General features: G+C 37.4%; 41 protein-coding genes and 6 tRNA genes. 6 read left to right on the plus strand and 41 right to left on the minus strand.

The window, feature by feature from the left end:
• Window positions 1–155: 155 nt before the first annotated feature.
• Both NY607_RS16180 and NY607_RS16185 read right to left on the minus strand, forming a co-directional pair.
• A complete protein-coding gene (locus NY607_RS16180; protein WP_131521008.1) occupies window positions 156–1,610 on the minus strand; it encodes a sodium/proline symporter in 1,455 nt (484 codons plus the stop codon).
• 86 nt (window positions 1,611–1,696) lie between these two features.
• Window positions 1,697–2,578, minus strand: coding sequence for a LysR family transcriptional regulator (locus NY607_RS16185; protein WP_131521009.1), 882 nt, complete (start codon window positions 2,576–2,578; stop codon window positions 1,697–1,699).
• A 137-nt stretch (window positions 2,579–2,715) separates the two neighbouring features.
• Here NY607_RS16185 and NY607_RS16190 point away from each other — a divergent pair, with 137 nt between their 5' ends.
• Both NY607_RS16190 and NY607_RS16195 read left to right on the plus strand, forming a co-directional pair.
• Window positions 2,716–3,411 carry an L-2-amino-thiazoline-4-carboxylic acid hydrolase gene (locus NY607_RS16190; protein ID WP_131521010.1) on the plus strand — a complete coding sequence of 232 codons (696 nt, stop codon included), beginning with the start codon at window positions 2,716–2,718 and terminating at the stop codon, window positions 3,409–3,411.
• A gap of 4 nt (window positions 3,412–3,415) precedes the next feature.
• Window positions 3,416–4,627 (plus strand): Zn-dependent hydrolase, encoded by a 1,212-nt coding sequence (locus tag NY607_RS16195; RefSeq protein ID WP_131521011.1) that lies wholly within the window; start codon window positions 3,416–3,418, stop codon window positions 4,625–4,627.
• Window positions 4,628–4,674: 47 nt separating this feature from the next.
• On the opposite strand, the gene NY607_RS16200 is transcribed toward NY607_RS16195, so the two are convergent.
• The gene (locus tag NY607_RS16200) at window positions 4,675–5,199 is read right to left on the minus strand and encodes a GrpB family protein (RefSeq protein WP_131521012.1); all 525 of its coding nucleotides are present in this window, start codon (window positions 5,197–5,199) and stop codon (window positions 4,675–4,677) included.
• Window positions 5,200–5,419: 220 nt separating this feature from the next.
• Between NY607_RS16200 and NY607_RS16205 the strand changes: the two genes are divergently transcribed.
• Both NY607_RS16205 and NY607_RS16210 read left to right on the plus strand, forming a co-directional pair.
• On the plus strand, window positions 5,420–6,202 hold the full coding sequence (locus NY607_RS16205) for an ABC transporter ATP-binding protein (protein ID WP_066037934.1): 783 nt from the start codon (window positions 5,420–5,422) through the stop codon (window positions 6,200–6,202).
• The gene (locus tag NY607_RS16210) at window positions 6,199–7,821 is read left to right on the plus strand and encodes a hypothetical protein (protein WP_259419990.1); all 1,623 of its coding nucleotides are present in this window, start codon (window positions 6,199–6,201) and stop codon (window positions 7,819–7,821) included. Before NY607_RS16205 ends, NY607_RS16210 begins: the two co-directional genes overlap by 4 nt.
• Window positions 7,822–7,885: 64 nt before the next feature.
• Here NY607_RS16210 and NY607_RS16215 read toward each other — a convergent pair whose 3' ends face one another.
• The 23 genes from NY607_RS16215 to NY607_RS16325 all read right to left on the minus strand — a co-directional run bounded on the left by NY607_RS16215 (window position 7,886) and on the right by NY607_RS16325 (window position 32,362).
• Window positions 7,886–9,166 (minus strand): histidine--tRNA ligase, encoded by a 1,281-nt coding sequence (locus NY607_RS16215; RefSeq protein ID WP_131521013.1) that lies wholly within the window; start codon window positions 9,164–9,166, stop codon window positions 7,886–7,888.
• Between the two features lie 251 nt (window positions 9,167–9,417).
• Window positions 9,418–9,849, minus strand: a complete 432-nt coding sequence (locus NY607_RS16220; RefSeq protein WP_048393972.1) for a MarR family winged helix-turn-helix transcriptional regulator — start codon at window positions 9,847–9,849, stop codon at window positions 9,418–9,420.
• Window positions 9,839–10,120 (minus strand): transporter suffix domain-containing protein, encoded by a 282-nt coding sequence (locus tag NY607_RS16225; protein ID WP_131521015.1) that lies wholly within the window; start codon window positions 10,118–10,120, stop codon window positions 9,839–9,841. Before NY607_RS16225 ends, NY607_RS16220 begins: the two co-directional genes overlap by 11 nt.
• A gap of 145 nt (window positions 10,121–10,265) precedes the next feature.
• On the minus strand, window positions 10,266–11,900 hold the full coding sequence (locus tag NY607_RS16230; protein WP_237898873.1) for a DUF4179 domain-containing protein: 1,635 nt from the start codon (window positions 11,898–11,900) through the stop codon (window positions 10,266–10,268).
• Entirely contained in the window at window positions 11,887–12,420 is a 534-nt protein-coding gene (locus NY607_RS16235; protein WP_048393966.1) for an RNA polymerase sigma factor, read from the minus strand. Before NY607_RS16235 ends, NY607_RS16230 begins: the two co-directional genes overlap by 14 nt.
• Window positions 12,421–12,673: 253 nt before the next feature.
• The gene (locus NY607_RS16240; RefSeq protein WP_131521017.1) at window positions 12,674–12,910 is read right to left on the minus strand and encodes a small acid-soluble spore protein Tlp; all 237 of its coding nucleotides are present in this window, start codon (window positions 12,908–12,910) and stop codon (window positions 12,674–12,676) included.
• A gap of 153 nt (window positions 12,911–13,063) precedes the next feature.
• Window positions 13,064–14,275: an MFS transporter gene (locus NY607_RS16245; protein WP_259419991.1), complete on the minus strand. Its 1,212-nt coding sequence runs from the start codon at window positions 14,273–14,275 to the stop codon at window positions 13,064–13,066.
• A gap of 142 nt (window positions 14,276–14,417) precedes the next feature.
• Window positions 14,418–15,419 carry a LacI family DNA-binding transcriptional regulator gene (locus tag NY607_RS16250; RefSeq protein ID WP_131521019.1) on the minus strand — a complete coding sequence of 334 codons (1,002 nt, stop codon included), beginning with the start codon at window positions 15,417–15,419 and terminating at the stop codon, window positions 14,418–14,420.
• A gap of 74 nt (window positions 15,420–15,493) precedes the next feature.
• Entirely contained in the window at window positions 15,494–16,492 is a 999-nt protein-coding gene (gene allD, locus NY607_RS16255; RefSeq protein WP_131521020.1) for an ureidoglycolate dehydrogenase, read from the minus strand.
• Between the two features lie 15 nt (window positions 16,493–16,507).
• Window positions 16,508–17,515 carry a zinc-binding alcohol dehydrogenase family protein gene (locus NY607_RS16260; protein WP_259419992.1) on the minus strand — a complete coding sequence of 336 codons (1,008 nt, stop codon included), beginning with the start codon at window positions 17,513–17,515 and terminating at the stop codon, window positions 16,508–16,510.
• Window positions 17,503–18,768, minus strand: a complete 1,266-nt coding sequence (locus NY607_RS16265) for a mannitol dehydrogenase family protein (RefSeq protein ID WP_237898878.1) — start codon at window positions 18,766–18,768, stop codon at window positions 17,503–17,505. The genes NY607_RS16260 and NY607_RS16265 overlap by 13 nt, the downstream gene beginning before the upstream one ends.
• A 12-nt stretch (window positions 18,769–18,780) precedes the next feature.
• On the minus strand, window positions 18,781–20,280 hold the full coding sequence (locus tag NY607_RS16270) for a UxaA family hydrolase (RefSeq protein ID WP_131521023.1): 1,500 nt from the start codon (window positions 20,278–20,280) through the stop codon (window positions 18,781–18,783).
• Window positions 20,281–20,301: 21 nt separating this feature from the next.
• Window positions 20,302–21,567 carry an MFS transporter gene (locus NY607_RS16275; RefSeq protein ID WP_112116856.1) on the minus strand — a complete coding sequence of 422 codons (1,266 nt, stop codon included), beginning with the start codon at window positions 21,565–21,567 and terminating at the stop codon, window positions 20,302–20,304.
• Between the two features lie 36 nt (window positions 21,568–21,603).
• Window positions 21,604–22,437, minus strand: a complete 834-nt coding sequence (locus NY607_RS16280; protein WP_131521024.1) for an SDR family oxidoreductase — start codon at window positions 22,435–22,437, stop codon at window positions 21,604–21,606.
• A complete protein-coding gene (locus tag NY607_RS16285; protein ID WP_131521025.1) occupies window positions 22,430–23,452 on the minus strand; it encodes a zinc-binding alcohol dehydrogenase family protein in 1,023 nt (340 codons plus the stop codon). Before NY607_RS16285 ends, NY607_RS16280 begins: the two co-directional genes overlap by 8 nt.
• 9 nt (window positions 23,453–23,461) lie before the next feature.
• Window positions 23,462–24,526, minus strand: a complete 1,065-nt coding sequence (gene uxuA, locus NY607_RS16290) for a mannonate dehydratase (RefSeq protein WP_131521026.1) — start codon at window positions 24,524–24,526, stop codon at window positions 23,462–23,464.
• 13 nt (window positions 24,527–24,539) lie between these two features.
• Entirely contained in the window at window positions 24,540–25,160 is a 621-nt protein-coding gene (locus NY607_RS16295) for a bifunctional 2-keto-4-hydroxyglutarate aldolase/2-keto-3-deoxy-6-phosphogluconate aldolase (protein ID WP_237898880.1), read from the minus strand.
• Window positions 25,161–25,172: 12 nt separating this feature from the next.
• Entirely contained in the window at window positions 25,173–26,126 is a 954-nt protein-coding gene (locus NY607_RS16300) for a sugar kinase (RefSeq protein WP_131521028.1), read from the minus strand.
• Between the two features lie 183 nt (window positions 26,127–26,309).
• Complete coding sequence (locus NY607_RS16305; protein WP_237901021.1) at window positions 26,310–27,668, minus strand: TraB/GumN family protein; 1,359 nt, start codon at window positions 27,666–27,668, stop codon at window positions 26,310–26,312.
• Window positions 27,669–27,881: 213 nt separating this feature from the next.
• Window positions 27,882–28,574 (minus strand): stalk domain-containing protein, encoded by a 693-nt coding sequence (locus NY607_RS16310; RefSeq protein WP_131521030.1) that lies wholly within the window; start codon window positions 28,572–28,574, stop codon window positions 27,882–27,884.
• Window positions 28,575–28,739: 165 nt separating this feature from the next.
• The gene (locus tag NY607_RS16315; RefSeq protein WP_131521031.1) at window positions 28,740–30,410 is read right to left on the minus strand and encodes a helix-turn-helix domain-containing protein; all 1,671 of its coding nucleotides are present in this window, start codon (window positions 30,408–30,410) and stop codon (window positions 28,740–28,742) included.
• Between the two features lie 135 nt (window positions 30,411–30,545).
• On the minus strand, window positions 30,546–31,538 hold the full coding sequence (locus NY607_RS16320) for an ABC transporter substrate-binding protein (protein WP_237898888.1): 993 nt from the start codon (window positions 31,536–31,538) through the stop codon (window positions 30,546–30,548).
• Between the two features lie 335 nt (window positions 31,539–31,873).
• Window positions 31,874–32,362, minus strand: a complete 489-nt coding sequence (locus NY607_RS16325) for a VOC family protein (protein WP_237898890.1) — start codon at window positions 32,360–32,362, stop codon at window positions 31,874–31,876.
• A 669-nt stretch (window positions 32,363–33,031) separates the two neighbouring features.
• On the opposite strand from NY607_RS16325, the gene NY607_RS16330 reads away from it, so the two are divergent.
• On the plus strand, window positions 33,032–33,286 hold the full coding sequence (locus NY607_RS16330; protein ID WP_016991561.1) for a GlsB/YeaQ/YmgE family stress response membrane protein: 255 nt from the start codon (window positions 33,032–33,034) through the stop codon (window positions 33,284–33,286).
• A gap of 248 nt (window positions 33,287–33,534) precedes the next feature.
• Here the strand turns inward: NY607_RS16330 and NY607_RS16335 are convergent, their stop codons facing one another.
• The 15 genes from NY607_RS16335 to NY607_RS16405 all read right to left on the minus strand — a co-directional run bounded on the left by NY607_RS16335 (window position 33,535) and on the right by NY607_RS16405 (window position 44,282).
• Window positions 33,535–34,299 carry an SDR family oxidoreductase gene (locus NY607_RS16335; RefSeq protein WP_237898891.1) on the minus strand — a complete coding sequence of 255 codons (765 nt, stop codon included), beginning with the start codon at window positions 34,297–34,299 and terminating at the stop codon, window positions 33,535–33,537.
• Between the two features lie 222 nt (window positions 34,300–34,521).
• Window positions 34,522–36,324 carry a glutamine--fructose-6-phosphate transaminase (isomerizing) gene (gene glmS, locus NY607_RS16340; protein ID WP_131521035.1) on the minus strand — a complete coding sequence of 601 codons (1,803 nt, stop codon included), beginning with the start codon at window positions 36,322–36,324 and terminating at the stop codon, window positions 34,522–34,524.
• 594 nt (window positions 36,325–36,918) lie between these two features.
• A complete protein-coding gene (locus tag NY607_RS16345) occupies window positions 36,919–37,434 on the minus strand; it encodes a type 1 glutamine amidotransferase domain-containing protein (RefSeq protein ID WP_054549732.1) in 516 nt (171 codons plus the stop codon).
• A gap of 127 nt (window positions 37,435–37,561) precedes the next feature.
• Window positions 37,562–38,914, minus strand: coding sequence for a phosphoglucosamine mutase (glmM, locus tag NY607_RS16350; protein WP_131521036.1), 1,353 nt, complete (start codon window positions 38,912–38,914; stop codon window positions 37,562–37,564).
• Window positions 38,915–39,127: 213 nt separating this feature from the next.
• Window positions 39,128–40,204 (minus strand): CdaR family protein, encoded by a 1,077-nt coding sequence (locus tag NY607_RS16355; protein ID WP_259419995.1) that lies wholly within the window; start codon window positions 40,202–40,204, stop codon window positions 39,128–39,130.
• Complete coding sequence (gene cdaA / locus NY607_RS16360) at window positions 40,197–41,033, minus strand: diadenylate cyclase CdaA (protein WP_009370548.1); 837 nt, start codon at window positions 41,031–41,033, stop codon at window positions 40,197–40,199. Before cdaA ends, NY607_RS16355 begins: the two co-directional genes overlap by 8 nt.
• A 149-nt stretch (window positions 41,034–41,182) precedes the next feature.
• Window positions 41,183–41,809 (minus strand): anti-sigma factor family protein, encoded by a 627-nt coding sequence (locus NY607_RS16365; RefSeq protein WP_004225400.1) that lies wholly within the window; start codon window positions 41,807–41,809, stop codon window positions 41,183–41,185.
• A 13-nt stretch (window positions 41,810–41,822) separates the two neighbouring features.
• On the minus strand, window positions 41,823–42,386 hold the full coding sequence (gene sigW / locus NY607_RS16370) for an RNA polymerase sigma factor SigW (RefSeq protein ID WP_004225410.1): 564 nt from the start codon (window positions 42,384–42,386) through the stop codon (window positions 41,823–41,825).
• A 133-nt stretch (window positions 42,387–42,519) separates the two neighbouring features.
• The gene (gene rocF, locus NY607_RS16375; RefSeq protein WP_131521039.1) at window positions 42,520–43,425 is read right to left on the minus strand and encodes an arginase; all 906 of its coding nucleotides are present in this window, start codon (window positions 43,423–43,425) and stop codon (window positions 42,520–42,522) included.
• Window positions 43,426–43,609: 184 nt separating this feature from the next.
• Window positions 43,610–43,682 (minus strand) — tRNA-Lys (locus tag NY607_RS16380).
• Window positions 43,683–43,695: 13 nt separating this feature from the next.
• Window positions 43,696–43,770 (minus strand) — tRNA-Gln (locus tag NY607_RS16385).
• A 14-nt stretch (window positions 43,771–43,784) separates the two neighbouring features.
• Window positions 43,785–43,868 (minus strand) — tRNA-Tyr (locus tag NY607_RS16390).
• Between the two features lie 18 nt (window positions 43,869–43,886).
• Window positions 43,887–43,962: transfer RNA gene (locus tag NY607_RS16395), tRNA-Val, on the minus strand.
• A gap of 56 nt (window positions 43,963–44,018) precedes the next feature.
• Window positions 44,019–44,093: transfer RNA gene (locus tag NY607_RS16400), tRNA-Glu, on the minus strand.
• 112 nt (window positions 44,094–44,205) lie between these two features.
• Window positions 44,206–44,282 (minus strand) — tRNA-Asn (locus tag NY607_RS16405).
• Window positions 44,283–44,551: 269 nt separating this feature from the next.
• On the opposite strand from NY607_RS16405, the gene mbcS reads away from it, so the two are divergent.
• Window positions 44,552–46,138 (plus strand): acyl-CoA synthetase MbcS, encoded by a 1,587-nt coding sequence (gene mbcS, locus NY607_RS16410; protein WP_131521040.1) that lies wholly within the window; start codon window positions 44,552–44,554, stop codon window positions 46,136–46,138.
• Window positions 46,139–46,333: the final 195 nt, after the last annotated feature.

The following is a 46,333-nucleotide window of genomic DNA, read 5'->3' on the forward strand; positions in this document are numbered from 1 at the left end:
TTTTGCATAAACCCTGATAACCAAAAAGGTCCACACATTATGTAATTTCCTGTTAGAGTGGTTGCTCTTCTTTCTATCATATTTCAATATGGTCATAAGCATAAAAAGAAAACTCCTCTTTTGAGAAATATATCAGCAAAAAAGGAGTTTTATTATTATTTTAAAATATCATCCAGACCGTTTTCCTTTTTATCAGGACATACTAAGGACACCACAACTCCAACAATTAAGCAAATAAAGAATGTCGCTGCCTTGGCTGACACTACAGCCTCCATAGGTGACAGGGACCATACAATCGCACTAATAAAACCGACAATAATTGTAGCAATAACCCCAATGCCTGACACACGTTTCCAGAAAAAGATTAAAAGGATCACAACCGAAAATGTATTGCCAATCCCTGCCCATGCAAAGGATACTAAGCTATAAATTACAGAACCTGATTTGAGTGAAATCATAATACCCACAATCCCACTAATAACAGCCACTAGACGCGAAAGGTGAACTAATTTTTTGCTAGAAATATTCCAACGTAATGTTTTATGAATTATGTCCTCACTTATCGATGTTGTGATGACTAACAATTGAGACGAAGCCGTTGACATAATAGCTGCTAAAATACCAGCCACAATAATTCCTGCAACCCAAGGCGGTAAAATTTCAAATACCATATGTGGCAATATCATTTCAGGATCTTCAATAGAACCTTGCTTATACAAAGTTGAGGCGAAAATCGCAGATAAAAAGGCACCCACATAGACAATTAATGTCCAAATAATCGCCATATTACGGCCAGTAATTCGCTCTTTTTCAGTCGTAATAGCCATAAAGCGAGAGCTCAATTGAGGTTGCCCCCCAAGCCAGCCAAAGAACCAGGATAGATTTGTAAATAACATCGCCCCTAAGGCAAGTCCATTTAAGCCTCCAACCCAACTATCTGCACCATTGCCCATTTGAGCTAGCTCTGTTGAAATGCTTAAACCTTGATGTTGAATTTCCATATAAGCAGCAATTGGAACAATAACAAACGAGATCAGCATTAAAAAACTTTGGATTGTATCTGTCCAAACAACGGACATAAACCCCCCCATACATGAATAGGCAATTATTATTGCTCCAATAATAATTGTTCCCCATGTGATGTTGAATCCTGAGAATGAATAAATCGTTTTACCCATCCCAGAGAATTGAGCTGCTAAATAGCAAACAAAGAATAATACCATTACTGCAGAAGCTAACCAACGAATTATATCTGCGTGCTTTGGAAATTTAACAGCAATATAATCTGTTAGGCTATTCACCATATATTTTTGTTGCTCTGTCATAAAGCGCTTTGATAAAAATAGCCATGACACAACAACGCCTAAAAGCATGCCAGATAAAATCCAAATGCCTGACAGCCCAGCCACATAAATAAAGCCAATTGCCCCTAAAAACATATAGGCGGATTCACCCGTTGCGCGCTCTGAAAAGGCTAACGCCCAGCCCGGTAGTTTATTTCCCCCTAGAAAGTAATCATTATGTGATAAATCTTTTTTACTGAAGTAAATCCCTACTCCTAGCATAGCGAGTAAATAGACAAATATTTCAACATAAACAATTGTATGCATATACCCAAAGTCCTCCATCTGATTAATCTAAACAATCCCAATTGGTTTTATCAGATAATAGTTCGGGTTTTTTTAATTGTCAATAACTAATTTTGTAAAAAGGAGGCAAAGTATTTCGATATTTCTACAAACTTCAAAGCTCCTGGAGAAAGATGAATACTGTGTTTGTGTGCAATTCCAACCTGTCTAACATATGCTTGATAAAATTTTTTTCTAATCAGGTTACTTGGTGCATGTAGTAAAAGGGAGTTGGGCACAACAGAAATGCCTAAATTTTCATTGACCATTGTCAAAATGACTTGATCAACTGATAATTCATAGACTACATTGGGATGGATTTTATGTTTAGCTAAAATCCTTGATACATCTCGATCAATCGTACGTTTAGGCATAATCCAACGTTCATCCTGCAATTGCTCTAGAGAGAGCCTTTCTTCCTTCGCCAATGGATGTTCCTGTGCCATAATGCAAACAAGCTCATCATTAAAAATCGCATCGAATACAAGATATTTAGAATTTGGCTGCACTAAAAAACCGATATCTACAACGCCATTATGAAGCCATTCTTCGATTTGATCATAATCTCCCTCCATCAAACGTATTTCTAGGTCTGGATAATGCTGTTCGAAATACGCTAAAACCTTTGGTAATAAGACCAAGGAAACACTTGGTAGAATACCAACCGATAACATCCCACCAATGAGATTCTTTAAATTTGCTACAGAGGTTTCAAGCTGCTGTTGTTGCTGCAATATTTTTGAGATGTGTTCGTAAACAATTCTCCCCTCACTCGTTAAAACAATATTATTGCGGTTTCGAATAATTAGAGAAAGCCCTAATTCTGCCTCTAAATTACTAATCGTATGACTGATTGAAGACTGTGTGAGATTGAGCTTTAAGCCTGTTTCTGTAAAATTTCCTGTATCGATAAGTGTATGGAACGCAATATATTGTGCTAATGTAGCCATGCTATTCTGCTCCTTTTATGATTTTTTTTCATATTCGATTGTGTAAATATTCATTTGATTTAAATTACTAGCCACCTCTATAATAAAAATAAAATCCAAGTAAATCAATATGATTTGTTAATGAGGGGGCTCATAAAATGGCAGAGGACAAATTAATGATGAAGGCTTTATCTATGGACATAATTACCGCAAAAATGTTTACAGAATTACATCTCTCCATTACAGAGCAGTATGGCGAGCATGGTCGGAGATTAGTACAAAAAGGCTTAGATGCGTTTGGTTTAAAGGATGCTGAAGCAATGGCGAAAAAAGCAACAGCAGAAGGGGAAAATCATACTTTCTTTGAATACTTACCCCAAATCGTTGTAGGTGAAGAGAAATTTGCCGATTTAACACCGTTTGCTCGATTTTCTAAAATGTTTGCACAGATTGCCAAGCAAGTTGTAGATGAATATGGTGAAGCTGGTGAACAAGTGATTATGCGGGCAGTAGAACGTTTTGGTCATAAACGAGGCCAAGGTATTGCTCAACGTGCTCGCACAAACGGTCTAGAAAATTCCGTGGAGCATTATTTAACTAACTATGATATGGGTCGTAGTGATTTGTTTGAAATCGATACAGTTTATAAGGAAAATGAGGTTGAACAAACGTTTACTCACTGCCCATTAGGTCAACAATGGGCAGATGATGATATGGGTAAATACGGCATTTTGTATTGTAAAGTCATCGACCCCTCTATTGCTAAAGGGTACAATAAAAGCCTAGAGGTGGTACATGATCAATTTGTTTTACGTGAAGGACAGTGCCACTTCCAATTCCAAATGAAAGAGTGATGTCATGATTAACGGAGTTAGGCTCGTACAGCATCTTCAAGACTTAAGTCAAATTGGTCGTAATGAAAAGACAGGTGGCATTAACCGCTTCTCGTTCACACCAGAAGAAAAGCAGGCAATTGAGTTAGTCACAACTTATATGGAGCAAGCAGGTATGAATGTCACAATCGATGCAGTTGGAAACCTTATTGGTACATATGGTGAAGGAAATGAAACCATTATGCTAGGTTCTCACATCGATACAGTACCAGAGGGTGGCAAATATGATGGAGCATTAGGGGTGCTAGCAGCTATTGAAGTGGTACATACTATGCATGAGCAACAGTTGATACCCTCTAAAAAAATTCAAGTCGTCGCTTTTAAGGATGAGGAAGGCACGAGATTTGGCTTTGGGCTTCTTGGCAGTAGTGCAATGGCTGGTCTTTTAACAGAGGAGCAATTACAGCATACAGATGAAGCTGGCATTTCCATCGAAGAAGCCATGAAAGATTTCCATTTATCACCTTATCCTTTAACACAAGTGCATCGTAATGACATAAAAGCTTATTTAGAAATGCATATCGAGCAAGGAAAAGTGTTAGAAAATGAAGACCTACCAGTCGGTGTTGTCACAGGTATTGCAGCCCCATTATGGCTAGAGGTAACCGTAACGGGTGTCAGTGAACATGCTGGTGCAACACCTATGCCGATTCGTCAGGATGCTCTAACTGCAGCAAGTGAAATGATTTTAGCTATTGAGCAACTATTAAACAATACAACAGATTCCGTTGCAACGGTTGGTAAGCTAACGGTCTCTCCAAATGGGACAAACGTTATACCAGGTAAAGTTACGTTCTCGATTGATCTTCGTGATATTGACGAAAATAAAGTAAGTGCATTAGAGCAGGAAATTATGCAACAGCTTCAACAAATTGCTGAACGAAGACATGTCTCATTGGCTTCCAAAGTATTACAGCGCATTAAGCCTGCAAAAACCGATGCCTTACTACAACAGCAACTTACTACAAGTATTGAAAAGCAAGGTATACGTCCTTATTCTCTCATAAGTGGTGCTGGGCATGATGCAATGAATATAGCTGAAATTGCCCCGATTGGAATGCTATTCGTCCGCTCGAAGGACGGCATTAGTCATAATCCATTAGAATACAGCTCAGATGAGGATATTGTTGTAGCAACTAATATTTTTTATGATACTGTTGTCGAACTCTCTAAATAGCCCATAATATAGAAGAAAGCCATTCTCTAAATTGTTGAGAGTGGCTTTTATAGAAAGTCTTTATTCTTCGCCTTAGCAATAGTATTTTGAATGAACGGTTCCTTTTTCTTGGTATAGGTTTGGCGATCATACTGAAAGTGAACAGCAAGCTGTTCTTTTAACGTTTCATATTCATCCGCCGTTTGAGCATTTAATCGAAGATAATCTCGGAACAGACATTTGTCAATCCATTCACTACTGTTATATTCACATATATGTAAATGACATGTTCCTTGGCCCCATAGCCCTTTTCTAAAAAATCTTCTTCTATCCATTAGCTCAGGTTTAGGAACATATTCATACCCAATTATTCTTAAAGCCTCTATTAATTCCGAGACTCCTTCTATCCTTTGGACTCCTAGAAGAATATCAATAATGGGCTTAGCCTTTAAACCTTTGATAGATGTGCTACCTATGTGCTCAATCCCTAATATTGCAGGACCAATAGCTTCTTGTATACTCCTTTTTTCATCTAAAAATTGTCCTTCCCAATTTGGATCATAGTCAGACAATACCACTTCAATTTTTTTCATGTGTCATTCACCTCACTTTTTTGAAATAAGCCAACTATAAATAAAGCGTATTTACCTTAAAATAATAAATCTATTTCGTTTTTAAATTTCCCTTTATATAAGAAGATCTCTCTATATTTGATTGAACTGGTTTCATTTTAGCATAAGGAATATTATCTCTTTTAATATGATATAGTGTAATTATGGTTAATTTTCCAAAATAATTGAAAGGGGCTATAAAATGGAAGAGATTTTAACAATTACGAATTTAACGAAGAGTTATGGAAACAAGGAAATTTTGAAAGGGATTGACCTTCACGCAGCTAGAGGTGAAATCATCGGTTATATCGGTCCCAATGGCGCGGGTAAAAGTACAACTGTAAAACTTATTCTAGGGCTAGAAGGTGATTATGGTGGCGAGATTAAGCTCTTTGGGAAAAGCATAGGACAAGACCAAATTGATTATAAACGGCGAATTGGTTACGTCCCTGAAATCGCTGATGTTTATGATAACTTAACAGGCTATGAGTATTTAACCTTCATCGGCCAGCTATATGGATTAGAGCTAGAGGAGGCGGCTGACAAATCCAAATCACTAATGGAACTGTTTGGAGTTGGTGAAGCATACCATTCTAGAATTTCTTCCTATTCTAAAGGCATGCGTCAAAAACTACTAATTATTGCAAGCCTTATACATAATCCAGACCTGCTATTTTTAGATGAACCAATCAATGGCCTAGACGCAAACAGTGTCATGATTTTTAAAGAAATCTTAACGCAACTAGCTGCCAATGGAAAGACTATATTTTACTCATCACACATTATGGATGTCGTTGAAAAAATCAGTAGCCGCATCATTTTGCTGTATGATGGAAAAATTGCAGCGGACGGAACATTTGCCCAATTACAAGCAGATAATACTGAAGGAACATTAGAAAGAATTTTTAACCAGTTAACAGGATTTCATGAACATCAGGAAATCGGAGAAAAATTTGTGTCCGTCGTTCGTGGGGGACAATTATGACAGATTTCAAAACGCTACGATTGCTTGATAAGTTCCGATGGCTTTTTATAAAAATGGGCATTGATTATGACATGATGAGAAAAATCCTCCATATAAAATTAACAATGGATGAACGGAAAGTACCTACCCTATTTAATCAAAACAAAAAGAAAGACAATCAAAAGTATGGCTACATTAAGTCTCTATGGATTTATATGTTATTCGGGCTTATACTCATCCCGCTTATGGGATTTGGTCAAAATTTTCTATTTCAGATGAGTATCGCCTTTGCAATGATCATCTTTTTGATTATGACTTCATTGATTTCTGACTTTTCTTCTGTGCTTTTAGATGTACGAGATAAAAGCATACTTTCAACTAAGCCTATTTCAGCTAAAACAATTAATGCAGCAAAATTTATGCATATTTTTATTTATTTATCCTATTTAACATTGGCCCTAACAGCCATCCCTCTAATAGTCAGCCTTTTTACTCAAGGTATTGTGTTTTTTATTTTAACAGGTCTTGAGATTCTATTAATGAATTTATTTATAGTTGCCATCACAGCCATTTTATATATTGCCATTTTACGCTTCTTCGATGGTGAAAAGCTGAAGGATATGATTAATTATGTACAAATCGCTTTATCTCTAATGCTGATGATTGGCTACCAAGTTCTTATTCGATCCTTTGAATTTGTCAATTTAGATATGGTAGTGTCGTTTCATTGGTGGAACCTCTTCTTAATACCGATGTGGTTCGCTGCCCCTTATGAACTCATACTGCATGGTGACACATCCTTATTGACCGTCATTTATACCATCTTAGCAGTGATTGTACCTATTATTTCGATTTGGATCTATATTAAACTCATACCAACCTTTGAACGCAATCTCCAAAAACTGCTAAGTACAAGTAAGTCTAAAAAGGAAAAGAACAATCGACTAAAGTCGTTTTTATTAACCATTGTGTGTAGAACACACGAGGAACGAGCTTTCTATCGCTTCGCAGCTCTGATGATGAAGCAAGAGCGAGAGTTTAAGCTAAAGGTCTACCCATCTTTAGGCTTTTCATTTATTATTCCCTTTATTTTCATGTTTACTTTTAGCAGAGGGGAAGAAGTCGATTATGCTAGTAGTATGAGCTATTTAAATATCTATTTTAGTATGATGATTATACCATCCGCTGTCCTTATGCTTGGTCACTCTGCTAAATATAAGGCTGCATGGATTTATAAAACGCTACCGCTTAAAGATTATACAGATTTACAAAAAGGTAGCTTAAAGGCATTTTTAATTAAATTGTATACTCCGTTATTTTTAGTACTAAGTATAGTCTTTAGCTATATTTATAGTATTCGAATTATCCCTGATTTACTAGCTGTTTTGGTAACAAGCTGGTTATATACCATCCTTTGTTTCGTCATGATGACAAACAAATTACCCTTTACCAAACCCTATGATGAAGTTAATGATGCACAAGGCTGGAAGATTCTTTTGTTATTGCTCCCTTTAGGTTTACTTGTAGGGCTGCACTATATAATAGCTAGTCAGATAACATACGGCTCTACTATATATTTCATTGTGCTTTTCTTCATCAACATCTTGATATGGAAACTGGTTTTTAAATCGAAAAAATAAACCAAAAAAACGGCTCAAATCCTATAATAGAGTGGGATCAGCCGTTTTTTCCATGCCATGATGTTTAAAAGATAAATGCAACGATTTCTTCCTCACCGCTTTTCATATCTTTTATTTTATACATATTTTGATTGACCTCGTTATCTCCTAATACAATAACCTTCGGTGTGTTTTCACGATTGGCTTTTTCCATCGCCTTTTTCACTTTTTTCCCACTTAGCTCAACTTCTATCTTATATTTTTCTCGCCGTAATGCAGTTGCTAGCTTTAGTGCCTCTTTTTCTGTTCCCAGAGGAATAATATAAATATCCACGCTATGAGCGTTTTGCTCTATTTTTCCCGAAAGCTCTAGTGCTGTATAGATGACATCTAAACCAAATGAAATACCAACAGTAGCATAGGTTTGATTTGTCTCTAAAAGGCCACCAATAGCATTGTCATAGCGTCCCCCACTACCAATACTTGAGCGGATTGTTCCATCTGCTAAAAAAATTTCATAAATTGTTCCTGTGTAAATTTCAAGTCCCCTCGCTAAAAATGGATTGAAAATACATTGGTCACTTATTTCAAGTGCCTCTAAATAAGAAGTTAATTCCATTAATTCCTGTAAACCTTGTTGTAAAAAGACATTCTCGGTCGCGAATCCTTCAAAATACGCCATACTTATTTGAGGACGTTCATCTAAAAAGTGCTTTATTTTATGAATACTATTATCTGATAACCCCAATGCCTTCAATTCTGCGAGCATTGTTTTCTCGTCTATTTTTTCAATCTTATCTAATGTTAAAATAACTCGATTCATTTGTTCCTGTTCAACCTCAAATAATTGCAGTAAACCAACTAAAAGCTTGCGATTATTATATTGGAGATTAATTTTAAGTTTAAGCTGATCAAAGGCATCTATCGCCATCATCATTAGCTCCGCCTCAGCAGCCTGTGATTCTACCCCAACAATATCTACATCACATTGTGTAAATTCGCGAAAACGACCAGCCTTGATGGGGCCATCTCGAAACACTTTGCCAATCTCATATCGTTTAAATGGCATAGCAATCGCTGGATTCATCGCTACAACTTTTGCAAATGGAATTGTTAAATCATAGCGTAACGCTAAATCTCGCTCACCTCGATCTGTTAATGTATACATCTCCTCTAAAATCTCAGCACCACCAGCATATTTAGAAGCCATCAACTCTGTATAGTTAAGAATAGGTGTTTCTAACGGCTTGCAGCCATAGGCTATAAATGTATCTTCTAACGTACGTCGTATCACACGACGAGTAGCCTCTTGCTCTGGTAAATAATCTTGTGTTCCTCGAACATTCTGATAGTCCATTTTTTTCATCATAAGCTCCTCCTCATTTTTTGAGCAATAAAAAAACCGTATAACGATAAAGCTTCAAATCAGCTTTATTTATACGATTACATGAGAAATAGTCTTCCTATTCAATATTAATAAGTTAATAAGGATAGCAAGACTAGTGATGATGATGATGTTTTATTGTGAATGATTGGACAAGAGTAATGACCATGTTTATTCCCCCTTTTTTATTAAGGGTTACTATAAGACACACCCAATAGAATGTCAAATTTTTTCTAAAATTCACACAGTATTTTTTTCATTTTTTCTAGAGTAGCTAACATTTCAGCTAACTCTTCAGTTGTTAAGTGAGCATGGTACTTTTCTGTAATCTGTTGATTAAAGGCTTCGACTTCCTGTTTATATAATAGACCCTTCTCACCTAATTCGACAGAAAAGGCACGCTTATCCTCCTCATGCTGCCTTTTCATTATATAGCCATCCTGTTCAAGCTTGGTTAATTGCTGACTCACTGCACTTTTTGTAATAGCCATTTTATCTGCTAGTTCTGAAGGCGAGCAGGATGGATGACGCATTACTAATGTTAAAAGAACATATTGCTGATTATTTAAGGAGAAATTAGTATAAGCCCTTTCCATTTTCTCAAGCATGATCCAAATATCTTCAATGGTTTGATTTATTTGCTCTGCTACCTGGTTATTCTTCATTTTTTTGAGTGTCACCTTTTTCTCGCCATTTTTTAGGATTTAGATAGCTTTTAAATTTGTTGGCTACTTCTTTTCCAACAAGTAAAGCACCAAGCCAAAATAAGATTTCAGCCATAATAATACTTCCTGGTATAATCCCTGCCTTTACTTTTGTAGGTATCGGTGTGAAAGGTGTAATAATTGGGATTAACCATAAAGAAAGTGAAAAGATAATAATGCCTAATCCAAGCTTATAAGCAAAAGATTTTTGTGTTCTTTCGTTAGAGGTCATGTATCTTCTCCTGTAATAATTAATTTATTTAAGTTAACTAAACTATATGATACATTTCTTTTTATGTAAAGCTTTTTAATCTTTATAACAAAAATTCCCATCTATTTGACTAGTGAGAGTCAAATAGATGGGATTACTAATTTAGTTATTTTCCAAATGTAAGGGGTATACGTAGCTCATCATTTGGCTTGTTAGTTAAATATTTATAAATGAGAATTTCTAGCTCCTCCTTGTCAAAATTCTCATAAACATCCATTCTTTTATTATTTTCAAGAATGCCCATAAATTCAGGCGTCCCATAGATTTCTTCTTTACCCTCTAAATAATAGGTTTGATTGACTCCAGCAAACCCTGGATCAGGGCTTAATGATTCCACATAAAGGTTATTGTCCTTCATATAATACGTCCATGAAATTGGATACCCTGCTATATTAGATGTTACACTTTGATGCTTTGCTGATATGTTCGTTAATTGGATTGAATTATCGTCTCCGTATAAACCTTCAACACGGTTCTTAGCAACGAAAGTTAAAGGTTGATTTTCCAAAGAAGCTGCATTTAGTCCAACTATTTCAAAGCGCAGCTCTGTTTCATTAGGATTTCCAACTTTACCCGAAATATATCCAGTCAATAATGTTCCACCTATATCCAGTTGATAATCCATATAAGGGAAAGTTTCGTATTTTTCTTGAGTAAGAACTAATCGAACTTGGGTCGGTGTAACCGTCATTTCATGAATTTTAGTGCCACCAGGCACATTGTCAATTGGAATATCTAATACTTGCTTAAATGATGTATTTTCCAGTTGTGTTTTAGAGAGATTTAGTTGCATATTCCAAGTGCTTTCTTTTGTTTCTAGTATGCGGTTATAAGAAATTTGGAATTTAGTTCCCTCTTCTTGTAAGGCTTCAGACTCGAATAGTTGCTGACTAAAATATTCTCCTTTTGCTCCCTGTCTTCCCATGAAAGATTTTTTCCCTGTTTCAATTGAATGATTCGTATTATTAATCGCCTCAATGAATATCCCTGTATTTCGGACTTTTAAATCTGTAAGTGTAACTGCCGTTTTAAGCAATATTTTACCCTTATCTTGTGCAAAAGATTGAATAGACACTGTGTCAACTCCGTCCTTTTGAATAGGGAACACTTGCGTAGTTAAGTCATTTGGATTATAGTCGATAGAATATTTTTTATCGCTGATGAATTGAATATTCTCCATCATAAGCTCCACATCTGTCATCTGTCCTTCAGCAACCCAATCCGTTTCAAAATAACCCTGAAAGGTACCAAGCTCCTCATTCCAAGAATGTGTATAATTCCCTTCAATAAAGTTACCCTTTGAATCTTTAAGCCCGGTATGTTCAAAGCCTATATCCTCTCCATCCCAAGAGGCATCAGGTTTCAAACTATACAAAAGAAAGGTTCTGTTATCATCGATAAACGCCGTATGTACGGTCAACGTAAACCCATCCTTCGTAACAGATTGTTCAATCGTCTGCCCTAAGCCCTGGTCTAATGCAGACTGAATACCAGCTCTATAAGATAGAATAGTTGACCAATCATAGTTCAGTGCTGCATAGACAGGTGTAGCCATTAGAGCGACAGCTAATCCTGCAACTAAAACAAATCTCTTTCTTTTTCGAGGTAGAAGTTCGATCGGTTCATTTACCATTTTTAGTTCATCCTGCTGGATACCATTCCACATTTGTTCAAAGTCAGGATACTTCATGTTATGGTCTGCGTTCATCTCTTTTTTCAATTTCTTTTCAATGCGTTCCAAATTGATTCTCTCCCTTCAACCATAAATTTTGTTTTTGTTCTAGTTTTTTGCGCATGATTTTCAATGCCTTATGGAGTCTCGATTTCACCGTTCCCACTGGAATCTTTAGCGTTTCCGCAATTTCCACTAATGATAGCTCACCAATGTAGCGGAGGGTGACAACAGCCATTAACTTTTCTGGTAGCTGTCTGAGTAGTGCCTCCCACTCCTCCTCAGCTGCCTTCTCCAGTACAATGGTGTCTACAGATTTAACTGATGCCGTAGTTTGCTCCTGTAGCAACTGTACCTGACTCACTTTTTTTAACTGAGCCTGCTTTCTTTTAAGCAAATTTAAACATTGATTCATCGCAATCCGTAAAATCCAAGCACGTGTATGCTCTACACTTCTCCAATCCTGACGAAAGACGGTGACAAATACATCATGGCAGAGATCTTCCGCATCTTGGGCATTCCGTAGCATGTAATAACAGGTACGGTAAACATCTTTGTTGTATGAATCGAATAATTCACGTTCTGTCAATCCAAGGCACTCCTTTCTGATGGTTCTACGTTATAAACAAATGACTACTTGAAAAGGTTCATTTTTTTAAGAAATTCATATACGTACTTTTTTAATTTAGTGTTTATGTAAAAAGATCCAGTTAATGTGCAAAAAAAAACAGATGGCAATAGAGGTCCGTTATGGAACATCTAATCCATCTGTTTTTGGCTATTGGGAAATGGTGAGCGAAGGCAATATCATGAATCACATTTGATTCTTCTAGAAACTAATTTTAAACTTCACCTTTTTTTCGTGCTGTCATTTCATCTTTCATTTCATCTTTTAAAGCTTCAATTGACTGTTTACGTCGCTTATTTTTTTCCTTTAGCCTGTTACTTTCTAGAGGATCTGCAAATTCCATACTAATTTCTGCTTCCTGCACTTTCTCCTCAGTATTTTTAACAATATCACGGATGCGTTCAACATTATTGGAGCGATCATCTGATTTTCGATGTCTTGAATTAGCCATGTTAACCTCCTCAAATTATGACATAAGGTTATTTTGGAATGATTTTATCATTATATGAGTGCTAACTTTTACTAAAATAACATCCTTTAAACGCTATCTATCCAATAATTCTACCTTCATTAAAAGCAATTAAGTTTCCACCTGACAGGATTTTTAAACAATCTCTTCCTTCAAACCTTCATAGGCAGATTTTGAATGCATCAATACATATAAAACTATGGAGAGGAAAATAGCTACAATTCCAAAGACAATGCAGACCATTTGTAGGGAGAGCCATTCCGCTAGCAACCCTAAGGCTAACGTAAAGACAATCTGTAGCACATTAATGACCATCGTTGAAACACTACCAAAACGGCCCATAATTGATGTCGGTACACTTATTTGATAAAAGGTGCTGTAGCCCGCATTACAAAATGACATACATACTCCTAATGCTATAAAGCTAATAATCGCCATTGTCACATTCGGTGAAGAGTAAAACAATGTATAGCAAAGTGTGGTCAAAAGCAGACCATAGACAATATATTGTCTTGTTGAAAATCTTTTAGCATAGCAAGCAGCCATTGCTCCACCAATAATAGCTCCAATTCCAGCGATACTAACGATGACACCATATAGACTATCCGAAGCTTGAAGGTTTTGTTTAATAAATGTAGCTTCCTGTGAGTCTAATGCAAAGGCAATCATCAAGGCAACTTGAAAATAAAGAAATACTTTGGCAAAGACATACTCTTTTTTAATATAAGCGTAGACAATACCATAATCCTCTTTTAGCATCCTCCAAGTAATGGGTTTTCGGTGCATATTCTGATGATCTTCTACTGTGGGAAGCTTAAAAATGGAGAGCGCGCAGATAAAGAACGTCAATGCATTAAACCAAAACGCTACAGATACATCGGAAATGGCAATGATAAACCCAGCCAATGCGGGACCAATTAAAAATGAGCCTGAGCTAAACATTCCTAATATGGCATTAAAGGATTGTTTATCTTCATCTGGTATATATTTCGAAATATAATAGGTACTACTTGGCCCAAAAAAGCTACTTGCTATATTAGATAAAAATAAAACGCAATAGATGAGCCAAAGAGAGGACGTAAAAGGTAACAATAAAATCAATATGCCACGAATAATATCACTATAAATCATTAATTTTTGTTTATTCGATCGATCAATGATGGAGCCTGCAAAAAAGCTTGTTAAAATTCGAGCAATCGGTCCTACAATAAATATACTCGCCATAGCAGTAGGCGATTCTGTTAAATGCCAAACTAATAAATTGAGGGCGACTAGATTCACCCAATTTCCTAAATACGAGAAACCAAAGCCAAATAGAATGAGCCAATACTTCTTAGCAATGCTCATAAGTCCCCTTTCTATCACCTAAATGAATGATTGGTCTTTTTTGACATAAAAGTATTCCTTTAGATAATCATATCTATTGAAGAATATCGGTGCAACTAAAAATAGCAACCCTTAGCTAAGTTCATAGCTTTGGGTTGCCTTTTTAGTTAGTTGAATCTCGATCGATTAATATCGGTTTGAAGCGATATAGTCTTTGGTCATCATCAGCTAGATGTTCTTTTTTTATTTTTGCTAAGAGCAATGATGCCGCTTTCTGTGCCATTGGTAAAATGGGTTGTTGCAATGTTGTAATGGAAGGTGTTAAAAAGTTGGCATATGGTACATCATCCACAGCGATTACTTGTACATCATTAGGCACATGTATGTTTCTTTTTTTAATATAAAGCATTAATTCTTGAAAAATACGATCATTTGCCGCAATGATTCCCCTGGGTGGTTGCTCCAATGTAAATAATTGATTAAAAATCTCTGTCATCTCAGCTGGCTCACCATTTTTTATATAGCGCTCATCAATCAACAGATCCCTATTTCTGAGCGCTTGACGAAATCCTTCTAAACGTTCGACACGAGGAGTAATCGGTAAGGCTAAAGAAGTAGTGATAAAGGCTATTGGTTGTTTTCGAAATGTCCCTACTGCCGTATCCATGGCAGAAAAATTGTCAAGCAACACTGCAGGAATATCTACTCCCTCAATAAAACGGTCAATAAAAACGATTGGCATTGCTTGTTGATGAAGTCTTATGTAGAGATTTTTGTTTTCTCCTGTTGGAAAAACGATTAAGCCATCCACCTGTTTTTCTAGTAAAGTTTCGATATGCTTTTTCTCTTTTTTAGGGTTATCCGCTGAGTTACACACAATCATATGAAAGCCTTCTTTATCGAACTCTGCTTCCAATGCATTTATTATTTTTGTTGAAAAGTCATGGATAATATTTGCCACAATAATACCAATTGTAAAGGTAGATTTCTGTTTTAAGCTACGAGCCATTAAATTCGGACGATATTGCAATGCTTCAATAGCTTCTTCAATTTTCTTACGAGTCTCTGCACTCATATATTCATATCGCTTATTCAAATATTGCGATACTGTACTATTCGAAACATTTGCATATTGTGCAACATCGGCAATTGTTGTTTTTTTCACTAAAATCAATCTCCTACCTATAATATGAAAACTCTCCTTGGTATTATGTAGCATAGCATACTTTACTGGTTAAATTAACTAGTCAAATAGTTATAGACTTGTTCAGGTAAGTCAATTCCCTTATCCATTGTTTCCACACTACGTTTCTGTTCAATTTCACCAGGCACTAGTACCTGATCAAAATTTGGTGCGGTTGGCGCATCATGTAATTCGTTCATCATTTGTGAGATATTTGCTTTGAATTGATCTACATCTCCAAAAATATTTGGATCTAATACATATAAATATTGTCCTAGATTACGTTTCTGTTCGTAATCACCATACATTTTTGAAATGTGTGGACCAAAAGCTGCACTTGCTAAAATTCCAGAAAGAACATCTACTACAAGTGCCATACCATATCCTTTTGGCCCTGCAAACGGTGTTAAAGATTTTACTTGGTGTGGGTCTGTAGTTGGTGCTCCTTGTGCATCAACTCCCCATGTATTTGGAATTGTCTCCCCTTTTTCACGTGCATATAGAATTTTCCCTAGCGCTACATTGCTTGTTGCCATGTCCAAAATAATCGGTTTATCGTTGGTTGGAAAACCGTAAGCAATTGGATTCGTACCAAAGTAAGGCTCTTTTCCGCCAAAAGGAACAACTGCGGAGTCCGTTTGAGAGCACATAATAGCAATTAAATTTTCACTCGTGGCTTGTTCAAGAAAATAGCCGAGTGCCCCACAATGGCTACTCTCTTGAATAATCGTTGTACATGAGCCATGTTCCTTAGCCACTTTAATGGTTTCATCCATCGCTTCCTTACAAATAACATGCCCAAAGCCATTATCTCCTTTAAAAAGAAGGTGATTTGTGCCTCTTTTTTCTACTGAAAAATGAGGATTTTTCGTTATGCCACCTGCCTGTAAACGTGTGATATAATGCTCCACGCGCATAACACCGTGAGAACTGACACCTCGTAAATCGGCATAAATCAAAACATCTGCTACTTGCGCTGCTGTTTCAGCTTCAACACCTTCAGTTGTGAATTTTTGAACTACTATTTTTTTTAATGCTGGTACAGAAATATTCATTGAAAATCCTCCTCATTATTTAAAATAGATTTGTGCTTTATTTGTGTTGTATTGTTTCGCCTCAAAGTAAGAAATCGCTTCATCGAATGCAATATGCTTCGTGACATAGCCTTTCTTTATAGCTCCTGACTGCATGTAGTTCATAACCGTCTCAAAATCTTCTAACGTAGCATTACGGCTGCTTTTCAATGTTAATTCCTTTGAATGAAATTCAGGATCATTAAATGTAATAGTTTTCTTCATTAAACCAATAAACACTAATGTCCCACTATTTTCTACGTATTGAAATGAGGATTCCATTGATTGTTGATTGCCTGTTGCATCAAAGACAACCGTAGGAAGTTCACCATTACATTTTTCTTGTAACTGCGCCATTATGTCATGGCTACCAACAATCACACCATCCGCTTCCGACCATGCCTGTCCTTCTTTTAAACGTTCTTCGTTCAAATCCATTAATATTGTTTTTGCACCGCGTAACTTAGCAAAACGTGCTGCTCCTAATCCAATTGGCCCTGCACCGATAACAAGTACCGTATCATTTTCTGTTAGTTCCGAACGACGTACTGCATGGGCACCAATAGCTAATGGTTCCACAGTAGCTAATTGGTCACCTGACACAGCATTATCAGTAATTACAATACTGTCATCAACTACGATATATTCGCCCATACCACCATCCATATGTACACCTAATACTTCCAAAGATTTACAGCAGTTTGTTTGACCTCGACGACATGCAGCACACTCTCCACAATGGATGTATGGAATAACTGTTGCACGATCTCCTACTTGGATGTCCTTAACTGCTTCACCGACTTCTTCCACAATAGCAGCTAGTTCGTGGCCTAACACTCGTGGATAACTAAAGAATGGTTGTTCACCTGCAAAAGCATGTGTGTCTGTTCCACATACACCAATATGCGTGATTTTTAATAAAACATCATGACTTCCTTCAATACTAGGCTTGTCTACTTCACGTTCCACCATTTGAAACGGTTCATTAATGATTAATTGTCGCATGCTATTGCCTCCAATAAACTAGTAATTGTAGATAATTGCTGAATAACCTCTGCTGCATCACACTGGAAATATTGTTCGATAAATTGTTGCATTGGCTCTGACTGACCTTGTTCAAAATAGTTATGGATTTCAGTCAGTTTTTCAATAATTTGATCAGATTCACGCACGGAAAAGCGTGTTGGATTCATTGCATATATCCCTATTGCTAAAGCTTGATAGTATATTTCTGTTTCAGCGTAAGGGGCAATACGTGTTTGCCACTTGGATAACTCATTTAATTGAATATCATATAGCTGATGCTCAATAAATGGGTTTAAAAAACGTTCAAAGACATCTTGCTGATAGTACTCATCCACTTGGAAGCGTTGGGTAAAATCGTTTGTTATTTTTTCAATAAAGGCTCGAACACCAGCATGAGAAAATGCCTCTCTTACAGTTTTATAGTTAAAAATCTTGCCGAATGCTGAAAGCAAAATATGACTACCATTTAAAATGGCTACTTTGCGTTTTCGATACATGTCTAAATCATCAAAGACAAAAGGGAAATCATGACTTGTTGGCCAATGTTTAAATGGCTCTTTTTGATCAATTACAAATAAGAAATACGGTTCACAAACTGTGTAAAGGGCATCCTCCCCCTGATAATCCTGTGGATAACCTGTTACAATACGGTCTACAAGTGTATTACAAAAAGTTAACGTCGCAAGCCAATCATTAAATGCTGTAGGCAACTTCCAGTCTTTAGCATGCTGTAGACAAATTGTTTTTAATGTAGAGCCATTCTGTTCTATTAATTCCAAAGGCACAATTGCCACTTGTTTTTCACCTTGAAAATGTTTGTAATATTGTTCTAGAAAGACGGTTAACTTTGCTGCATAGCTTGTTGGACAAGCCGTTGGATAAGGAATATTTTCATAATAAATCCCTGCCTCTGTTGTATTAGACACAATCATTTCTAATGTCTCAGACTGTGCATATTGTAAAAATGTAGGCCAGTTCTCATATGGATGAATAGTATCTTGAATAATCTTAACAGTGGTTTCTTCTTCTACGACCTCACCGTTTTTTAGCCCACGTTCCATCACAGTGAATTGCAGCTGTTGTTCTTCTAGCAGTTTAACTGTTTTTCCTCTTGCTGTTGCTGCGACAGAAACAATACTGCAAGGGACTTGTAGTTTTTCAACTGCTAGGTCAAAAAAGCCTCTGATAAAATTCCCATCACCTATTTGCATAATTTTAATAGGATGTTTCATGTCATTTCTCTCCTACATCGTCACGCCATCTTTAAAAATGGCGATTTCTTTGAATCCATATTTCTCATTATTCGTTTGCACTTCACCTGAAGCTAGCGCTACTATATAATCCATAAATTCATCGACTAATATATCCATCGGCTTCCCATCCACTAACTGCCCTGCGTTAAAGTCAATCCAATTTTTTTTTCGTTCATAAAGTGGTGTGTTTGTTGAAATTTTGACTGTTGGTGTAGGTCCTCCAAAGGGTGTTCCCCTACCAGTTGAGAAAAGGACGATTTGGCAGCCTGTTGAGGCCAGTGCTGTTGTTGAAACAAGATCATTTCCTGGACCGTTTAGTAAATGTAGCCCCTTTGTTGTCATACGTTCGCCATAATCAAGCACTTCTTTTACCTCTTGAAAGCCCCCTTTTTGTATACAGCCAAGTGATTTTTCTTCCAATGTTGTTATTCCACCCGCTTTATTTCCTGGAGAGGGATTTTCATAGACAGGTTGATTATATTTCATAAAATACTGTTTAAAGTCATTTACTAAATGCACAATATCCTCAAAAACAGAGGCATCTTTTGCACGTTCCATTAAAATCTGTTCAGCACCAAACATCTCTGGAACTTCCGTTAACACCGTTGCACCTCCAGCTGAGATCAACTGGTCAGAAAATACACCAATCATCGGATTAGCGGTAATGCCAGAGAAACCATCACTACCACCACATTTCAAACCAATTTTCAGTTCTGAAATAGGTAATGTTTGTCTGTCAAATGTCGTCACATAGTCAAAGGCTTTTTCAAGCAGTTGTTGACCCTCTTCCATTTCATCTGCTGATTCTTGAACATTTAAAAAGGAAACGCGTTGTTCATCATAATGACCAATTGTTTTCTTAAAGAGCTCAATATAATTGTTCTCACATCCTAGCCCTAATACAATGACTGCCCCTGCATTAGGGTGATGAATTAAATTAGCTAAGATTTTTTGTGTATACATTAAATCATCACCAAGTTGTGAGCAACCATATGGATGAGCGAAATGCTGTACACCATCAAAATTGTCAGCCTTCAATAATTGGTTGCCTAACTTCGCCAAGTTTTCAGCTACTTTGTTAATACATCCAACAGTATTAATAATCCAAATTTCATTTCGGACACCAACCTGACCATCTTTTCTACGATACCCTTTGAACATGCGCTGTGCATGACGAGACTCGGCTACGGGATGTGTTTTTGGATTAAATTCATAGCTTAATTCACCCGATAAATTGGTTTTCATGTTATGGGAGTGAACCCAGCCACCTGCTAGGATTTCTTCTGTCGCATGACCAATTGAAAAACCATATTTCGTGATGTGTGCATCTTTAGAAAGAGTCTTGATGGCAATCTTATGCCCACGTAGTACTTGTTGCTGTAACGTTATTTCCTTTCCATCCAATGGAAGTAAAAAGCCTTGAGGAAGATCACTCAAGGCTATGGCAACATTGTCCATCGGATGAATTTTAATAACTGATTGATTGTTCATTTGAATCCATCCTTTCTATTTCTAAGCTATTTCTTTATGAACTATTGGTGTAACAAATTTAATAACTGCTAATGAAGCGATAACCGCTAAGCCGCCTGCAAGTAGGAAAGCTGCGGAGAATGTTCCTGTTCTGTCTACTAGGAAACCTGTTAAAGTTGGCCCAATAATACCAGCTGTGTTTGCAAGGAAGTGCATAAAGCCGCCAACAGATCCAACATACTTAGATTCCACCACATCATTAATGATTGCCCAGTAAATAGCCCCTGTTAAATATAAGAAGAAAACAGAGGTAGCAACAAGCGCAACAGCACTAACCGTTGTTGTTACAATACCTGCACAGCCAATCGATACAGCTGCTAAGAATAAACATGTCACTAGAACGACTTTACGAGAGAATAAAACTCCCTTACGCATAAAGCGTTTGTAAATGAAATCTGAGACAATTCCGCTCAATGCTAAACCTAGGAATCCTAAAATCCACGGAATAACCGTTACAATACTCATATCTTTTACAGCCATTCCACGAGCTTCTACTAGATAGCTTGGGAACCAAGTTAAGAAAAAGAATAGGATATAGTTATAGGCAAAGAACGAAAAAGCAGTAAATAATACTGTTGGTTGTTTTAAATAATAAGATAGACCACGACTATGATTGATATCTTCTGCTGCAATCTCTAAGTTTGCCATTGATTCTACACTGTCTTCTTTGTTTGGCTTTTCTTTCACCACTTTAAACCATACGATTGCCCAAATAAATCCAAGGATCATGATCGCAATAAATGAATATTTCCATCCATATGCTAATGCAATATAACCAACGATTGGACCTGCGATTGCACCACCAAGTGGCGTACCACTATTGGCTAGCCCTACTACAGAGGCACGTTTATCAGCAGGAAACCAGTTATTCACCATTTTATTTATGGTTGATGACAATGGCCCTTCCGCCATACCAAATACAATACGAACAATAATCAACGATGCGAACCCAACGACTAAAACCATTGCTCCACTAAATAAAGACCATACAATCATTGCTACAAATAGCGTTAACTTGGCACCAAATTTATCGGAAGCCATTCCACCTAAGAAGTTAAAAATGGCATACCCAACAGAGAAGCTACTAAAGATAATCCCTAATTGGGTTGACGTTAGATGAATATCTTCTTGAATAAATGGTGCTGCAATTGATAAGGCTGAACGATCTAAATAGTTAATGACACCTGCTAAAAATAGCATGACAATAACAACCGTTTTGCCATCTCCAAAAATACCTTGTTGTTTCATATCATTCACCCCTAAATTTGAAATAAATCCCCTTTGTTAAACGCCTGAATAAGCCATAAATCCACCATCAACAGGAATTGTTACGCCAGTGACAAATGCTGAGTATGTATCATCAGCTAAAAATAATAAAGTTCCTAATAAATCTTGTGGTTTTCCAAAACGCTTTTGTGGTGTAGCTGTAATGATTTTTTCTGAACGTGCAGTTAATGAACCATCCTCTGTTAGCAATAAATTACGGTTTTGTTCGGTAATAAAAAATCCAGGTGCAATGGCATTAACACGTAAACCTGCTTCTGCAAAATGCACCGCCATCCATTGCGTAAAGTTATTAATCGCTGCCTTTGCCGCGCTATATGCAGGCACTTTTGTCATAGGGGCATAGGAGCTCATGGATGAAATATTAATAATTGTCCCCTTCGTTCTCAGTAATGCTTCACCAAAAACTTGGGCAGCCAAAAATGTTCCTGTAAAATTATTCGAGAAGACGCTTTCAAAACCGTTTGGTGTTAATTCAAAGAAATTTGGTGTAGCCGATTGTTCTTTATATACTTCATCAGCCGTAATGGCATCTGGATGATTGCCGCCCGCTCCATTAATCAGTACATCAATTTGACCATATTGCTGTAAAATTGCTTGTCTCGCTGCTATTAACGACTCTTTGTTTAAAACATCCACAGAAAAATTAATTGCTTCTCCGCCATTTTCTGTAATCGATCGGACGACTGCTTCTCCTTTTTGCGCCGTACGATTTAAAATAGCAACTCGCATACCTTGCCTAGCCAATTCCATTGCCATCTCTGAGCAAAGAACACCACTACCACCCGTTACAACAGCCACTTTATTTTGCAATGCTTCATGCACCTTACTCACCTACTTTTAAAATAACTTTACGTACTTCATTTTGGTTTTTTTCTATATATTCAAATGCTTCTTTTGCTTCATGTAGTGAGAAAGTATGTGTAATTAAACCTTGATGCTGTAACTTTCCAGCATCAACAAGCTTCACTACATTTTCAAATTGAAATGTTTGTAAACGTGAGCCTTTTATCGATAATTCCTTTTTCGTAATCGGTAGTGGGGCAAGCTCAATGGCTTCCTCACCAAAGCTAAGGACAACTACTCTCCCAGCAACTGAAACAGCATCGATAGATTGCTTAAATGTTAGTGGAATACAAACTGCATCAATAGATACATTGACACCTACTCCATCTGTCCAATGATTAACAGCTTCTAATAAATCTTGCTCATTTACATTGACAACTACATCTGCACCAAGTTCTTTTGCAAAAGAGAGCTTTGCTGGATCTAGATCAGAAATCATCACGCGTGCATCTATTAATTTAGCCATCTTTAAAATACAAATGCCAATCGGTCCGGCCCCTTGAATCAATAGTGTCTCACCAGCCTGTAATTCACCACGATATACTGCCTGCGCGCCAATTGTATAAGGTTCAATTAAGACTGCCTCTTCTAAAGAGGTGTTGTCTGCTACTTTATGCAATTGCTTTTCAGCAACAACAAAACGCTCACGCATGCCTCCATCTTCATGAACACCAAAAACAGAAAGTTGTTCGCAGACATTTGGTTGTCCTTTACGGCAAGCATAGCACTCACCACAATAACGAATTGGTTCGACAACAACCTTGTCACCAGCTTTTAAACCTTGTACGTCTTGACCAACCTCTAACACTCGGCCAGCAACTTCATGCCCAGGTACACGAGGCAATGTCGCTAATGGATTCGAGCCATGATAAATATGCATGTCTGAGCCACAAATACCAACATATTCTGTTTGAACAAGGACATCTGTTGACTTTGTTATTACTGGTTCTGCTACGTCAATTAAAGCCATTTCAAAAGGTTTGATTACTTGTAGTGCTTTCATACATGTCACCTATTTCTTCAGATTTTCATAAGCATCCCAAAGTCCATTTAAATACATAATGCCAAGTGCTCGATCATATAAGCCGTAGCCTGGACGACATTGTTCTCCCCAAATATGACGACCATGATCTGGACGTACATAACCCTCATAGTTTTGGTCATTTAATGTACGTACAATATTTTTAATATCGATTGAACCATCCGATGTAAAATGTGATGTTTCAAAGAAACTACCATTTTCCATAATCTTGACATTGCGGATATGAGCAAACGGAGCACGATATGCATATTTTTCAGCGATGGCTACCATATCATTTTGTGGGTCTGCTCCCATTGAACCTGAGCAGAACGTAAAGCCATTTGCATTTGAATCAGAGATTTTAATTAATTTTTCATAGCTTTCTGCTCCTGTAATAATGCGAGGTAAGCCAAAGATGGTATATGGTGGATCATCTGGATGAATTGCCATTTGAATACCTACCTCTTCCGCAACTGGTAAAATGGCTTGTAAAAAGTAAGCTAAGTTGTCCCAAAGTTTGGCTTCATCTACTTCTTTGTACTGTTCAAATAAATCTGAGAGTCGAGCTAATCGTTCTGGTTCCCATCCTGGAAGGGTTAAATCTGAAGAAGCACTTACTTCATTCACTAGTTCTTGTGGATCTAAGTTCATGACCTTTTCCTTATCAAAATAGAGAGCCGTTGAGCCATCTTCTAGTGGATGAAATAAGTCTGTACGTGTCCAATCAAATACGGGCATGAAGTTATAGCAAATAACTTTGACACCCACTTCACCAAGGTTGCGAATCGATTGTTTATAGTTTTCGATATATTGATCACGTGTGGACAATCCTAATTTAATATCTTCATGGACATTGACACTTTCCACGACATCTGTATGGAATCCGAACGATTGAATATAGTCAACTTCATCTTGAATAGCCTCTTTAGTCCATACCTCTCCTGCTGGTAGGTGATGGAGTGCCCAAACAATACCTTTTACATTTGGTATTTGCTTCACATCTTCTAATTTCACTGTATCATTGCCACGACCATACCATCTAAATGTCATATTCATACGTCATTACCTCCTAGTTTGATAGATTTTCGATATATGCTTTGGCACGTTCAACTACACCTTCATAGCCATCTTTTGCAAATGCTTTATTTAAATCACTTCCAATCCCAACTGCAACTGCGCCTGCTTCTAACCATTCATTCATATTAGCCAAACCAACACCACCTGTAGGCATAATTGTGATATGTGGTAGAGGCCCTTTAACGGTTTTAATAAAGTTTGGTTCAAATTGATTTCCCGGGAATAGTTTAATAATGTCACTTCCCCCTTCAAGTGCTGTCACCATTTCTGTAATGGTCATACAGCCTGGTAAATATGGAATGCTATAGCGATTGCAGAGCTTTGCAATTGCAGCGTTGTAGCTTGGACTAACTACAAATTTGGCACCGTTTAAAATCGCGTGACGTGCAGTTTCAACATCCAATACTGTGCCAGCTCCAATTATTGCATCGCTATTGCGTAAGGCTTTAAAAGTTTCTTCAACGAAAGGTGTTGTATACGTTATTTCAATTGCTCGAATGCCACCTGAGATAGCACCTTTTGAAATTTCCGTCGCTTCTTCAGGTGAATTTCCGCGAATAACAGCTACAATTTTCGCATCTGACAACGCTTTCAAAATTTTGATTTTTTGCATTCCTAACAACTCCTAACGCTCAATTAGTTTTTCATCACCAATAAATTGCCTTAATTCTTGTAGGGATGGAAGCCCTTCATTATCTCCTTTAATTGTTGCTACCAATGCACCTGCACCATTGGCTAAACGGAGGCGTTCTACAATATCATCACCATTTAAATAGCTATAGACATATGCAGCATCAAATGCATCCCCTGCTCCAACTGTATCAATGGCACGAATGGAAAATGCTTCTCGATTATACTGTTGAGAGGCTGTATAAACCGTGGCGCCTTCTTCACCTTTTTTCACAATAATTTCATCTATTTTATAACTCTCTTGAATGTCTTTAACTGTACGCCCTTCAAATAAAAGCTCAAATTCATCCTGTCCTGTTAAAAGAAGATTGATAGATGGGTACACTTTTTCGTATACTGCTCGGGCATCTTCTATAGTCCATAGTTTTAAACGTAAATTTGGATCAAAAGAAATTGGAATATGTTTTGCTTGTGCTAAAGCAATTAATTTCAATGCAACTTCAATGTTATGTTCACATACCGCTAAATACACGCCGCTAATATGTAATAAGTCCACATCATCCAATACTGACTCATCGATACGATCTTCTGTCAGCTCAAGTAAAGGTGATGGGTTGCGGTAGTAAAACGATTTACCTGCACCGTCTTCCCGAATCTCCTTAAAGTAGATAGACGTTGGAATATGTGGTGTTCGTAAGACATGTGATACATCAATCCCTTCACCTCGCGCAAAGTTATAAATTAATTTGCCAAATTCATCGTCTCCAATACAACTAATCCATTTTGCTTCCATATCTAAACGCGTAACACCTATCGCAAAATTTAACTCTGCACCACCCACAGCTCGCTCAAAGGAAGGAACGAAACGTAGAGGACCTGTCTTAGATGGATTAAAAACGACCATTGCATCTCCAATCGTTGCAATTCGTTTATTTGCCAATATGTTCATCCCCTTCATAAGTAAAACGTTTTAGTAAAACGTTTTACTTATACTAACACGATTTTTTTTACGTTGCAACAATAATCCGATTATTTAGATAGTTAGAATCAAATAACCATTTTTGTCTTACATGAATAAAAAAACCTCGTAAAAGACAGATAATAATCTATCCTTTTACGAGGGGAATCTATTTTATTGATAAAATGGCTTTACCTTGTAGCCGTTTTTCTCCAAATGATAGCGAATATTTTTATCGATTAGGAAGTGACCTGAACCAACAACAACAAAGTACTTACCTTCTTTTTCTTCCAATACATTCATGATTTTCTTGGCCATTTGTTCATCACGTAGACCAAATAGCATTTCATTAAATTCAGACGATGTACCTTCCATTGCTTGGAAGCTTTTTGCAAACTCTTCAACATTTCCTTGCTTCCAGCTTGTAAACCACTCTTGAAGTACTTCAGATTGATTTTCTTCCGATGGATGAATGATACTATCCAGTACAGCGACTAATGACTCTTCCTGCGCCTCTGGTGATAATCCTTCAAACATATCAACCTGTGCTCTTGTACCTTCTAATTCAATCACTGGCTTTTGCTGCAACTGTGCATTTAATAAAAAGTAGATATCGATACCGTGCATAGCCATTTCTTGAGGTGTCATACCAAATGAATCATCCATAGCTAGCATCGATAATGCACTAGAAAGCATCCATGGCTTTTGAACTGTTAGTTGGTCCATTGGTAGACCATACAGCTTTGCCACTTGTTCAAGCTTCGCATATGTTTCTGGTGCAACAGCATCTTTCAATGTTGAGCCATCTGTATACATTGCTTTCTCTGAATAGTATTCAAGTGCTTCCGTATCCAAGATATTCGCCTCTACCAGCAGTGCATCCGATTCATCAAATGCCGTTACTAATTTTTTATCGAATGGATATAAGTCTGGTGTTCCTAAATGAATAGAGCCTAATAAGTAGATAAGCGTATCCTCGTCCTCTACTACCCAGGCAACCCCTTTAGAGCCTTGTTCTGCAAGTGCATATGTACTCTGAATGAAACGAACGGCTAGCAAAACAGCCTGTTGAGTGGTTGCTTTTTTCTCTAGCTGCAGTCCATTTGGAGAGCCTTGTAATATATTTTGCTCTTTCATAAATTGCACAGCATCTGTACCAACAGGCAAATCATACCGCGCTACAATATTATACAAGCGATTGACAATATCACCACGTGTATTATCGTTTTTCACACTTAGTGGCTTGTATTGTTTATTTTCAGCTAAGCCTAGAGAGGCAACCTTCTTTTCTGTTAAAGCTAGTAGCTCATTTACTTTGTCCACTGGAATTTCCTGAAGGAAACCATCAAAGTACCATTCAGTTGAGTAAATCCCGTATTTTTCGCCCTCATTTAATGTTTCTATCGCCCATTCGCTTATCGACGGTACTAGGGGTGTTGTTTGCTCCTCAGCATGAATCACAGGAACAACTGTCGTCAGCATTAATGAGGCACCAAGCAATGCTGCACTCGTTCGTTTCATCATCTTTTTCATCAAATTCTTTTCTCTCCCTTTTCCTATTTTATGTATCAGTATCGTATGAAATTATACCATATAACATCCAACTATTTTATAAGTAAAAGTGTAAATATTGACAAATATGTATTGGCATTTCTCTATTTTGAAATAGTTATGAAGAGGTCAAATTTAATAAGACGATGACAAATTATGATGTCATCGTCTTTTTTGTTTATTAGTAGAGAAGGTTTATTGAATAAATTTAGGATCTAATATACCTAAACCACTGCCTTCAAGTTCAAACTTCACTTTTGAAACTCCATCTAAATTAACATGAACCTTTACCTTGTCTTTGATTGCTCCACTATCATAAACTAATTTCCCATCTGCGTAAATTTTCAAGAAACCTATTCCGAAGGAATTAGCTGCTAATTTTTTAATGGGTGCCAAATAGGTTTCGAATCCCTTGTAATTTCCATTAGCTAAATATTCAACTGTATGGTCTTGAACTGCGCCTCCTCCATGATAACCACCAAGCTGATAGGATCGCTCAAATTTTTCACCTGTACTAATAATGACAGAGCTTGGATTGTGGAAGAAGTGGTCTTCATCACTTCCAATAGGTTTTACATCTTTTAAAGCGATGAATTTTGGAACATCACCAATATAAACGGATTTTGTTTTCCCATCCCATGTTACTTTTTCACCTAAAGATTCAGCAATAAATCGCATTGGGACATATATCGTACCTTGATAATTAAATCCAAATTGACCTTCTGGCGGTACTTTCTCAACCTTATCTACATAGTAATTAATTGGATCCTGAAACACGCTAATTTTTTTCATGTCACTTGCTGCTTCCGTTGTTGAAAAGTAGGTAAAAGTCAAACCTCCTACTATAAAAAACCCTAAGTAACTAGTTATTATAAATAGCTTTTTCATAAAATCACTCCTTAAAATAAACATAGATATATGTAATTATACCAGAAATTTCATACAGCCTTTAAAGATTTTTATATCAGGATATTTTTTAAATTTATATGTGAGCAATTATACGATTAATGGCAAAAACTCAATCCAATTAATGAATCGAGTTTTACTGTTTAATTATCGAATAACTTTCTTCTTAAAAATAGACGGTAGAACCTCTAATAACCGTTCACGTGTAATGGGATCACAATGATTCCATATAAAATCTATGAAATGAGTCTTACCAGGAGCTAGCTCGATTAACGTGGCGATTTGTGGGCAGTGAGTAATCGTTAGTAATTCTTGGGGGGAAGCCAAAATAAAATTACGCTCTCCAGCATAGTGATTTATTTGATGCTGCTGAATTTCTATCCATGCTTGCCCTTGCTCGATTAGCTGCATTACCTGAGGAGTAGGACGAAAGCCAAGAGATTCATACAAGCTTGCAGCCAATCCAGTCTGACACATAACATAATATTTAGTATCTAACTTGAGATAAACAGTAGCCGTCTCCCCAGCAACATAAACATCTGCTAATTGCCTACGTACCAATCTTACTTTGTTCTCATATGTAGAAATCCACTTCTCTGCCGCTTTACTCCGTTCAAATAGTTTAGCGATATATCGTAACCGCTCAAATAGACTAAACTTGCTATTCAGTATAATAGTAGGAGCAATCGCATCTAGTTTCTGCAAATCATGTTCAGGATGAAAATAGCTAAGCAATAATAACTCTGGCTGCAGCTGTGCGATTTTATCCGGATCTACCCAATGCCCAATACTATGAATGTTCCTTAATTTATTGTGATAAACCACGTTATCTTTCATGATTGAGATGGCCGCCCCTATAGGAGGTATGCCTAGAACAAGTAATTCCCCAAGTGTAAATTTGCCATCAGTCACAATACGTGTTGCATCTTTAGGAACATGAATCTTTCTACCAAATGAATCGATCACTGTTCTTTCTGGAGTATGAAGTTGAATGTTTGCATATTCACGTGGGGTGTTTCCAGTTAATTTATGAAAGCATCGACTAAAATAATATTCATCCTTAAACCCAGTTTGTCGAGCTATTTTTCTCAATGGCTCAGTGGAATTACTTAGAAGTTTTTTTGCCTGGTTTATCCGTACATGAGTCAAATAATCCGTCGGCTTTTTACCCGTCAATATTTTAAACTTTTGACTATATTGCCATCTTACCATACCAGCCATGTTAGCTAATTGTTCAACTGTTAAGTCCTCATCATAATGCTGTTCTATGTACTGTACAGTCTGTTGAACCAATTTTGTCTTTTCTTCGTGCTGTATCTGGTTAGCTTGTTCATCTAACTGAACCATCATAGCTAGTATTTGCTGAAGTCTACCTTGCAACATGGCCATTTCTAATGTGGATAGAGAGGAACAAAATTGATTATTGTTCGATGCTTCATTTCCTAATACCTGCTTGACTTGAGAAAATAACAGATGATAGGGATAACCATAAAGCAAGGGTGGATGAGCAATTCGGTTCAAAGTCATTCCTTCTACTTCAAAAGTTTCAAAGGTAAAGCGAGCAAGCTGTGCCTCTTTGTTACTTGACTCTACCGTGTAGCTTTGTACAGGTAAAATGAGCGTGCAGCTTCCTTGGCGTAGATCGATTGCCATTTTGTCTACATACAGTCGTATGTCATGACTAAGTGCTATCAATAACGTGCTTAAATTTGTTTCATAATTATTTATTCCCTCATTATGGCTACTAGCTGACATTAATCGATCAACTTGAAATCGATCATAGTGTTGTAGTCTAATATATAAGGATGCCAGATTCATAAGCAACTCTCCAAATATTGAAAATGATTCTCATTATCGTTATTGTAACATATAATAACTCACTATCAACGATTGTTCGAGTATGTGGTATTTAGAATACTAGCGGTTTAAAAATTGATTGCACGGATACAATTTTTACTGTTTGCGCATCCACTCTGGTAGCTTTTGGAACAATTGCTCCAAAGCTAATAAATTATCTGTATTCCATTCATTAGGAACAACATAAACTTTCCCCTTTTTGACAGCAGGCAAAGTTCCCCATATCGGGCTTTGTAGCAGCCGATCAGCTTCTGCTTCACTTTCACTATCCTCTTGTACAATAACAAACAAATGATCACCAGCAAACTCAGGAAGCACCTCTTCGGAAACCTCTAGGAAAGATACCCCTTCTACATCAATAATATTCTTCTGTACTGCTGGTGGGACAGCAAAGCCATTTTTCCCATAAATAATAGCACCTAGGCTACGATCACCCATAACATAAAGCGTCTTTCCTAGCTGATAGAAAACTGTTGCGGTTTCCCCTTCAGTTAATTGAAACTTGTCAAACATTTGTTTAGACTCTGTTTCAAACTTAGCAAGCAATTGAGCTACTTCTTCCTGCTTATCTAGGATATTCCCCATCTCTTTTACTCGTTCTGTATAAGGAAGAGCAGGATTAAAGGGAATCGTAGTAGCGATTTTTGACAATTCTTCATTAAGATTTGGATCCGCCTTGTAATAGCCATTAATAATTAGATCAGGTTTTAAAGTCAAAATCGTCTCTAAATCAGCTGGATTACCAATATCAACGATTCCTTCAAGTTTACCTTCATAGTAACTAGGAGAATCTTTAGGAAGATTATTACCAACAACCGGAATATCCATCGCCAAGAAATCACCAACTGTCTGACCAATATAAACGACTCGTTTTGGATCTGCAGGTATTTCAACCTGTTCACCTGTAATCGTTGTATATTGAACAATTGACTCACTTTCCTCTGCTTTCACATCAGATTGAGTTATTTTCTCGTTTTCCTTTTTCTGCGCATCAGATGTGTTGCCATTAGAACTACATGCCGCTAATATCAATAACAACAGGAGGAAACTCCCCCATAGTATAATTCGCTTTCCAATATACTGCTTCATATTTGTTGCCCCTTTCAGATTTACTTCAATTGAAAATGATTATCATTTACAGAGTTATTATAGATTTTATGAAAGGGCGAAACAATGGAAAAAACGCAATAATTTATTTGGATAAATGTCAATAATCAGGATTATGAAAGCCTTTTGCTTTTTTATCTTCATTTTTAGTGAAGAATTATTCATTTTAATGGTGCTTTCTATTTCGACTATATGATCAATTTAGAATCTCAAGAGAGAAAATGGTGAAATGTAAGCATAAGTATTAACTCCCTATAGAAAAAAAAGAAACCATTTCAGTGGTTTCTTTTCATATTAACAAGCTGTTGATTACTATTCTATTTGATTTCTTCAGCGAGCTCTAAAATAATTCCTTCTGGCCCACGAACGTAGCATAATTTATAAGCGTTTTCGTACCTATAAATGTCACTAATAAGTTCTGCGCCCTTCCTTGTCAATTTGTTAACGAGGGCTTCAATATCTTCAACATTGAAGGCAATATGCTGGATACCCAAAGTATTTGCTAAAGGATGCTGGATGCCTATTTCATTTGATGGCGCGTTAAATTTTACTAGTTCAATATTCGTCTCACCGTCTGGCGTTCGCAGCATTACTATTTCTAGATTTGCGTCACTATCTGACGTTCGCAATTTTGCAATGTCCTCTTTGATATCATGAAGCCCTATTACTCGCTCCATCCTCTTCACCCATTCACCCTCCACTTTTCCTTCCCCTAGCACCTCAAGGCCAAAGTCAAGAAAAAATGCTTTTGCTGCAGGAAGATCATTCACGATTATTCCCACATGATCAATCTTACGGATTTTCATATTTCATACCCCTTTCTCCTATTTTAATAATTTCCTTTTAATTGCAGAATAGCTTCCCACTGTGCTTAATCAAAAGGTTAATAGTGATTAAGTAGTATAGGCGAACCGATTGTAATTTGAATGGTAGGATTATTTTGATTAGAAAAATCTTAAGAATTTACTAAAATAGCAAAGGAAGGCCTTGTTTAAATTTTGCTTAATTTCTTGATTATACTATAATTCAAAGGGGCCTAGAATTCATTAAAACCTTAGAAGTCTCCCTTACATCGGGAGGCTTTTATATATTAAAAATATAAAAAACACCTATTAGATATTCAGATACTTTGTTTATCTAACAGGGAAGATTTAGAGATTAATTATGTGTAGTTACAGCCTTAACTAATATTTAAACCGATGATAATAGCGTGTAACAAATAATGTAAAATGAGCTGATGTATCAACACCTCCTTTTAACAATTGTAGTCGGAACAAGCAAATAAATGAGGATATTTGCTTGCAGCAAACTTCTCAGTAGTTTCATGTACTGTTACTGTAACAGTTATAGAAGTAAAAATCATCCCCATTGAAACTTCCACAAATTTTTTCTCTCCTTATAGTTTGAAAGAGTTCAATAAAGGTTATAAAACACTATAACAAAATATTTAAAATACAAAATAGGAGATGGATAGTATGAGTTTCATTTGGTTTTTAATAATTGGCGGGCTTATCGGATGGCTTGCAGGTATAATTTTGGGTAAAGATATCCCAGGTGGAATTATTGGTAATATTATTGCAGGTATTATCGGCGCATGGATTGGTGGTATGCTTCTTGGAAGTTGGGGTCCTAAAATTTCTGATTTCTATATCTTCCCTGCCCTCATTGGAGCAATTATACTAGTTTTCATTTTGAGTTTAATTCTGAAATCATTGCGTAATGCTTCGTAAGCTAAATAGATCTCTTAATCTATTACTATACGATTAAGCGAATCAGATGTAACCAATAATAAATGGTGAATGTGCTTATAACAAAAAAGCGGTCTTCCACATCATATCTGTGGAGGACCGCTTTTACTTTGTTTTTAATTAACTTAACAATCCGCCGCTCCGTGAATTCAAGAAGAACAGAACAGCCTATACAACAATAGCGCCTGATTGAGGAGGATTATGCCATACAAAGCTTGATAATTAATGTTCTATAGATGTGATCCTCCACTTGCATCGAGCAATTGACCAGTTACCCAACGGCTGTCTGATGAAGCAAGAAAGGCGGCAATATCTGCCACATCCCCGGGCTCTCCCCATCTGTTGAAAATTGAAAGACCAGCCGCATATTTTTGTCCATCAAGGTTTTTCAAAGTCTCAGCATTCATTTCTGTATTAATAATCCCAGGCTGGATGGCGTTTACCGTAATATTCCGGCTCCCTAGTTGTTTGGCTAGAAGACGCGTAAACGTATCGATTGCACCTTTGGACATACTGTACGTGAAGACACTTGGTGAAGCTGCACGTGTCACAAAAGATGAAATATTAATAATACGTCCCCCATCTTTTAAACGTGGCAAAGCTTGCTGAGTAATAAAAAGTGGTGCTTTAACATTTATCTTCATTACCTCGTCAAATGATACCTCCGTCGTCTCTTCTAAACTGATAATTTGACCAATTCCAGCATTGTTGACAAGAATATCGAATCCGCAACAGCCCATATATTCCCGAATAGTATCATCCAAAGTAGTAAATAAATCTTGAATACCATCTAGTGTACTAAGGTCAGCACCAATCGCCAAAGCATTTCCTCCGCTTTGTTTGATCTGGTGAACAACTGCTTCTGCCTCATTACGTCTTTTCCCATAATGAACGACGACAAAGGCTCCCTCTTGTGCCAGACGCAATGCAATACTACGGCCAATTCCTCGACTTGATCCTGTAACTAAAGCGATTTTGCCTGTTAACTTACCCATGCTTCCATCTCCTTGTTCAATCATAGTTAGATTACATAGAGAATTATATCAAGGGACATTATTTGAAATGTTGCTCTCCTATTCTGTTTCAAGGGGTGTTTCGCTATGGATAAAAACACCCCTTTAGATTAATAGTATCCAAAGGGGTAAAATGGTGTGATTTTTTTACAAACGGTATGACTTTATTTCAAATCAACAACATATTAAATCTAATTTTTGTTCCTACTCAACAGTTACCGATTTAGCTAGGTTACGTGGTTTATCTACATCACAGCGACGGTGAAGTGCAGCATAGTAGCTAATTAATTGTAAAGGTACTACTGATACAAGTGGTGTTAGTAATTCATGAACATGCGGAATGACTAAACGGTCGCCGTCTTCATCAATGCCTGCCATCGCGATAATACATGGATATGCACCACGAGCTGCTACTTCTTTGACATTACCACGGATGTTTAATCCTACTGATGCTTGTGTGACAAGTGCAAATACAGGCGTACCTTCTTCGATTAAGGCAATTGTTCCGTGCTTCAGTTCTCCACCAGCAAAGCCTTCTGCTTGGATGTACGAGATTTCTTTTAGTTTTAAGGCACCTTCAAGGCTGACATAGAAGTCCATATTACGGCCAATGAAGAATGCATTACGTGCGATTTTTAAGTAATCTTCTGCAATGTCTTCTAGCACATCTTTAGAATCAATTATTGTTTGGATGCCATTAGCGGCAATCGCGAGCTCTTGTTTTAAATCAAATTCTAAGCCTTTGCCATTTGACTTTGCTGTCACATAGGCTGCTAATGCCAGGACTGCTACTTGTGCCACATAAGCTTTTGTAGAAGCTACAGCAATTTCTGGACCTGCATGTAATAACAAGGTATGGTCAGCTTCACGTGATAACGTAGAGCCAGGTACATTGGTAATCGTTAAAGTTGGATAGCCTAACTCTTTAATTTTTACTAGTACTTGACGGCTATCTGCTGTTTCACCTGATTGTGTAATGAAGATAAATAATGGTCTTTCTGAAAGTAATGGCATGTTATAGCCAAATTCACTAGAAATATGCACTTCTACAGGGATACCAGCCATTTTTTCGAAATATTGTTTACCGATGAGACCCGCATGATAGCTTGTGCCCGCTGCAATAATATATAAACGATCTGCTGCTCGTAATGCTTCTAAAACCTCATCATCAATCGTTAAATCACCATTGTCACCTTCATATGCTTGAATGATTTTACGAATAACTGTAGGCTGCTCATCCATTTCTTTTAACATATAGTGTGGATATGTGCCTTTTTCAATATCACTCATATCAAGCTCAGCAGTATATGGTACACGCTCTACTACAGTACCATCTAATTTTGTAATTTCCACACTTGCTTTGTGTACGATAACTACCTCTTTATCGTGAAGCTCTACGTATTGATCTGTTACCTGTAGCATCGCCATTGCATCTGACGCAACAACATTGAAGCCTTCACCAATTCCAACTAGAAGTGGTGATTTATTTTTTGCTACAAAGATTGTATCTGCTGCCTCTGCATCTAATAGTGCCAGTGCATAGGAGCCATGTAATAGAGATAATGTTTTTCGGAAAGCGTCTGCAGTGCTTAGACCATCTTTCACAAATAACTCTACTAATTGCACAATAACCTCTGTATCTGTATCAGATTTCATTGGAATGCCCTTTAAATATGTTTTTTGCAATAAGTGATAGTTTTCAATAACCCCATTATGCACAAGTGTAAAGCGTCCTGATGCACTTTGATGTGGGTGAGCATTTAAACGATTTGGCACACCATGTGTTGCCCAACGTGTATGACCAATCCCTATTTTCGCTGCAACATCTTCATCTACCGCTTCTCGTAAATCTGCAATACGCCCTTTTTCTTTGAAAACCGTTACGCCTTCCTCGTTACGTACTGCAATACCCGCTGAATCATAACCACGGTACTCTAGCTTTTCTAAGCCTTTTAATAAAATTTCCTTTGCATCTGATTCACCAATATATCCTACAATTCCACACATAATTCTCGTCCTCCGATAATGTCAATTTAATGCAATGACAAACTAGGCCTCATCCTATCGAATTTTTTGAATGCACAAGCGATGCTTTATTTTTATAAAAATAAAGCACTCCAATACACACAAGCTACTCACGCTACTCAGCCACCTGAATAGAGATCTTCGATATGTGAAGCTTCATCTATTTATCTATTGCTTTTACAATACCTTCTCCATTTTCTGTACATTCAATCACTCAAATGCTTTCAAAATGGAAAATGACAATCGGGTATGTCGATTGGGAGGCATCCGCCGAATTTTCGATAAACCTCCACCTCGTCTGCTGAAGATCTTTTCGTCCGATTTCTTCAGCTCAGGCGCTATAATTGTTTTCCGATTTTGCGCTTTCTTCCCTCCTTAGGCGCTCGTTAAAGGACAAGGTCGGACCTCATCTTCAACTTCTCCATCATACTCAATCATATGCTATCCGTCAAATTTTCGTTATAAAAAACACCTAGCCCTAAAGCTTTTTCGTGACAAATATGTAGACAAAGCGATACATAAGCACTTTGATAATACAAAATAGGCACAAGCATTTTAAATGCTTGTGCCTATCCTTTATTTACTGTCTAATAATTTAACAATTTCTCTATTAAATGCAGGAAGATCATCTGGCGTTCTACTTGTTACAAGCTGTTTTTGACAGACAAATACTTCTTCATCATGGAAGATTGCCCCTGCATTTTCTAAATCCACTTGGATGGATTTATAGCCTGTGGCGTCACGCCCATTTAATGTCTTTGCAGTAATAAGAAGTTGTGGTCCATGACAAATGGCAAAGGTAGGCTTCATTTCATCCATAAAGGACTTTGCAAATGCTACTATACGATCATCCGCACGTAATATATCAGGAGAAAAACCACCAGGAATAAATAATGCATCGTAATCTGTAGCTTTTACTTCATCAATGCCTTTATCAATTTTCACGGACTCTCCATGCTTACCCTTAACTTCCTTGCCTGCTTCGATATCAATTGTTACTAGCTGATGCCCAGCTGCTTCCAAAGCTTCTTTAGGGCTTGTAAACTCAATGTCCTCAAACATATCTGTTATAACTGTAGCAATTTTAGCCATATCAATTAAACACTCCTTGTTATTGTGACTCCTAATTACTGTTCCCCATCTCGCTTATTTAAAACATTCCTTTCAAATAAGTAAACCCGATTTCCTGTTTACGGAAATCGGGTTTACACTCTATTTCTTATTCTGTTAGGCCCATTTCTACACGTACAACATCTGCAATACGCTCGACAAAACGCTCGCAATCCGTTTCTGTTGCTGCTTCCACCATGACACGTACTAATGGCTCTGTACCTGAAGGACGTACTAAAACACGACCATTTCCAGCCATTTCAGCTTCTACCTCTGCAATTACTGCAGCTACTTTCGCATTATCAGTCACAGCATGCTTATCTGTTACACGCACATTGACAAGACGCTGAGGGTAGATTTTCATTTCACCTGCAAGTTCTGAAAGCTTTTTACCCGTCGCCTTCATAATGTTGACAAGCTGAATTCCTGTCAATAAGCCATCACCTGTTGTATTAAAATCTAGAAAGACGATATGCCCTGATTGCTCGCCACCTAAATTGTATTCATTCGCACGCATTTCTTCCACAACATAACGATCACCTACAGCTGTTTGTACACTTTGCATACCATTGTCAGCCACAGCTTTATAGAAGCCCATATTGCTCATCACTGTTGAAACAATTGTTTGCTTCTTCAAACGCCCTACCGCATTTAAATGCTTACCAATGATAAACATAATTTGGTCACCGTCAACGATTTTTCCGTTTTCATCTACAGCAATTAAACGGTCTCCATCGCCATCAAAAGCTAAACCAACATCTGCACCTTTTTCAGTAACAAACTTAGCTAGTCCTTCTGGGTGTGTTGAGCCTACACCATCATTGATATTTAAGCCAGTTGGAGAAGCTCCCATTGTAGAAATGTCCGCTTCTAAATCAGCAAATAAATGTGTAGCTAAAGATGAAGTTGCACCATGTGCACAATCAAGCGCTACGTGGATACCATCAAATTCTTCATCCACTGTTTGCTTTAAGTATTGAATATATTTTTGACCACCTTCGAAATAGTCGCTTACAGATCCTAAATCTGCTCCTATAGGACGTGGTAATTTATCCTCTTGCGCATCAATTAACGCTTCAATTTCCGCTTCCTGTGCATCTGTTAGCTTAAAGCCATCAGGACCGAAAAATTTAATACCGTTATCTGCAACTGGGTTATGTGAAGCTGAAATCATGACGCCCGCATCTGCGCTCATAATTCGAGTAAGGTATGCCACACCTGGTGTTGAAATAATACCAAGACGCATTACCTCTACCCCAATTGATAAAAGACCAGCCACAAGTGCACCTTCAAGCATCTCACCTGAAATACGTGTGTCACGACCAATTAAAACCTTTGGACGGTCAGTTGCATCTTTTGTTAAAACATAGCCGCCTATACGACCAAGTTTAAATGCAAATTCTGGTGTTAATTCACTATTCGCGACGCCACGGACGCCATCTGTTCCAAAATATTTACCCATTCTACTTATTCTCTCCTTCAATGCAAGACAGTGCCTAGTGAGTTTCTATCAAGCATTAGACACTTGTCCGCTTACTTTTGGAAAAGTCTGCCTTTGTTCATTCATTGGTAATTATTAATATTCCACTCTGCCAGTTTGTTGGATGAAACCTGAACTACAAACCTGATTGGATTTTTGATTTAGAATCAAAATAAAATTATAGTCACATATTGTTTAAGAATCAATATCTTCCGATTCCTCAGTTGACGTATTTTTATCAGTTGGAGTACTCTCATCTGTCACATCAGGTTCTTCAATTGGAGGTGGCGTTTCCTCTGTAGAAGCTGGTGTTTTCTGCTGTTCTTCTTGTTCAACCTTTGTAATATCTGCCTTCACTTTTATTTTCTTGTCAGATATTTTTGTCACACCATCTGGTAATTTTACATCAAATTCATAAGTTTTGGACTCAGTAATTTTTGACAGTTCAACTGTTATTGGAATGGATGTTAAACTGTCAATAATGGATTTTCTTCCATACACTTTAATCATTTTCGGTGAAAATGTTAATGAGTTAATGGTAATGTCCTCGGCAGCTTGCCCTGTTTCGTTAAGGACAACTGGGATCTCTCGACTATACTCCGCTATATCTACTTGAACTTTCACAATTTCAGGTTCAATAGTCACGTCTAACTTATTTAAATCTCTATCTAATACTTTTACAGCTGCTTCCTGCGTGAATGATTGCTTCAAGCCCTGCTCTCCTGTAACAGTTGCTTTTACATAACTAATGCTTTCAATAGCACTTTTTGCACCTGTTACATAAACAGTTGGCGGGTTGGCTGTCATTTCTTTTAAGATAAAACCTTCTTCAATTAAACGTTTGTTCATTTCAGGGTCCACTCGGAACTCCTGCGTGACCTTTTCCTCAATATTCACATGAACAGTTGCAGGGTCTAATGTCACTTTTAACTTTTCTGAAATATTTTCGTATTGCAGTTTTACATCATGCTCTCCTAGCAATAAATTGCTCAAATCCGCAAATATAGAAAAATCCTTAGCTCCCTTTGCTTTTAAAACCAATGCCATCGGACCTTCTATCGTTACATCCACAGTTTCAGGTAAACCTGTCACAATAAGATTTTCATTATCGTAATAAACATCCACTGGAACATCACGAATAACATCCGTTTGTTCATTTGAGGTAGCTTTATTTAAAGGTGACAACTCGGTACGCACTGAGAAGAAAAGCAAAAACGCTAAAAATAGCGCGATGATTCTAAGTACCCAAGGGCTATCCATCATTTTATCCATTCTTTTTCCCCCTCCAAGTCAACTTAGAGGATGCATTTGATTCCTGTACTGATCCGAACCACATTTTTCTTAATAATGTTTCGAACTCCTCTAGAGAAAGATTTCGATGGAGATTACCATTTAATGTTATACTAATTGCGCCTGTTTCTTCTGAAACAACAATTGTAATAGCATCTGTAACTTCACTTAAACCAAGAGCAGCACGGTGGCGTGTCCCTAACTCTTTTGAAATAAATGGGCTTTCAGATAAAGGTAAATAGCAAGCCGCTGCTGTAACTTTATCTTTTTGCATAATAACAGCCCCATCATGTAGCGGGGTATTTGGTATAAAGATATTAATCAGTAATTCTGATGAAATTTCAGCATTTAGCCCTATACCTGTTTCAATATATTCATTAAGACCTGTTTCTTTTTCAATAGAAATTAACGCACCTATTCGACGTTTAGCCATATAACTTACAGACTTCTTCATTGCCTCAATAAGTCTTGTTTGTTCTTCTTCCTCTTGACTAGATGAGCGTTGGAATAGCTTTCCTCGCCCAATTTGTTCTAAACCACGTCTGATTTCAGGTTGGAAAATAATAATAATCGCTAGGAAACCAAACTCAATAACTTGTTGTAGCATCCAACCAAGTGTTTGTAACCCTAAAAGGTCTGTTGCAATTCGTGCAATAATAATGACGAATATTCCCTTAAGTAATTGGACAGCCTTCGTACCTTTAATGAGGGTTAAGACTTTATAAACAACGTACCAAACGAGCAGTACATCAATGAAGTTAATAACAATATTCACAGGCGTTAAATCCGTGAAATGTTCGATAATTTGCACGTGGCATCCCCCACTTTTCATTACGAATCCATACACATTCAAGTATATCACATTCTTATCAAATGTAACTTTTTTCAAATAAAAAGTCTACTCAGAAGAGTAGACCTTTCAGCCTCTCACGTGCACTATTTTTTAGGACGTATAGAGTGTTATTTAGTTTCTTCTTTTTCCTCAAATGTCATGGCTGTCTTAACAGAATTTTTAATTGTATACCATAACCATTCAAATACTTCGTCAATTTCTTCGATTCTCCCTGAAACTACCGCTGAAGATGCCATATATTGCCCGTTGATTACTGTGACGTTACCATCAACTTCACCTTCAACAATCAAATCGCCATTTTTTACAACAATATCGCCTTTCACCACTTCCCCTTCAGGTACAATCACTGTTTGACCATCCACAACTAAATTAGGTTGCTTGGTCACTGAGAAATGCTGGTCATCCATGAAGCTACCCAATAATGTAGCACTCATGAATAAGCAAAATACTGCTGCTGCCACAAAGAACGGATGCCGGCGAATCCATTTTTGTATACCTACTCGACTTTTTGGTTTTGGTAAACGAGCCATAACTGCTGCTTCAAAACCCGGAGGCGCTGTAATATGGGAAGCACTCTTCACAAAGGCGATTGTTTCACTCAATTCTTGCATCAACTGTTTACAATCATTACATGTATGCAAGTGTTGTTTCAACTCTTGCTCATGCTCACGACTAATGTCACCGTCTAAATAATCATGCATATAGTCTATAATATGCTCTGGACAAGTATTCATGACGCTCCCCCTCCTACAGATTGTTTAATTGCTTACGTAATGCCTCACGTCCGCGGTGAATCCTCGTTTTCACCGTTCCAAGCGGCATATCTAAAATCTCGCTAATCTCTTGTAACGATAACTCTTCTATATATTTCAATACTATAACCGAACGGTATTTATCCGGCAATCGTCCAATTTCATATTGAATGCGATCTTGCAGCTCCATTTGTTCTAACTGCTCCTCTGGTAGCTGGTCATCTGCTGCGATTTGCGAATACATATCAAGCCCTTCTGTACCAGCTACTTCTGCATCTAAATAATAATCCGGTTTCTTTTTTCGAATACGGTCAATGCAGAGGTTTGTCGCTATGCGATAAAGCCACGTTGAAAATTTTCTTTTCTGATCAAATGTATGCAAGTTCATATAAGCTCGCACAAAAGCCTCTTGAGCAATGTCTTCAGACTCTTGTTTGTTGCCTAACATTCGATAGCATACTTGGTACAGTTTGTGCTGATAGAGACTCACAATATCGGCAAATGCGTTTTGATCGCCTTTAAGCACTTGTTTTATTCTCTTATTTACTAACGCATCCATTGTGTTGACTTCTCCACCTTTACAACTGTCTTATACTATACGAAGCACCGATAAGAAAAGTTTCGTTTTAATTCAATTATAGCAAAAGATTTTTATGCAATGTGACAACAGGCAATTTTTTGTCAAATTTTCTTTAAACTAGTGTTTCACCAAATAAAGATCCCATTAATGCAACAGCCACATTTGCTGTTGTATTCTTTTCATCTAGTATAGGATTTACCTCTACAAACTCGGCTGAAGTTACCATGCCTGATTCTTGTAACATTTCCATTGCTAAATGGCTTTCTCGGTACGTAATTCCACCTGGAACTGGTGTACCCACACCTGGCGTATAAAGTGGATCTAATCCGTCTAAATCAAGTGATAAATGTAAGCCATCAACATTTCGTTCCTTTAAATAAGCAAGTGCATCTTCCATCACACGTGTCATGCCAAGTCGGTCGATTTCATGCATTGTATATACTTTAATTCCTTGTTGACGTATCAATTCACGTTCTCCTGGGTCTACTGAACGAGCTCCAATAATAATCACGTTTTCTGGCTTAATTTTTGGAGCATAGTTGCGAATTTGCACTAAACGTTCATGTCCTAGCCCAATACTAACGGCTAACGGCATCCCATGTATATTGCCTGAAGGTGTTGTTTCAGGTGTATTTAAATCTGCATGAGCGTCATACCAGATAACACCAAGATTTTTGTAATGCTCACCTAATCCAGCTAATGTTCCAATAGCAATGCTATGGTCTCCACCGAATACGAGTGGGAATTTTTTTTGTTCCACTACTTCATGCACACTATTTGCTAATGCAGTACTAACTTCTACAACTTCCTCTAAATTTAGTAATTTTTCATCCACAGCTCCGTCTGCAAGCTTTTGACTAACACGAATATCCCCTTGATCCTGTACATCGTGTCCGATAGCCTCTAAACGTTCAACAATACCTGCATATCGAATAGCACTTGGTCCCATATCTACCCCACGGCGTGTTTGTCCATAATCTGTTGGTACTCCAATAATAGAAATATTAAGTTTATTCATGTTTCTATACCCCCTAAAAGTTATAAGAATATTGTAAAGCCTATATACCACTTGGCTCAACTCGACAAAAAGTTGTATATTTATTCATTTATAAATAACATAAAAAAATCTCCTACTGTTTTCAGCAAGAGATTAGTTATCTGTAGTTAATATAACACTTTTGAATAATTTTATTCTAAAAAAGTGAGCCATGAAGGACTCGAACCTTCGACCCTCTGATTAAAAGTCAGATGCTCTACCAACTGAGCTAATGGCTCATAAAAGAAAAAATGGCTGGGGTACTAGGATTCGAACCTAGGCATGACGGAATCAAAATCCGTTGCCTTACCGCTTGGCTATACCCCAATCATTTATAAAACTGGTGGAGGGGGACGGATTCGAACCGCCGAACCCTAAGGAGCGGATTTACAGTCCGCCGCGTTTAGCCACTTCGCTACCCCTCCGAAATAACACAATAAGAATGGTGGAGGATGACGGGCTCGAACCGCCGACCCTCTGCTTGTAAGGCAGATGCTCTCCCAGCTGAGCTAATCCTCCATAGAAACAGGTGTTATATCACAGTTTATATTCTTTATAAAGCCTAAATTTTTAAATGGTGACCCCTACGGGATTCGAACCCGTGTTACCGCCGTGAAAGGGCGGTGTCTTAACCACTTGACCAAGGGGCCAATATTACGTCTCAACAAGACAAGAATTATAATAACATTTTTAATTAATAATTGCAATGCTTTTTCACAAATTATTTTATGTATTATAGTGATTGAAAAAAGGACAAAAAAATGGCTCCGAAGGCAGGACTCGAACCTGCGACAACCTGATTAACAGTCAGGTGCTACTACCAACTGAGCTACTTCGGAACAATGCTATTCACTTCGGTTTTAAACAACCTCTTAAGTACATTTATTATTATAGCAAGCATTCTAAATAATGCAACACATTTTGTGAAAATTTTTATATTTTTTGTCGAAGTCTGCTTCTACATTCGTCTGAAAGCATAATAGTTCTCTATTAATTCTAATATTTCTATTTAACGTACTAAATATTCTTGCTGTATATTATTGTAATTGTTAAAATAAAAATAGTTTTATGAATTTTCTATCAAATTTTCTGGGGGAGGATGTTCAAGATGGTATCAAATGATTTAATTGCACCTGAATTTTATAACATCACAGAGGAATTAGAAAAATTTTCGCAAGATAGTGATCGCCAAGCAATACGTTGGTTGAATACACAACAAGAGAGACGTACAGTTTCTTATGTGGAACTTAGCCAAAAAATGAATCAATACGCAAACGCTTTTACGGAGAAGGGGCTTCAAAAAGGTGATCGTGTATTAGTTATTATTCCTCGACTTCCAGAAGCTTATTTCGTTTTTCTAGGCTGCTTAAAGGCTGGTATCGTACCCATTTCATGTTCAGAGATGCTACGTGCAAGCGATTTAGAATATCGGATGGAACATTCTTCTGCTAGTGCAGTTATTGCTTATGAGGCTTTTACTAGTGAAGTTGATCAAATTACTTCTTCTGTAGACACATTGAAAAATAAACTAGTGATTGGTGCTGCGAAAGGAGATTGGACTTCTTTAGATGAATTAGCAAGCAAGCAGCAAGCTACATTTACAGCTGTAGCTACTACACGCGATGACATGGCATTCCTATCTTATACTTCTGGTACAACTGGTAAACCTAAGGGCGTTGTTCATTCACACGGCTGGGGATATGCACATATTAGAACTGCGGCTTCAAAATGGCTTTGTGTACGTGAAGGAGACCTCGTGTGGGCAACAGCTGCTCCTGGTTGGCAAAAGTGGATATGGAGTCCTTTTTTATCAACAATCATGCTGGGCGCTACTGCATTTGTCTATCATGGTGGATTCGATGCAAAAACCTATCTTCAATTAATGCAGGATGAAAAAGTTAATGTTCTCTGTTGTACACCGACCGAATACCGGATTATGGCGAAAATCGATAATTTACAAGACTACAATCTATCATCTCTACGTAGTGCCGTTTCTGCTGGTGAGCCTTTAAACCGCCCAGTTATCGAAACATTTATGAATCATTTTGGACTAAAAGTACGTGATGGCTATGGACAAACAGAAAACACACTATTAATTGGTACACTCGAAAACACAGAATTACGTCCTGGATCTATGGGTGTTCCAACTCCAGGTAATATTGTACGTATTATCGACAATGAAGGGAATGAAGCAGCAGTTGGCGAAGTTGGTGATATTGCTGTTCACAAATCTTCACCAGCTTTATTTAAAGAATATTATAAAGAACCAGAGCGCACACAAGCTGCATTTCGTGGGGATTGGTATATTACAGGTGATCAAGCAAAATGTGATGAAGACGGTTACTTCTGGTTTGAAGGTCGTGGAGATGACATTATTATTTCATCTGGTTATACGATCGGACCATTTGAAGTTGAAGATGCATTAAACAAACATGAAGCTGTACAAGAATGTGCAGTTGTAGCTGCGCCAGATGAAATTAGGGGGCATATTGTAAAGGCATTTGTTATCTTACGAGAAGGCTTCAAAGAATGTAATGAAGAGGAGTTAACAAAGGAGCTACAGGAGCATGTAAAAGCGTTAACAGCCCCTTATAAATACCCTCGTAGTATCGTCTTTCTTGATGAGTTACCAAAAACGACATCAGGGAAAATTCGCCGTATCGAACTACGAGCTACTACAGTTCATACACATTAAGTTAAGTATTTAAAACAAGAAGGCATCCATTGAGGATGCCTTCTTTCAGACTGTAGACAAACTCAATGAATTTTGAGTTTGCCTACAGTCTTTTTTCTTTTACAATAAAATAAAGTAAAGCCGTTGATTTCCACTACGGGCGGACGCTTTCCGCGGGCGGGGTCGAGCTGCTTCCCTCGCTTCGCTCAGTCCAGG

It is taken from the genome of Lysinibacillus sp. A4 (assembly GCF_024919535.1).
Classification (GTDB): Bacteria; Bacillota; Bacilli; order Bacillales_A; family Planococcaceae; genus Lysinibacillus; species Lysinibacillus capsici.

What these genes read in the sequence shown, in the direction of transcription:
- NY607_RS16210 (WP_259419990.1), top strand. Translation starts at nt 6,199, where the DNA reads ATGACAGATTTCAAAACGCTACGATTGCTTGATAAGTTCCGATGGCTT.
- NY607_RS16185 (WP_131521009.1), bottom strand. Translation starts at nt 2,578, where the DNA reads ATGGCTACATTAGCACAATATATTGCGTTCCATACACTTATCGATACA.
- NY607_RS16190 (WP_131521010.1), top strand. Translation starts at nt 2,716, where the DNA reads ATGGCAGAGGACAAATTAATGATGAAGGCTTTATCTATGGACATAATT.
- NY607_RS16215 (WP_131521013.1), bottom strand. Translation starts at nt 9,166, where the DNA reads ATGAAAAAAATGGACTATCAGAATGTTCGAGGAACACAAGATTATTTA.
- glmM (WP_131521036.1), bottom strand. Translation starts at nt 38,914, where the DNA reads ATGGGTAAATATTTTGGAACAGATGGCGTCCGTGGCGTCGCGAATAGT.
- NY607_RS16365 (WP_004225400.1), bottom strand. Translation starts at nt 41,809, where the DNA reads ATGAATACTTGTCCAGAGCATATTATAGACTATATGCATGATTATTTA.
- NY607_RS16240 (WP_131521017.1), bottom strand. Translation starts at nt 12,910, where the DNA reads ATGGCTAATTCAAGACATCGAAAATCAGATGATCGCTCCAATAATGTT.
- NY607_RS16200 (WP_131521012.1), bottom strand. Translation starts at nt 5,199, where the DNA reads ATGAAAAAAATTGAAGTGGTATTGTCTGACTATGATCCAAATTGGGAA.
- NY607_RS16205 (WP_066037934.1), top strand. Translation starts at nt 5,420, where the DNA reads ATGGAAGAGATTTTAACAATTACGAATTTAACGAAGAGTTATGGAAAC.
- NY607_RS16330 (WP_016991561.1), top strand. Translation starts at nt 33,032, where the DNA reads ATGAGTTTCATTTGGTTTTTAATAATTGGCGGGCTTATCGGATGGCTT.
- mbcS (WP_131521040.1), top strand. Translation starts at nt 44,552, where the DNA reads ATGGTATCAAATGATTTAATTGCACCTGAATTTTATAACATCACAGAG.
- NY607_RS16180 (WP_131521008.1), bottom strand. Translation starts at nt 1,610, where the DNA reads ATGCATACAATTGTTTATGTTGAAATATTTGTCTATTTACTCGCTATG.
- NY607_RS16320 (WP_237898888.1), bottom strand. Translation starts at nt 31,538, where the DNA reads ATGAAGCAGTATATTGGAAAGCGAATTATACTATGGGGGAGTTTCCTC.
- NY607_RS16275 (WP_112116856.1), bottom strand. Translation starts at nt 21,567, where the DNA reads ATGAAACAACAAGGTATTTTTGGAGATGGCAAAACGGTTGTTATTGTC.
- NY607_RS16295 (WP_237898880.1), bottom strand. Translation starts at nt 25,160, where the DNA reads ATGCAAAAAATCAAAATTTTGAAAGCGTTGTCAGATGCGAAAATTGTA.
- rocF (WP_131521039.1), bottom strand. Translation starts at nt 43,425, where the DNA reads ATGAATAAACTTAATATTTCTATTATTGGAGTACCAACAGATTATGGA.
- NY607_RS16335 (WP_237898891.1), bottom strand. Translation starts at nt 34,299, where the DNA reads ATGGGTAAGTTAACAGGCAAAATCGCTTTAGTTACAGGATCAAGTCGA.
- NY607_RS16245 (WP_259419991.1), bottom strand. Translation starts at nt 14,275, where the DNA reads ATGAGCATTGCTAAGAAGTATTGGCTCATTCTATTTGGCTTTGGTTTC.
- NY607_RS16225 (WP_131521015.1), bottom strand. Translation starts at nt 10,120, where the DNA reads ATGACCTCTAACGAAAGAACACAAAAATCTTTTGCTTATAAGCTTGGA.
- allD (WP_131521020.1), bottom strand. Translation starts at nt 16,492, where the DNA reads ATGAATATTTCTGTACCAGCATTAAAAAAAATAGTAGTTCAAAAATTC.
- NY607_RS16285 (WP_131521025.1), bottom strand. Translation starts at nt 23,452, where the DNA reads ATGAAAGCACTACAAGTAATCAAACCTTTTGAAATGGCTTTAATTGAC.
- sigW (WP_004225410.1), bottom strand. Translation starts at nt 42,386, where the DNA reads ATGGATGCGTTAGTAAATAAGAGAATAAAACAAGTGCTTAAAGGCGAT.
- NY607_RS16300 (WP_131521028.1), bottom strand. Translation starts at nt 26,126, where the DNA reads ATGAACATATTGGCAAATAAACGAATTGCAACGATTGGAGATGCAATG.
- NY607_RS16195 (WP_131521011.1), top strand. Translation starts at nt 3,416, where the DNA reads ATGATTAACGGAGTTAGGCTCGTACAGCATCTTCAAGACTTAAGTCAA.
- NY607_RS16310 (WP_131521030.1), bottom strand. Translation starts at nt 28,574, where the DNA reads ATGAAAAAGCTATTTATAATAACTAGTTACTTAGGGTTTTTTATAGTA.
- NY607_RS16270 (WP_131521023.1), bottom strand. Translation starts at nt 20,280, where the DNA reads ATGAACAATCAATCAGTTATTAAAATTCATCCGATGGACAATGTTGCC.
- NY607_RS16315 (WP_131521031.1), bottom strand. Translation starts at nt 30,410, where the DNA reads ATGAATCTGGCATCCTTATATATTAGACTACAACACTATGATCGATTT.
- NY607_RS16305 (WP_237901021.1), bottom strand. Translation starts at nt 27,668, where the DNA reads ATGAAAAAGATGATGAAACGAACGAGTGCAGCATTGCTTGGTGCCTCA.
- glmS (WP_131521035.1), bottom strand. Translation starts at nt 36,324, where the DNA reads ATGTGTGGAATTGTAGGATATATTGGTGAATCAGATGCAAAGGAAATT.
- NY607_RS16325 (WP_237898890.1), bottom strand. Translation starts at nt 32,362, where the DNA reads ATGAAAATCCGTAAGATTGATCATGTGGGAATAATCGTGAATGATCTT.
- NY607_RS16260 (WP_259419992.1), bottom strand. Translation starts at nt 17,515, where the DNA reads ATGCGACAATTAATCATTAATGAACCGTTTCAAATGGTGGAACGTGAA.
- uxuA (WP_131521026.1), bottom strand. Translation starts at nt 24,526, where the DNA reads ATGAATATGACATTTAGATGGTATGGTCGTGGCAATGATACAGTGAAA.
- NY607_RS16265 (WP_237898878.1), bottom strand. Translation starts at nt 18,768, where the DNA reads ATGAAACATCCTATTAAAATTATGCAAATAGGTGATGGGAATTTTATC.
- NY607_RS16220 (WP_048393972.1), bottom strand. Translation starts at nt 9,849, where the DNA reads ATGAAGAATAACCAGGTAGCAGAGCAAATAAATCAAACCATTGAAGAT.
- NY607_RS16345 (WP_054549732.1), bottom strand. Translation starts at nt 37,434, where the DNA reads ATGGCTAAAATTGCTACAGTTATAACAGATATGTTTGAGGACATTGAG.
- NY607_RS16355 (WP_259419995.1), bottom strand. Translation starts at nt 40,204, where the DNA reads ATGGATAAAATGATGGATAGCCCTTGGGTACTTAGAATCATCGCGCTA.